Source organism: Pseudomonas sp. PA-5-4B (assembly GCF_021606215.1).
In the GTDB taxonomy this organism is placed as follows: domain Bacteria; phylum Pseudomonadota; class Gammaproteobacteria; order Pseudomonadales; family Pseudomonadaceae; genus Aquipseudomonas; species Aquipseudomonas edaphica.
In genome coordinates this window covers 1-55,544 of the sequence record NZ_WKDB01000033.1, presented here as the reverse complement: position 1 = coordinate 55,544, position 55,544 = coordinate 1, and the positions used below count along the sequence as shown (strand labels likewise).

Annotated in this window: 55 protein-coding genes, 1 tRNA gene and 3 pseudogenes (1 of these 59 running past the window's edge); 20 read left to right on the top strand and 39 right to left on the bottom strand. The window is 58.0% G+C overall.

What is annotated here, in order from left to right; genetic code table 11:
• The 3 genes in view from GIW28_RS17555 to arsC are tightly spaced (each overlapping or abutting the next) and all read right to left on the bottom strand, a layout consistent with a single transcriptional unit that may run on beyond the window.
• Window positions 1–141, bottom strand: partial view of a DUF2069 domain-containing protein gene (locus GIW28_RS17555; protein WP_236447021.1) — the 5' portion only. Its footprint begins 279 nt before the window's first position; 141 of the gene's 420 nt are visible here — the first part of the coding sequence; its start codon is at window positions 139–141; its stop codon lies beyond the left edge, outside the window.
• A complete protein-coding gene (gene wrbA, locus GIW28_RS17550) occupies window positions 125–739 on the bottom strand; it encodes an NAD(P)H:quinone oxidoreductase (protein ID WP_017136576.1) in 615 nt (204 codons plus the stop codon). Before wrbA ends, GIW28_RS17555 begins: the two co-directional genes overlap by 17 nt.
• On the bottom strand, window positions 736–1,089 hold the full coding sequence (gene arsC / locus GIW28_RS17545; RefSeq protein ID WP_236447022.1) for an arsenate reductase (glutaredoxin): 354 nt from the start codon (window positions 1,087–1,089) through the stop codon (window positions 736–738). The genes wrbA and arsC overlap by 4 nt, the downstream gene beginning before the upstream one ends.
• 116 nt (window positions 1,090–1,205) lie before the next feature.
• On the opposite strand from arsC, the gene GIW28_RS17540 reads away from it, so the two are divergent.
• Window positions 1,206–1,667, top strand: coding sequence for a TlpA family protein disulfide reductase (locus GIW28_RS17540; RefSeq protein ID WP_017136574.1), 462 nt, complete (start codon window positions 1,206–1,208; stop codon window positions 1,665–1,667).
• Between the two features lie 115 nt (window positions 1,668–1,782).
• Here GIW28_RS17540 and GIW28_RS17535 read toward each other — a convergent pair whose 3' ends face one another.
• From GIW28_RS17535 to GIW28_RS17520, 4 genes are all read right to left on the bottom strand, one after another.
• Window positions 1,783–2,184: an META domain-containing protein gene (locus GIW28_RS17535; RefSeq protein ID WP_017136573.1), complete on the bottom strand. Its 402-nt coding sequence runs from the start codon at window positions 2,182–2,184 to the stop codon at window positions 1,783–1,785.
• Window positions 2,181–2,621: a hypothetical protein gene (locus tag GIW28_RS17530; protein WP_017136572.1), complete on the bottom strand. Its 441-nt coding sequence runs from the start codon at window positions 2,619–2,621 to the stop codon at window positions 2,181–2,183. Before GIW28_RS17530 ends, GIW28_RS17535 begins: the two co-directional genes overlap by 4 nt.
• Before the next feature lie 71 nt (window positions 2,622–2,692).
• Window positions 2,693–3,682, bottom strand: coding sequence for a 2-hydroxyacid dehydrogenase (locus GIW28_RS17525; RefSeq protein WP_017136571.1), 990 nt, complete (start codon window positions 3,680–3,682; stop codon window positions 2,693–2,695).
• A 225-nt stretch (window positions 3,683–3,907) separates the two neighbouring features.
• A complete protein-coding gene (locus tag GIW28_RS17520) occupies window positions 3,908–6,661 on the bottom strand; it encodes a response regulator (protein WP_017136570.1) in 2,754 nt (917 codons plus the stop codon).
• A gap of 231 nt (window positions 6,662–6,892) precedes the next feature.
• On the opposite strand from GIW28_RS17520, the gene GIW28_RS17515 reads away from it, so the two are divergent.
• Both GIW28_RS17515 and GIW28_RS17510 read left to right on the top strand, forming a co-directional pair.
• Window positions 6,893–7,618, top strand: coding sequence for a response regulator transcription factor (locus tag GIW28_RS17515; protein WP_186617686.1), 726 nt, complete (start codon window positions 6,893–6,895; stop codon window positions 7,616–7,618).
• Window positions 7,605–8,963: a sensor histidine kinase gene (locus tag GIW28_RS17510; protein WP_169988387.1), complete on the top strand. Its 1,359-nt coding sequence runs from the start codon at window positions 7,605–7,607 to the stop codon at window positions 8,961–8,963. The genes GIW28_RS17515 and GIW28_RS17510 overlap by 14 nt, the downstream gene beginning before the upstream one ends.
• Before the next feature lie 3 nt (window positions 8,964–8,966).
• Here the strand turns inward: GIW28_RS17510 and GIW28_RS17505 are convergent, their stop codons facing one another.
• Window positions 8,967–9,482, bottom strand: coding sequence for a DUF2062 domain-containing protein (locus GIW28_RS17505; protein ID WP_017136567.1), 516 nt, complete (start codon window positions 9,480–9,482; stop codon window positions 8,967–8,969).
• A gap of 134 nt (window positions 9,483–9,616) precedes the next feature.
• Between GIW28_RS17505 and GIW28_RS17500 the strand changes: the two genes are divergently transcribed.
• From GIW28_RS17500 to murB, 8 genes are all read left to right on the top strand, one after another.
• Window positions 9,617–11,842: a DNA internalization-related competence protein ComEC/Rec2 gene (locus GIW28_RS17500; RefSeq protein WP_236447023.1), complete on the top strand. Its 2,226-nt coding sequence runs from the start codon at window positions 9,617–9,619 to the stop codon at window positions 11,840–11,842.
• A gap of 109 nt (window positions 11,843–11,951) precedes the next feature.
• On the top strand, window positions 11,952–12,587 hold the full coding sequence (locus GIW28_RS17495) for a MotA/TolQ/ExbB proton channel family protein (RefSeq protein ID WP_016969293.1): 636 nt from the start codon (window positions 11,952–11,954) through the stop codon (window positions 12,585–12,587).
• Window positions 12,584–13,012 carry an ExbD/TolR family protein gene (locus GIW28_RS17490; RefSeq protein WP_017136564.1) on the top strand — a complete coding sequence of 143 codons (429 nt, stop codon included), beginning with the start codon at window positions 12,584–12,586 and terminating at the stop codon, window positions 13,010–13,012. Before GIW28_RS17495 ends, GIW28_RS17490 begins: the two co-directional genes overlap by 4 nt.
• Complete coding sequence (lpxK, locus tag GIW28_RS17485; RefSeq protein ID WP_099548010.1) at window positions 13,012–14,022, top strand: tetraacyldisaccharide 4'-kinase; 1,011 nt, start codon at window positions 13,012–13,014, stop codon at window positions 14,020–14,022. Before GIW28_RS17490 ends, lpxK begins: the two co-directional genes overlap by 1 nt.
• Window positions 14,023–14,045: 23 nt before the next feature.
• The gene (locus GIW28_RS17480; protein WP_003174668.1) at window positions 14,046–14,231 is read left to right on the top strand and encodes a Trm112 family protein; all 186 of its coding nucleotides are present in this window, start codon (window positions 14,046–14,048) and stop codon (window positions 14,229–14,231) included.
• Window positions 14,228–14,992 (top strand): 3-deoxy-manno-octulosonate cytidylyltransferase, encoded by a 765-nt coding sequence (gene kdsB, locus GIW28_RS17475; protein WP_017136562.1) that lies wholly within the window; start codon window positions 14,228–14,230, stop codon window positions 14,990–14,992. Before GIW28_RS17480 ends, kdsB begins: the two co-directional genes overlap by 4 nt.
• A complete protein-coding gene (locus GIW28_RS17470; RefSeq protein ID WP_017136561.1) occupies window positions 14,992–15,456 on the top strand; it encodes a low molecular weight protein-tyrosine-phosphatase in 465 nt (154 codons plus the stop codon). The genes kdsB and GIW28_RS17470 overlap by 1 nt, the downstream gene beginning before the upstream one ends.
• Window positions 15,453–16,472 (top strand): UDP-N-acetylmuramate dehydrogenase, encoded by a 1,020-nt coding sequence (gene murB / locus GIW28_RS17465; RefSeq protein ID WP_236447024.1) that lies wholly within the window; start codon window positions 15,453–15,455, stop codon window positions 16,470–16,472. The genes GIW28_RS17470 and murB overlap by 4 nt, the downstream gene beginning before the upstream one ends.
• Before the next feature lie 72 nt (window positions 16,473–16,544).
• Here murB and GIW28_RS17460 read toward each other — a convergent pair whose 3' ends face one another.
• Window positions 16,545–17,216 (bottom strand): Bax inhibitor-1/YccA family protein, encoded by a 672-nt coding sequence (locus GIW28_RS17460; RefSeq protein WP_058419884.1) that lies wholly within the window; start codon window positions 17,214–17,216, stop codon window positions 16,545–16,547.
• A 152-nt stretch (window positions 17,217–17,368) separates the two neighbouring features.
• Here GIW28_RS17460 and GIW28_RS17455 point away from each other — a divergent pair.
• A tRNA-Ser gene (locus GIW28_RS17455) sits at window positions 17,369–17,459 on the top strand.
• Between the two features lie 116 nt (window positions 17,460–17,575).
• Here GIW28_RS17455 and GIW28_RS17450 read toward each other — a convergent pair.
• Entirely contained in the window at window positions 17,576–18,010 is a 435-nt protein-coding gene (locus tag GIW28_RS17450; RefSeq protein WP_442963254.1) for a hypothetical protein, read from the bottom strand.
• Between the two features lie 35 nt (window positions 18,011–18,045).
• Here GIW28_RS17450 and GIW28_RS17445 point away from each other — a divergent pair.
• Window positions 18,046–18,330 (top strand): annotated as a pseudogene (locus GIW28_RS17445) (DNA adenine methylase); the annotation flags it as partial.
• 73 nt (window positions 18,331–18,403) lie between these two features.
• On the opposite strand, the gene GIW28_RS17440 reads toward GIW28_RS17445, so the two are convergent.
• From GIW28_RS17440 to GIW28_RS17415, 6 genes are all read right to left on the bottom strand, one after another.
• Window positions 18,404–18,772, bottom strand: coding sequence for a helix-turn-helix domain-containing protein (locus GIW28_RS17440; RefSeq protein ID WP_236448252.1), 369 nt, complete (start codon window positions 18,770–18,772; stop codon window positions 18,404–18,406).
• Window positions 18,773–19,249: 477 nt separating this feature from the next.
• Window positions 19,250–20,026, bottom strand: coding sequence for a hypothetical protein (locus tag GIW28_RS17435; RefSeq protein WP_236447983.1), 777 nt, complete (start codon window positions 20,024–20,026; stop codon window positions 19,250–19,252).
• Between the two features lie 419 nt (window positions 20,027–20,445).
• Window positions 20,446–23,076, bottom strand: coding sequence for an AAA family ATPase (locus tag GIW28_RS17430; RefSeq protein ID WP_236447984.1), 2,631 nt, complete (start codon window positions 23,074–23,076; stop codon window positions 20,446–20,448).
• Between the two features lie 221 nt (window positions 23,077–23,297).
• On the bottom strand, window positions 23,298–23,507 hold the full coding sequence (locus GIW28_RS17425; protein ID WP_236447985.1) for a hypothetical protein: 210 nt from the start codon (window positions 23,505–23,507) through the stop codon (window positions 23,298–23,300).
• 272 nt (window positions 23,508–23,779) lie between these two features.
• Window positions 23,780–24,301, bottom strand: coding sequence for a hypothetical protein (locus GIW28_RS17420; RefSeq protein ID WP_236490404.1), 522 nt, complete (start codon window positions 24,299–24,301; stop codon window positions 23,780–23,782).
• Window positions 24,302–24,306: 5 nt separating this feature from the next.
• Entirely contained in the window at window positions 24,307–24,519 is a 213-nt protein-coding gene (locus GIW28_RS17415) for a hypothetical protein (RefSeq protein ID WP_236447987.1), read from the bottom strand.
• Window positions 24,520–24,967: 448 nt separating this feature from the next.
• Between GIW28_RS17415 and GIW28_RS17410 the strand changes: the two genes are divergently transcribed.
• Window positions 24,968–26,407: a hypothetical protein gene (locus GIW28_RS17410; protein WP_236459145.1), complete on the top strand. Its 1,440-nt coding sequence runs from the start codon at window positions 24,968–24,970 to the stop codon at window positions 26,405–26,407.
• Entirely contained in the window at window positions 26,404–26,862 is a 459-nt protein-coding gene (locus GIW28_RS17405; RefSeq protein ID WP_236448263.1) for a hypothetical protein, read from the top strand. Before GIW28_RS17410 ends, GIW28_RS17405 begins: the two co-directional genes overlap by 4 nt.
• Before the next feature lie 609 nt (window positions 26,863–27,471).
• Here GIW28_RS17405 and GIW28_RS17400 read toward each other — a convergent pair.
• Window positions 27,472–27,720, bottom strand: a complete 249-nt coding sequence (locus GIW28_RS17400) for a hypothetical protein (protein ID WP_236447025.1) — start codon at window positions 27,718–27,720, stop codon at window positions 27,472–27,474.
• A 394-nt stretch (window positions 27,721–28,114) separates the two neighbouring features.
• Window positions 28,115–29,158: an acyltransferase family protein gene (locus GIW28_RS17395; protein WP_236447026.1), complete on the bottom strand. Its 1,044-nt coding sequence runs from the start codon at window positions 29,156–29,158 to the stop codon at window positions 28,115–28,117.
• Between the two features lie 120 nt (window positions 29,159–29,278).
• Between GIW28_RS17395 and GIW28_RS17390 the strand changes: the two are divergent.
• Both GIW28_RS17390 and GIW28_RS17385 read left to right on the top strand, forming a co-directional pair.
• Window positions 29,279–29,801 (top strand): annotated as a pseudogene (locus GIW28_RS17390) (glycoside hydrolase family 19 protein).
• Window positions 29,798–30,385, top strand: a complete 588-nt coding sequence (locus tag GIW28_RS17385; protein ID WP_236447027.1) for a lysis system i-spanin subunit Rz — start codon at window positions 29,798–29,800, stop codon at window positions 30,383–30,385. The pseudogene GIW28_RS17390 and the gene GIW28_RS17385 overlap by 4 nt, the downstream one beginning before the upstream one ends.
• A 60-nt stretch (window positions 30,386–30,445) precedes the next feature.
• Here the strand turns inward: GIW28_RS17385 and GIW28_RS17380 are convergent, their stop codons facing one another.
• Window positions 30,446–31,600 (bottom strand): acyltransferase family protein, encoded by a 1,155-nt coding sequence (locus GIW28_RS17380; RefSeq protein WP_236447028.1) that lies wholly within the window; start codon window positions 31,598–31,600, stop codon window positions 30,446–30,448.
• 302 nt (window positions 31,601–31,902) lie between these two features.
• Between GIW28_RS17380 and GIW28_RS17370 the strand changes: the two are divergent.
• Window positions 31,903–32,496, top strand: a pseudogene (locus GIW28_RS17370) (DNA adenine methylase); the annotation flags it as partial.
• Window positions 32,497–32,507: 11 nt separating this feature from the next.
• Window positions 32,508–32,894 carry a hypothetical protein gene (locus GIW28_RS17365; protein WP_138452160.1) on the top strand — a complete coding sequence of 129 codons (387 nt, stop codon included), beginning with the start codon at window positions 32,508–32,510 and terminating at the stop codon, window positions 32,892–32,894.
• 75 nt (window positions 32,895–32,969) lie between these two features.
• Here the strand turns inward: GIW28_RS17365 and GIW28_RS17360 are convergent, their stop codons facing one another.
• From GIW28_RS17360 to GIW28_RS17325, 8 genes are all read right to left on the bottom strand, one after another.
• Window positions 32,970–33,380: a VOC family protein gene (locus GIW28_RS17360; protein ID WP_170040198.1), complete on the bottom strand. Its 411-nt coding sequence runs from the start codon at window positions 33,378–33,380 to the stop codon at window positions 32,970–32,972.
• Between the two features lie 217 nt (window positions 33,381–33,597).
• A complete protein-coding gene (locus tag GIW28_RS17355) occupies window positions 33,598–33,924 on the bottom strand; it encodes a DUF2388 domain-containing protein (RefSeq protein ID WP_169988288.1) in 327 nt (108 codons plus the stop codon).
• A gap of 110 nt (window positions 33,925–34,034) precedes the next feature.
• Entirely contained in the window at window positions 34,035–34,466 is a 432-nt protein-coding gene (locus tag GIW28_RS17350; protein WP_099547930.1) for a hypothetical protein, read from the bottom strand.
• Between the two features lie 144 nt (window positions 34,467–34,610).
• A complete protein-coding gene (locus GIW28_RS17345) occupies window positions 34,611–34,829 on the bottom strand; it encodes a hypothetical protein (RefSeq protein WP_138452156.1) in 219 nt (72 codons plus the stop codon).
• Window positions 34,830–34,876: 47 nt separating this feature from the next.
• Window positions 34,877–35,218: a hypothetical protein gene (locus tag GIW28_RS17340; RefSeq protein WP_099547928.1), complete on the bottom strand. Its 342-nt coding sequence runs from the start codon at window positions 35,216–35,218 to the stop codon at window positions 34,877–34,879.
• Window positions 35,219–35,865: 647 nt separating this feature from the next.
• Window positions 35,866–37,311 carry a serralysin family metalloprotease gene (locus GIW28_RS17335; protein ID WP_236447029.1) on the bottom strand — a complete coding sequence of 482 codons (1,446 nt, stop codon included), beginning with the start codon at window positions 37,309–37,311 and terminating at the stop codon, window positions 35,866–35,868.
• A gap of 248 nt (window positions 37,312–37,559) precedes the next feature.
• Window positions 37,560–37,925, bottom strand: a complete 366-nt coding sequence (locus GIW28_RS17330) for a hypothetical protein (RefSeq protein WP_236447030.1) — start codon at window positions 37,923–37,925, stop codon at window positions 37,560–37,562.
• 178 nt (window positions 37,926–38,103) lie between these two features.
• The gene (locus tag GIW28_RS17325; protein ID WP_169988296.1) at window positions 38,104–38,484 is read right to left on the bottom strand and encodes a DUF1090 family protein; all 381 of its coding nucleotides are present in this window, start codon (window positions 38,482–38,484) and stop codon (window positions 38,104–38,106) included.
• 403 nt (window positions 38,485–38,887) lie between these two features.
• Here GIW28_RS17325 and GIW28_RS17320 point away from each other — a divergent pair, with 403 nt between their 5' ends.
• Window positions 38,888–39,184, top strand: a complete 297-nt coding sequence (locus GIW28_RS17320; protein ID WP_099547926.1) for a putative quinol monooxygenase — start codon at window positions 38,888–38,890, stop codon at window positions 39,182–39,184.
• A gap of 260 nt (window positions 39,185–39,444) precedes the next feature.
• On the opposite strand, the gene GIW28_RS17315 is transcribed toward GIW28_RS17320, so the two are convergent.
• Genes GIW28_RS17315 through GIW28_RS17260 form a run of 12 tightly spaced genes read right to left on the bottom strand, consistent with a single transcriptional unit; the run spans window position 39,445 to window position 55,071 of the window.
• Window positions 39,445–40,494: a hypothetical protein gene (locus GIW28_RS17315; protein WP_236448121.1), complete on the bottom strand. Its 1,050-nt coding sequence runs from the start codon at window positions 40,492–40,494 to the stop codon at window positions 39,445–39,447.
• A gap of 11 nt (window positions 40,495–40,505) precedes the next feature.
• Complete coding sequence (locus tag GIW28_RS17310; RefSeq protein WP_177035052.1) at window positions 40,506–42,314, bottom strand: hypothetical protein; 1,809 nt, start codon at window positions 42,312–42,314, stop codon at window positions 40,506–40,508.
• A gap of 3 nt (window positions 42,315–42,317) precedes the next feature.
• Entirely contained in the window at window positions 42,318–43,604 is a 1,287-nt protein-coding gene (locus GIW28_RS17305; protein ID WP_017136545.1) for a hypothetical protein, read from the bottom strand.
• An 11-nt stretch (window positions 43,605–43,615) separates the two neighbouring features.
• Entirely contained in the window at window positions 43,616–44,539 is a 924-nt protein-coding gene (locus tag GIW28_RS17300) for a hypothetical protein (protein ID WP_170040190.1), read from the bottom strand.
• Between the two features lie 59 nt (window positions 44,540–44,598).
• Window positions 44,599–46,962: a hypothetical protein gene (locus tag GIW28_RS17295; RefSeq protein WP_099547922.1), complete on the bottom strand. Its 2,364-nt coding sequence runs from the start codon at window positions 46,960–46,962 to the stop codon at window positions 44,599–44,601.
• Window positions 46,963–46,972: 10 nt separating this feature from the next.
• A complete protein-coding gene (locus GIW28_RS17290) occupies window positions 46,973–48,112 on the bottom strand; it encodes a hypothetical protein (protein ID WP_236447810.1) in 1,140 nt (379 codons plus the stop codon).
• The gene (locus GIW28_RS17285) at window positions 48,091–49,527 is read right to left on the bottom strand and encodes an alkaline phosphatase family protein (RefSeq protein ID WP_236447812.1); all 1,437 of its coding nucleotides are present in this window, start codon (window positions 49,525–49,527) and stop codon (window positions 48,091–48,093) included. Before GIW28_RS17285 ends, GIW28_RS17290 begins: the two co-directional genes overlap by 22 nt.
• On the bottom strand, window positions 49,517–50,737 hold the full coding sequence (eboE, locus tag GIW28_RS17280) for a metabolite traffic protein EboE (protein WP_236447809.1): 1,221 nt from the start codon (window positions 50,735–50,737) through the stop codon (window positions 49,517–49,519). The genes GIW28_RS17285 and eboE overlap by 11 nt, the downstream gene beginning before the upstream one ends.
• On the bottom strand, window positions 50,734–51,618 hold the full coding sequence (locus GIW28_RS17275; protein WP_170040186.1) for a TatD family hydrolase: 885 nt from the start codon (window positions 51,616–51,618) through the stop codon (window positions 50,734–50,736). The genes eboE and GIW28_RS17275 overlap by 4 nt, the downstream gene beginning before the upstream one ends.
• Before the next feature lie 32 nt (window positions 51,619–51,650).
• The gene (locus tag GIW28_RS17270; protein WP_236447808.1) at window positions 51,651–52,334 is read right to left on the bottom strand and encodes an EboA domain-containing protein; all 684 of its coding nucleotides are present in this window, start codon (window positions 52,332–52,334) and stop codon (window positions 51,651–51,653) included.
• Window positions 52,331–53,200 carry a UbiA family prenyltransferase gene (locus GIW28_RS17265; protein ID WP_017136537.1) on the bottom strand — a complete coding sequence of 290 codons (870 nt, stop codon included), beginning with the start codon at window positions 53,198–53,200 and terminating at the stop codon, window positions 52,331–52,333. Before GIW28_RS17265 ends, GIW28_RS17270 begins: the two co-directional genes overlap by 4 nt.
• 5 nt (window positions 53,201–53,205) lie before the next feature.
• Window positions 53,206–55,071 carry a 3-dehydroquinate synthase gene (locus tag GIW28_RS17260; RefSeq protein WP_236459085.1) on the bottom strand — a complete coding sequence of 622 codons (1,866 nt, stop codon included), beginning with the start codon at window positions 55,069–55,071 and terminating at the stop codon, window positions 53,206–53,208.
• Window positions 55,072–55,544: the final 473 nt, after the last annotated feature.

Genomic DNA, 55,544 nt, shown 5'->3' with positions numbered 1-55,544 from the left:
GTGCAGGTCGGCGATGAACAGGTAATACACGCACAGCAAGCCCACCAGCCCTAAAAAAGCCACCAGGCTCAGTACGCGTGCCACCTTGACCCGTGGTTCCAGCCACGCCTGGGGCGGCAGGACCTTAGGCTTTCTGGCCACGGCCGTTCTCCAGCAGCGTGGCGGTGGTGGCAAGACGCAGGCCGAGTGCCCGGCACAGGGTGATTTCGTGCTGATCGAGCATGCGTTTGCCGTCCGGCCCGGAATGGTGGCTGGCGCCATATGGCGTGCCGCCGCCCTGGGTGTCGAGCAAGGCTTGTTCGCTGTAGGGCAGGCCGGTGATCAGCATGCCGTGGTGCAGCAGCGGCAGCAGCATCGACATCAGTGTGGTTTCCTGGCCGCCGTGCAGGCTGGCGGTGGAGGTGAACACGCCGGCTGGCTTGCCGACGAGTGCGCCGGTGAGCCACAGGTTGCTGGTGCCATCGAGGAAGTACTTGAGCGGCGCGGCCATGTTGCCAAAGCGCGTCGGGCTGCCCAGGGCCAGGCCCGAGCAATTCTTCAGATCATCCAGGCTTGCATACAACGCGCCTTCGTCCGGGATGCTCGGCGCCACGGCTTCGCACTCGGTGGAAATCGCCGGTACGGTACGCAGGCGGGCTTCGAGGCCGCCTTGCTCGATGCCCCGGGCAATCTGCCGAGCCATTTCGCTGACCGAGCCATTGCGGCTGTAATACAGCACCAGCACATAGGGCGCGGTCACGGCAGCAACTCCAGCACGTTTTCCGGTGGGCGGCCGATGATGGCTTTTTCGGCGGTTGCCAGGATCGGGCGTTCCATCAGTTTCGGGTGCGCGGCGATGGTGGCAATCAACTGCGCCTCGCTGAGGCTGACGTCGGCCAGGTTGAGGGTTTTGTATTCGTCTTCGCCGGTGCGCAGCAGTTGGCGTGCGCTGATCCCCAGTTTTCTGAGCAAGGCCTTGAGTTGCGCGGCGTCCAGCGGCGTTTCGAGGTAGCGCACAACGGTCGGGGTCAGGCCGCGGGCTTCGAGCAGTTCAAGCGCACCGCGCGATTTCGAGCAGCGCGGGTTGTGATAAAGCGTCAGATCGGTCATGTGCGGGTCGCATCTTGCGTAAGGTGGCGGGTATTCTACCTGCGCGGCGACCCGTCCTTAAACCGTAAGAGGCGATAGGTCGCAGCCAACGTTCATTTTTTGCGAAGGATTTCCCCATGACTAGGCGACTGATCGGTGCATTGGCGATCATCACAACCCTGCTGCTCAGCGGCTGCGGTAACGATTACGGCGTTGACCAATATGGCAAGAAAGTGGCGGCCGAACGCCTGGACAAACAATGGGTGGTGGTCAATTACTGGGCCGAATGGTGTGGCCCGTGCCGCACGGAAATTCCGGAACTGAATACCTTGGCCGAACAGTTGAAAGGCCAGAACGTGGGCGTGTTCGGGGTCAATTTCGACAACGTACAGGGTGAAGAACTCAAGGCCGCCAGCGAGAAGCTGGGGATCAAGTTCACGGTGCTGGCGCAGAACCCGGAAGAGATTTTCGATATTCCACGCAGCGAGGCGCTGCCGGTGACTTACATCATTGATGACAAAGGCAAGGTGCGTGAACAGCTGATGGGTGAGCAGACGGCAGAAGGCGTGTTGGCCAAGCTCAAAGCCCTGCGTGGTTAAATCTGTGGGAGCTGGCTTGCCTGCGATGCGGTTGGCGCGGTGTATCAGGTACACCGCGGTGATGCTATCGCAGGCAAGCCAGCTCCCACAGAAAGCCAGATCATAAGGAAGTCGATCAGCCTTCTTCCAGCCACAGTCGAATCGGCTTGCCTTCAGCCGGCCAGAACCGGGTTTGCTCGATCGGTGAGATATCCCAGCGCTGCACACCTTGCAGGGCCTGGAAGAAGCGGTGCTCCTGCTCCATCAAGGCTTCGGCGCAGAGTTTGCGGGTGCTGCCGATCTTGCCGAAACTGAGCGTCCGGCCTTCGACGGTGTACGGCGCAAACCAGTGGTTGCAGCCGCCATTGCCGTAGGCGCGGCCATCGGCGCCGAGGGTGACGGTCAGGTGCGCGTAATCCATCAACGGCCGTTCGCCAATCCACTCCACCACGTAGCTGTGGTCTTGCTGCAGCTTTACCGCGTCACCGGCACAGCCCGTCAGGGCCACACCGAGGGCGGCGAGCAGCACGCCTTTCATTGCGCAGCCTGCTGGCATTTCGGGCAGCGGTGCTTGTCGCCTTCGCTGGCCCAGCCCAGTTCCTTGATGCGCGCATTGGCGGCCGGTTGCAGCGGCTCTTTGGCCAGCTTGGTTTCCACGGCGAATTCAAACTCCAGCAGGCTGTCGCAGCTGTCGCAGTTGACCTTCCAGGTGTGAATTTCCAGCTCGCCGAATTTCGGCCCCTGGGCCATGGCGACCCACTGGCCCGCCGGGCGAATGGAATAGCGCGCGTCACCTTCGACGGTCAGGCGCATCGACAGGGTTTTACTGCCGCGCAGGGTGACGATCAAGACGTCGCCATGCTTGATCGAACCACCGTTGCCGGTGACCTGGTAACGGCCCGGCACCAGGGCGCGGCATTCGATCAGGGTGTGTTGCGGGCTCAGCAAGCTGAAGCGGAAATCGTGTTCGGCCATGGATCCTCCAAATAGGCGCGGCATCCTATCACGGGTGCCGGCCTATCATGAGCCTGGTATATGACCGCTGATCAACCTTGCACAAGGTTCTGCGGCTGGCCATCGGCCCACGCGGCAATGTTGGCCAGCGTGGTGGCTGCGATTGCCGCCAGCGCTTCACGGGTCAGGAATGCCTGGTGGGCAGTGATGATCACGTTGGGAAAGGTCAGCAGGCGTGCGAGTACGTCGTCCTGCAGCGGCAGGTCGGAGCGATCCTCGAAAAACAACTGGGCCTCTTCCTCATACACATCCAGGCCCAGGTAGCCGAGTTGGCCGTTCTTGAGGGCCTCGATCAAGGCTGGCGTGTCCACCAGGCCACCGCGTCCGGTGTTGATCAGCATGGCGCCAGGCTGCATCTGTGCCAGGGAACGTGCGTTGATCAGGTGTTTGCTGTCGGCGGTCAGTGGGCAGTGCAGGCTGATGATCTGTGCCTGGGCCAATAGCTCTGGCAGGTTTACATAGCGGGCGCCAAGGGCCTGGACCTGCGGATTGGGGAATGGGTCGTAGGCGAGTAACTGGCAGCCGAACCCGGCCATGATCTTGGCAAAGGTGGCGCCGATCTGCCCGGTGCCGACCACGCCGACGGTTTTGCCGACCAAATCGAACCCGGTGAGCCCGTGCAGGCTGAAATCGCCATCGCGGGTGCGGTTATAGGCGCGGTGCAAGCGGCGGTTGAGGGCCAGGATCAGCGCAACCGCATGCTCTGCCACCGCGTGGGGCGAGTAGGCCGGTACGCGCACGATACTCAGGCCCAGGCGCTGGGCGGCGGCCAGGTCGACATGGTTGTAACCGGCCGAGCGCAGGGCAATCAGGCGCGTGCCGCCGGCGGCCAGGTGTTCCAGCACCGGTGCGCTGAGGTCATCGTTGATAAAGGCGCAGACCACTTCGTGGTGTTCGGCCAGGGCCACGGTGTCGAGGTTCAGGCGGGCCGGTTGGAATTGCAGCTCTACACCTGCCGGCAGCGGCTCGCCGAGAAAGCTGTCGCGGTCGTAGGTCTGGCTGCTGAAAAGAATGACGCGCATTAAAAATGCTCCCTGCAATCACTGAGTTTTAGGTAGGCCGATGCGGGCACCGGGCTTTTTGTGGGAGCTGGCTTGCCTGCGATGCGGGCAACTCGGTACATCAGGTACACCCAGTTGATGCCATCGCAGGCAAGCCAGCTCCCACCCAAGCCAGCTCCCACACAAGCCAGCTCCCACACAAGCCAGCTCCCACACAAGCCCGCTCAACACAGGCCTGGAGAAGCCTCAGGCGCTGACCCGTGCCTCACTGGCCAACCGCGCAATCGCCATGTCCAGTTCATCCAGCGCGGCGATGGCCTTGGCGTCGTCTTGCTTGAGCAAGGTTTCCGCGCGCTGGCAGGCGGCGCGCAATTGCGGCACGCCGCAGTAGCGGGTGGCGCCATGCAGGCGATGCACGCGTTCAATCAGCGCATTGTTGTCTTTGGCTTCACGGGCGGCGGTGATCGCCAGGCGATCGGCTTCCAGCGAGGCCAGCAGCATGGCGAGCATGTCGGCGGCCAGGTCGGCCTTGTTGGCCGCCAGGCGCAGGCCTTCCTCATGATCCAGTACCAGCAGTTGCACGCCGGGTGCCAAGCCGTCAGTCGCGCGCTCCGGCCCTTGATTGCGCAGGGCCAGGCCGGTCCACTTCAACACTACTTGGGCCAACTGCCGCTCGCTGATGGGTTTGGTCAGGTAATCGTCCATACCGCTTTGCAGCAGCGCGCGTTTTTCGTTGGCCATGGCGTGGGCGGTGAGGGCGACCACCGGCAGCGGCGTACCGTGGCGTTCGCTTTCCCATTGGCGGATCGCCTCGGTGCTTTGGCGCCCGTCCATGCCGGGCATTTGTACGTCCATCAGCACCAGGTCGAAGGTTTCCTGCTTCACCGCGTCAATGGCCGCATAACCGCTTTCGACCGCGTGCACCTTGGCGCCCATGTCTTCGAGCAACGTTTGCACCAGCAACAGGTTGGCCGGGTTGTCGTCCACGCAGAGTACGCGCGGCGCTCGGCTGGAGAGCGGTTCGCCGGGTTCGCTGCGCAATGGGCGCGGGCTGATCAGATCGGCCAGTGCGCGGCGCAGTTTGCGCGTACACGCAGGTTTGGCCTGCAACTGGCTGTTGGGGTTGGGCACTGACTGGTTGAACAACATCTGTTCGGTGGTCGGGCACAGCACCAGCACCTTGCAGCCCAGGTGTTCCAGGTCCCATAGATGCTGGTTGAGGCGTTCGGGCGGAATGTCATTGGCGGTGACACCGAGCACTGCCAGGTCGATTGCCTGTTCAGTCTGGTGTGCGCTGGTGATGCCGTTGGTCAGGCTTTCCAGGGTATTGAACGGTGTGACTTGCAGGCCGCAATCTTCCAGTTGGTGCTGCAACGCCTGGCGCGCGAGCTCGTGGTTTTCCAGCACGGCCACACGACGGCCGAGCAGCGGCGGGGAGGGCAGGTCTTCGGCGTCGTCGCGGGTTTTGGGCAGGCTCAGGCTGATCCAGAACTCCGAGCCTTCGCCCGGTGTGCTGTCGACGCCGATCTCACCGCCCATTTGCTCGATCAGCCGCTTGGAAATCACCAGGCCCAGGCCGGTGCCGCCGGGTTGACGCGACAGCGAGTTGTCGGCCTGGCTGAAGGCCTGGAACAACGCACGCACGTCCTGGTTCGACAGGCCGATGCCGGTGTCTTGCACACTGATGCGCAGTTGCACGCTGTCTTCCTGTTCGTCTTCGACCATCGCGCGGGCAACGATAGTGCCTTCGCGGGTGAACTTGATCGCGTTGCTGATCAGGTTGGTGAGGATCTGCTTGAGGCGCAACGGGTCGCCCACCAGCGCCAGCGGCGTGTCGCGGTACACCAGGCTGACCAGCTCAAGCTGTTTGGCATGGGCGGCGGGGGCGAGGATGGTGAGGGTGTCTTGCAGCAAGTCGCGCAGGTTGAAGGGCACACTGTCGAGCACCAGCTTGCCGGCTTCGATTTTCGAGAAGTCGAGGATCTCGTTGATGATACCCAGCAGGTTGTCGGCGGATTTTTCGATGGTGCCCAGGTAATCCAGCTGACGCGGCGACAGCTCGCTTTTTTGCAGCAGATGAGTAAAACCCAGGATGCCGTTGAGCGGCGTGCGGATTTCATGGCTCATGTTGGCCAGGAACTCCGACTTGATCCGGCTGGCCTCCAGGGCCTCCTTGCGCGCCAGGTCCAGCTCGATGTTCTGGATCTCGATGGTTTCCAGGTTCTGACGCACATCTTCGGTGGCCTGATCGATACTGTGTTGCAGTTCTTCCTGGGCATTTTGCAGGGTTTCGGCCATGCGGTTGATGCCCGAGGCCAATTGGTCCAACTCCTGGCTGCCCAACGGTGGCAGGCGGGTTTCGAGGTTGCCGTCCTTGAGTTGGGCCACAGCTTGCTTGATCTGGCCGATGGGCGAGTTGATCGTGCGGCTGATGCGCAATGCCAGGGCGGCCGTGCAGATCAGGCCGATGGCGATCAGCAGCAGGCTGGCAAACAGGCTGCGATAACCGCGCAGCAACATGCCATTGTGCGACAGCTCCACTTCGACCCAACCCAGCAGGCGATCGGCTTCATCGGGGATCAATTCGCCCGCGAGGTTGCGATGGCGACCGAACACCGGCAGCAGGTAGCGCGTGGCGTCATTGCCACTGCGCTGCAGCAGGTGCGAACTGTTGCCGACCGGCGCGAGGTTAAGCATGGTCGGGCCGGCGTGGGCCAGGGACGAGCGGTCCGGTGCCAGGAACGACACCGCGCGCACGTCCGGTTGCTCCAGCGACTGGGTGGCGATGCGTTCAAGCAGGTCGGTGTTCTTGCTGCTCAACGCCGGGGCCACCAGCGGCGCCAATTGCTCGGCGATCATTTCGCCGCGTTGCAGCAATTGGGTCTGCAACTCCGACAGCTGCATCCAGGTGAAATAGCCCCCCAACAACAGGGCCATCAGGCTGGTCGGTAATAAGGTCAGCAACAGTACGCGGCCTTTTATCCCCATTCTTCTAAGCACGCCACTCTCCTGCTACCACACTGTTTTCGTTTATCTGCGCGGGCATCCGGCCCACGCCACCTGCGCAGTGTAGCCATTTGCGCGGTGTGGAACCTCGCAAATTAATGATCGACGTCAATCTCCGACGTCAATCGCCGAGCGCAATCTTCGAACCATTGGCAGCCGGGTGGCGATTGCCTGTCACCGTTTAATCTTGAATAATCAGCGATTGAGAATGACTTGCAGACGCTAATGAATCCCGCAGTTGGCCTACCCAGTATCCTGGCAATCGAAGACGACCCTGTATTGGGCGCCTATGTGCATGAGCAACTGGGCTGCTGTGGCTTCCAGGTCACCTGGTGCCAGAACGGCCAACAGGGCCTGCAGATGGCACGTGACCAGGCGTTCGACGTGGTGTTGATGGACATCCTGCTGCCGGGCATGGACGGTTTGTCGATTCTTACCCATTTGCGCCAGCACCATGCGACGCCGGTGATCCTCATGTCTGCGCTGGGCGCCGAGGCCGATCGCATCAGCGGTTTTCGCCTGGGTGCGGACGACTACCTGCCCAAGCCGTTCAGCATGGTTGAACTGCGTGTACGCATCGAAGCCATCCTGCGCCGCGTGGCCCTGGACCGGCGGCCGTTGCCGCTGCGTTTACCGGCGCATGACGATGCCCGCAGCCTGCGTTTTGACGATGAACTGTACGACGTGTTCTTTCAAGAACACTGGGCCGGGCTGACGCGCAGCGAGTATCGCTTGCTCGAGACCTTGCACCGTAGCGCCGATGAAGTGCTCAGCAAAGCCTTCCTTTACCAGCATGTGTTGCAGCGCGGTTACGCGCCTCACGATCGCAGCCTGGACATGCATATCAGCCAGATTCGCCGCAAGCTCAAGGCCATCGGCTACAGCGAGCGCGAAGTGCGCACGGTGTGGGGCAAGGGTTATGTACTGAGCGGCCATGATGAAGGGCTTTGAGCGGCTGCCCGGCCGGCACTCGTTATTCTGGAAGCTCGCCTGCCTGCTGATCGCCTTCTGTTTGCTGATGATCTGGCTCAGTTGGTCCTGGGGCCGCTATATGGAAGAGCAGAACGCCTATGTGGCCGAGGAGTCCCGCGAGATTTTGCGCGGCTATGCCGCGGGCGCGGAATTGGCCTGGAGTACCCAGGGCAGTGCTGGCGTGGACGCCTGGTTGCAGCTGATGGCCACGCGCGAATCGACCTGGATCGGGGTGATCGGCCACGACTTGCAGTCGCTGAGCAGCCTGCCGCTGAGCGACAAGGAAAGCCAGCGCCTGACTTTTCTGCGCGGGCTGGAGTGGCCGGTCAGCCGACACGTCAAAGGCCTGCCCTGGGTGAAAATCCCATTCCCGGTCAACCCTGGCGCCGGCTCGCTGGTAATCGAATTACCCAAGCGCTTTATGCCGGGGCGCTATCAGGTGTTCTGGCGCGTGGTGACCAACGGCGTGATTCCCGGCCTGTTTACCTTGCTGCTGTGCGTGGGGCTTTATCGGCTGCTGATCATGCCGCTGAACCAGTTGCGCGAGCAGGCCAACGCCTGGCGCGCCGATCAATTGAATACGCGCATGTCCCGCGAGGCCACCAGCCGCCAGGATGAATTGGGTGAGTTGGGCCGCGCCTTTGACCACATGTCCGAGCGTTTGCAGGGCACGGTGGAGTTGCAGCAACAGTTATTGCGGGACATGTCCCATGAGCTGCGCACGCCGTTGAGCCGTTTGCGCGTGGCCTGTGACAGTGAGCAGGATCTAGCGCAGTTGCGCGAGCGCCTGGGCCGGGAGATTGACGCCATGCAGCGCCTGGTGGAAGACAGCCTGCAACTGGCCTGGCTGGACAGCGAGCGAACGCGGTTACCCGAGGAAGCCATCCAGCTTCCGGCCTTGTGGGACATGCTGCGGGAAAACGCTTGTTATGAAAGTGACTGGCCAGCAGCGCGTTTGCCGTGTCTGTTGCCCGTCGACTGCTGGGTGCGCGGCAACCTGAATGCGCTGGCCCAGGCCCTGGAAAATATCCTGCGCAATGCCATACGACATTCCCCCGCTCAGGGGCAGGTGACGCTGGACGGCTGTCGCGAGGGCGATGATTGGCATATTTGGCTGCAAGACCAGGGCGGCGGTATTGATGAGCAGGACTTGGAACGTATCTTTGCGCCGTTCACCCGCCTCGAAGGCTCACGGCCGGGTGATGGCGGTTTTGGTCTGGGCTTGAGCATCGCCCGCAATGCGGTACAGCGCCAGGGTGGGACGTTGTGGGCGCAGAACAGCGCGCAAGGTTTGTGCGTGCACCTGCGGCTGCCAGCGCGCTAGCTGTCAGGTGCGTCGTTGTTTGCGCTTCTTCCACTGGTGCGCGACCCACCAGCGCCAGTAACCCATCGTCAGGCAGTAGGCCAGCGCGGCCAGCACCAGCCCGCACACCACGGAACCCAACAGGAACGGCTGCCACAGTGTGCCCAGTTGGCTGCTGATCCACTCCCAGGTCAGGTTGTCGGGCAGGCTGCGCGGCGGCGTGTTCATCAGCCAGGCGCCGGTCAGGTAGGTGCAGAAGAACACCACCGGCATGGTGATCGGGTTGGTCAGCCACACCAGGCTCACGGCAATCGGCATATTCCCGCGCACAGCGATCGCTAGCACAGCCGCCAATAACATCTGCAACGGAATCGGGATAAACGCCGCGAACAGGCCCACTGCCATGGCGCGGGCGACGGAATGGCGGTTCAGGTGCCAGAGGTTGGGGTCATGCAACAACGTGCCGAGAAATCGTAAGGACTTGTGTTCCCGGATACTCGTGGGGTCGGGCATGTACCGTTTGAATAAGCGCCGGGGCATAAGGGGTCCAGGTCAGTTCGAGGGGCAAGTATGCCCGCATTCTATAAACAGAAAATTCAGACTTTGTGACAAAACATCAGAGGCCGCGGGAAGTATCCGACTAAGACTAGTGGATCACTGGAAAAGGATGATTCATGAGAACAGGGATGTTCGCGTTCGGAATGGGCTTGTTGTCGCTGCGATTTTTACCCGCATTGCCCGCCACCGCGTGGCTGCTGGCCATGTTGGTAGTGGCCTTGATGTTGCTGCCGTTTCGTACCTATCCGCTGGCGTTTTTGCTGTTGGGCGTGAGCTGGGCGTGCATGAGCGCGCAATGGGCGTTGGACGACCGATTAAGGCCGGCTCTGGACGGTCAGACTCGCTGGGTTGAGGGGCGCGTCATCGGGTTGCCGCAAACCACCAGCACCGGCGTGCGCTTCGAACTGGCCGACAGCCGGTCACGCAAGGCCCGGCTGCCCAAGCGTATCCGGCTGTCCTGGCATGGCGGCCCGCAGGTTAACAGCGGCGAGCGCTGGCGTCTGGCGGTTACGCTCAAGCGGCCGGCGGGCCTGCTCAACTTCCAGGGGTTTGACTACGAGGCCTGGCTGCTGGCCCAGCGCATCGGTGCCACCGGCTCGGTGAAAGATGGCCAACGCCTGGCGCCGGCTCGCCATGCCTGGCGTGACAGCGTCCGCCAGCGCCTGCTGGCGGTGGATGCTCAGGGCCGCGAGGCGGGGCTGGCAGCCTTGGTGCTGGGCGACGGCTCGGGGCTGGCAACCGAGGATTGGCGGGTGTTGCAGGACACCGGCACGGTGCACCTGTTGGTGATTTCCGGCCAGCACATTGGCTTGCTGGCCGGTTTGATCTACGCGCTGGTGGCCGGGCTGGCGCGCTACGGTTGCTGGCCCCGCGCCTTGCCCTGGCTGCCGTGGGCCTGCGGCCTGGCATTTGCTGCCGCGCTGGGTTATGGCCTGCTGGCGGGGTTCGGTGTTCCGGTGCAGCGGGCTTGCGTGATGGTCGGGTTGGTGCTGCTGTGGCGTTTGCGGTTTCGCCACTTGGGTGTGTGGTGGCCGTTATTACTGGCGTTCAATGCCGTGCTGGTGCTGGAGCCGCTGGCCAGTTTGCAGCCGGGGTTCTGGTTGTCGTTTGCCGCCGTGGCCGTGCTGGTGCTGGCGTTCAGCGGGCGTTTGGGCGCGTGGAGCGTCTGGCAGGCCTGGACCCGTCCCCAATGGTTGATCGCCATCGGTTTGTTTCCGGTGCTGCTGGTGCTGGGGTTGCCCATCAGCCTTAGCGCCCCGGTGGCCAATCTGTTTGCCGTGCCGTGGATCAGCCTGGTGGTGCTGCCGTTGGCACTGCTGGGCACCGCACTGTTGGCGGTGCCGTGGGTGGGAGAGGGCCTGTTGTGGTTGGCCGGTGGCGCACTGGATGGCCTGTTCACAGGCTTGGCGCTGCTGGCCGGGCTGCGCGCAGCATGGGTGCCCGCCGACGTGCCGTTGGGTTATTGGTTGATCAGCGTCACGGGCGCGGTGCTATTACTCTTGCCCAAAGGCGTGCCATTGCGGCTGCTGGGCTGGCCGATGCTGCTGTTGGCCGTCTTTGCCCCTAAACCATTGGTGCCGCACGGGCAGGTGGAGGTGGTGCAATTGGATGTCGGCCAGGGGCAGGCGGTGATCCTGCGCACGCGCCATCACGCCATGCTCTACGACGCAGGCCCGCGCTCGGGGGTGGTTGACCTGGGCGCGCGCGTGGTGCTGCCATCCCTGCAAAAGGTTGGGGTGGCGGCGTTGGACGCGATGGTGATCAGCCACGCTCACGCGGACCATGCCGGCGGTGCCGCAGCGGTTGCCCGTGTGCTGCCCGTCGGGAGGGTTATCGGCGGAGAGACCGAAGGGCTGCCGGCTTTTCTCGCCGCCCAGCCCTGTAACAATGGCGAGCGCTGGGAGTGGGATGGCGTGTCATTCGAGGTGTGGCGATGGCCTGGCGCCACCAGCAGCAATCCGAAATCCTGCGTCTTGCAGGTACAGGCCCGTGGCGAGCGGTTGCTACTGACGGGTGATATTGATGAGGCGGCTGAAACAGCCTTTCTCGCTTCGCCCTTGGCGGTGCCGACCGATTGGCTGCAAGCGCCGCACCATGGCAGTCGCAGTTCCTCGTCCTGGGCGTTTTTACAGCGGCTTGCGCCCAAGTCGGTGCTGATTTCCCGCGGCCGTGGCAACGCATTCGGGCATCCCCATCCGCAGGTGATGGCGCGTTACCAGGCGCTGGGCAGCCGGGTCTACGACAGCGCCGAGCAAGGTGCCGTGCGTGTGCAACTGGGCAGTTTTAGAGCACCGGTTGTTGCGCGCAGTCAACGGCGATTCTGGCGCGAAGCGTTACCGTAATACAGGCTTACCAAACACCTGGGCCTGCGACAGGCGGGCCTGGCGCCTGCGAACCACGCGGGTGAACCTATATGGTAAAGTGGCGCACTTTTTCGAGGGGACATTCACTGTGTGGGAATTGGTCAAATCCGGCGGCTGGATGATGTTGCCGATTATCTTGAGCTCCATCGCCGCACTCGGCATCGTTGCCGAACGTTTGTGGACCCTGCGCGCCAGTCGCATAACCCCCGAGCATCTGCTGGGGCAGGTGTGGGGCTGGATCAAGAACAAACAGCTGGATAAAGAAAAACTCAAGGAGTTACGCGCCAACTCGCCGTTGGGTGAAATCCTCGCAGCGGGCCTCGCCAATTCCAAACATGGTCGCGAGATCATGAAAGAATGCATCGAAGAGGCCGCTGCCCGCGTCATCCACGAAATGGAGCGCTATATCAATGCTCTCGGCACCATCGCAGCCATGGCGCCGCTGCTTGGTTTGCTGGGCACGGTGCTGGGCATGATCGACATTTTCAGCTCGTTCATGGGTTCAGGCATGACCACCAACGCTGCCGTCTTGGCCGGGGGTATTTCCAAGGCCTTGATCACCACGGCAGCCGGCCTGATGGTCGGTATTCCGTCGGTGTTTTTCCACCGCTTCCTGCAGCGTCGCATCGATGAACTGGTGGTCGGCATGGAGCAGGAAGCCATCAAGCTGGTGGAAGTGGTGCAGGGCGATCGTGATGTCGATTTCGTTGAGGGTCGAGCGTGAAATTTCGCCGCAAGCAACGGGAGAATGTTGATATCAACCTGGCGTCGCTGATCGACGTGGTCTTTATCCTGCTGCTGTTTTTTGTCGTGACTACCACCTTCACCCGCGAAACCCAACTGCGCGTTGATTTACCCGAAGCAGTGAGTGGCTCACCGGCCGAAGACCAGGAAATTAAGCAGCTGGACATTGCCATCAGCGCCGACGGGGTGTTTTCGGTAAATAACCAATTGCTCGAAAAAAATGACCTTGCCAGCCTGATGGATGCCCTGCAGAAAGAGTCCGGCGGCGATACCAATATGCCTCTTTCCATCAGCGCTGACGGCAAAACCCAGCACCAAGCCGTGATCACCGCCATGGACGCCGCCGGCAAGCTGGGCTTCAGCCACCTGCGCATGACCACCGTCGAGGCGGCGAGCCCGCCCTGATGGCTATGTCCGATCGTTTGCTCAAGGCGTGGTACGAGGGCCATCCGGCACTCGTACTGCTGCGGCCGCTGGAATCTATGTACCGTCACGTTGTACAGCGCAAACGCGCGCGCTTCCTGGCGGGCGAGGGTGAGATTTATCAACCGCCGGTGCCTGTGGTGGTGGTGGGCAATATCACCGTCGGCGGCACCGGCAAGACGCCGTTGATCCTGTGGCTGATCGAACACTGCCGGCGCAGCGGCCTGCGGGTCGGCGTGGTCAGCCGCGGCTATGGTGCCAAGCCGCCGCAGTTGCCGTGGCGGGTCGAGGCCAGCCATAGCGCCGAAGTAGCGGGCGATGAGCCGTTGCTGATCGTTCAGCGCTGCGGCGTACCCCTGATGATCGATCCAGACCGCAGCCGCGCCGTCAAAGCCTTGCTGGCCAGTGAACCCCTTGACCTGATCCTCTCCGACGATGGCCTGCAGCATTACCGCCTGGCCCGCGACCTGGAACTGGTGCTGATCGACGCCGCCCGTGGCCTGGGCAACCGCCGTTGCCTGCCTGCCGGGCCTTTGCGCGAACCGGTGGAGCGCCTGCATAGCGTGGATGCGCTGTTGTACAACGGCGCCGGAGCCGATCGCGAGGATGGGTTTGCCTTTCGCCTGCAACCCACGGCGCTGATCAACTTGAAAACCGGTGAGCGCCAATCGGTGGAGCACTTTGCCGCCGGCCAGCGGGTCCATGCCGTCGCGGGTATCGGTAACCCGCAACGTTTCTTCAATACCCTCGAAACGCTACACTGGCAGCCGATTCCCCATGCATTTGCCGACCATGCGCCGTACAGCGCAGAGGTGTTGAATTTCACACCGTCATTGCCCTTGGTGATGACCGAAAAAGACGCGGTGAAGTGCCGCGCCTTTGCCCAGCCCGACTGGTGGTACCTTGCAGTGGATGCACTGCCGTCACCGGCGTTTGTGGCCTGGTTCGACACGCAATTGATGCGCCTGCTGCCCGCCCGACTTTTGCCTTAAACCGCTTTTTCCAGGAAATACTCATGGACACCAAACTGCTCGACATCCTCGCTTGCCCGATCTGCAAAGGCCCGCTCAAGCTCAGCGCCGATAAAACCGAGTTGATCAGCAAGGGCGCCGGCCTGGCTTATCCGATCCGTGATGGCATTCCGGTAATGCTGGAAAGCGAAGCCCGTACCCTGACCACCGATGAGCGCCTGGATAAATGACCACCGCCTTTACCGTTGTCATTCCTTCGCGCTACGCCTCCACGCGCCTGCCGGGCAAGCCGCTGCAATTGATCGGCAACAAGCCGATGATCCAGCTGGTGTGGGAACAGGCCTGCAAAAGCAGCGCCGAACGCGTGGTGGTTGCCACCGATGACCCGCGCATTATCGAAGCCTGCAAAGGTTTCGGTGCTGAAGCGGTGCTGACCCGTGAAGACCACAATTCCGGCACCGACCGCCTGGCCGAAGTCGCCACGCAGTTGGGGTTGGCGCCCGACGCGATCGTGGTCAATGTGCAGGGTGACGAACCCTTGATCCCGCCGTGCGTGATCGATCAGGTCGCCGCCAACCTGGCCGCCCACGGCGAGGCGCGTATGGCGACCCTGGCCGAACCGATCGAAGACATCGACACCCTGTTCAACCCGAACGTGGTCAAAGTGGTCAGCGATATCAATGGCCTTGCGCTGACCTTCAGTCGCTCGACCCTGCCTTGGGCGCGGGATGCGTTTGCCAAACAGCCCGACGTATTGCCCCAGGGCGTACCGTACCGTCGCCATATTGGCATTTATGCCTACCGCGCCGGTTTCCTGCATGACTTCGTCAGCTGGGGGCCGTGCTGGCTGGAAAACACCGAGTCCCTGGAACAGCTGCGTGCCCTGTGGCACGGTGTGCGTATCCACGTGGGCGATGCGCTGGAAGCGCCGCCAGCCGGTGTCGACACCCAGGAAGACCTTGAGCGCGTCCGTCGCCTGCTGGGGGCCTGATGGAGGTTCTGTTCGTCTGCCTGGGTAATATCTGCCGCTCGCCCACCGCCGAAGGTGTGCTGCGCCATAAATTGCGCGAAGCGGGGCTGGCCGGCCAGGTTGAAGTGGCGTCTGCCGGCACGGGTGAATGGCACATCGGCAACCCGCCGGACCAGCGCAGCCAGCGCGCGGCGCTGGTGCGCGGTTACGACTTGTCGGCCCAGCGTGCCCAGCAGGTTTCCCGTGCAGACTTTGCTCGATATGACCTGATCCTGGCCATGGATCACAGCAATCTGCGCAACCTCAAGGCGTTGCATCCTGGCCAAGGTAAAGCCGAGCTGGACTTGTTCCTGCGTCGCTATGACGCCGAGGTGGACGAAGTGCCAGACCCTTACTACGAAGGCGAGCAAGGCTTCGAACGGGTTCTGGACCTGATCGAGCGGGCCTGTGATTTATTGGTGATCGAATTGAAGGGGCGGTTATGACCTTGCAAGTGCTTGCGCAGGTATCGCTCAAGCCATTCAACAGCTTTGGCATCGACGTGCGCGCCCAGTGGTTTGCCGAGGCCCGCAGCGACGCCGATGTGCGTGAAGCCCTGGCCTATGCAACGGCGCAGTCATTACCACTGTTGGTGATCGGCGGTGGCAGCAACCTGCTGTTGACCCAGGATATCCAGGCGTTGGTGTTGCGCATGGCCACCCAGGGCATTCGGGTGCTGCAGGACGACGGTGTAAACGTGGTGGTCGAAGCCGAAGCGGGCGAAGCCTGGCACCCGTTTGTAGTGTGGACCTTGGAACACGGCTTCTGCGGCCTCGAGAACCTCAGCCTCATCCCAGGCACCGTCGGTGCTGCGCCGATGCAGAACATCGGCGCCTACGGTGTGGAGATCAAGGACGTGTTTGCCGGCCTCACCGCACTGGATCGCCACACCGGCGAACTGCGCGACTTCAGCCTGCAAGAATGCAACTTCGCCTACCGTGACAGCCTGTTCAAGCACGAAACCGGGCGCTGGCTGATCCTGCGGGTGCGTTTCGCCCTGAGCCGCGCCAGGCACCTCAAGCTCGACTACGGCCCGGTGCAGCAGCGCCTGGCCGGGCAGGGCATCACTGAGGCGACGCCGAGTGATGTCAGCCGTGCCATTTGCAGCATCCGCCGTGAAAAACTGCCCGACCCGGCAGAACTGGGCAATGCCGGCAGTTTCTTCAAAAACCCACTGGTGTCCCATGTGTTGGCGGCTGAGCTGAAGGCGCAGTATCCGGATCTGGTGGCATACCCGCAGGCCGATGGGCAGATGAAGCTCGCCGCTGGCTGGTTGATCGATAAAGCCGGCTGGAAAGGCTTTCGCGACGGCGATGCCGGCGTGCATAAACTGCAGGCGCTGGTGCTGGTCAACTATGGCGCGGCCACTGGGCATGATATTGCCAACCTGGCACTGCGCATCCAGCGTGATATTGCTGAGCGTTTCAAGGTCGATCTGGAAATGGAACCTAACCAGTACTGAGCGTTTGCAATCCCGTGAAAACAAAAATGCCCCGTATCTTTCGATACGGGGCATTTTTTATTGCGCTAGCAATCAGTCATCGCGGCTCATGATGCCGAAGATCTGCAGCAGGCTAATGAACAGGTTGTAGATCGACACATACAGGCTGATGGTCGCCATGATGTAGTTACGCTCACCGCCGTGGATGATGGCGCTGGTCTGGAACAGGATGCACACGGAGGAGAACAGCACAAAACCCGCGCTGATCGCCAGCTGCAAGCCGCTGATCTGGAAGAACATGCCGGCAACCACTGCCGCCAGCAACACGAAGAAGCCTGCGGTAATGAAGCCACCCAGGAAGCTCATGTCCTTACGGCTGATCAGCACGTAGGCCGACAGACCACCAAACACCAGGGCCGTCATGGCAAATGCCGAGCTGACCACTTCCGCGCCGCCGGCCATGCCGAGGTAACGGTTGAGGATCGGGCCAAGGATAAAGCCCATGAAACCGGTCAGGGCAAACGCCGACACCAGGCCCCAGGCCGAGTCACGCAGTTTGTTGGTCAGGAAGAACAGACCGTAGAAACCAATCAGCACGACAAAGATATTCGGGTAGCCGACGCGCATCTGCTGCGCCACATACGCCATTACGCCGCTGAACGCGAGGGTAAGGGCGAGCAAGCCGTAGGTGTTGCGCAACACGCGGCTGACTTCAAGCTGCTCAGCCTGCGCGTTACCATTCAGTGCGTAATTCTGTTCGCGCATGGCGACACTCCTTCAGTTTTGAAACATTCAGTCGCAAGGATCATAACAGACGCTCTGTAACAAGCCATGGCAAGAGTTTGACAGTGTGTTTCATTCGGGTATTATGGCGCCCGCTGACACGGGATGGGCTATCATAATCCTGTGAAGCAAAAGGGAAATTGGCAGAGTGGTTGAATGCACCGGTCTTGAAAACCGGCGGACGTTAATAGCGTCTCCAGGGTTCGAATCCCTGGTTTCCCGCCAAGATTTACACGAAAGCCCCGCGAAAGCGGGGTTTTTGCGTTTCTGGGGTTTGATCGGCGAAGTTGGGCAAACAGCAGGAGTTCCGAAACTTTCGGCTTGGAGTTTCGAAACTTTGCCTATTTGGAGGGCCTGGCGGTCGCGCCAATCCTCCGGTAAACCCGCTTTGTGATCTCCTGTTTACTATGGCCGAGCAGCAAGCTCGCGTCGCCGATGTCGACGATTTCCGATGCTGCCTTAGGTCGGATGTCGCGAAACTGAAAACCGCCAATCTTCGCGGCGAGGAGCGGATCGCCCTCTTCGATTGCTTTGGCACATGCCTTCTCCCGCGCCTTGTCCCAGCGCAAGCGCAGCATTCCCTTCGTCATCCGCTTTCCGTGCCTGTTTATCAGCAAGTACTTCGAGAGGTGACTGGCATTCCTCTCCGAAATTTCCCGAATCAACCTACCCAAGCTGTTTTCTCCCTCCTCTGTGCACATCAGGATCCTTAGCTTCAGCCCTGTTTTGCCTTGCGTGACCAAGAAGTAATCGCCCTCAACGTCGTCCCTGCGCATGACGATCACGTCTGCTGGCCGCTGGCCTGTCAGGTACCTTCCATTACATGGACCCGCCTTACTGGCAGACGGCCGGTTATGGCGTGGATTTTCCCTTTGAGAATTACGAACGAATGGCCGACTTTATGCGGCGCTGCAAAGGGAAGGTTATGGTCAGCATCAACGATCACCCTGACATTCGGCGGGTGTTTGAGGGCTTTCACTTTGAGATGGTGGATATCCGCTACAGCACGGCTAATCAGCGGCAGGGTAAGGCTGATCTGAGCGGTGAGTTGGTGATCATGAATTGGGAGCCTTCAGCTTTGGGAGGGCTGTTCTGAAGTTCACCATCTGCGGACGGACGCCGAGCGATAGTTTTCGCCCCGTCCGTAGGCGCTTGGAGGGGTTGAGGACTTACTCAATCAAATGAAAGTCGTCTCTTCCTCTCGGATTAGTTGTTCCGCCCCGGCAGTTCTGGCCTCTCATTGGATCGTGGCCGGGAATAAAAATCAGTCCTTCCTTTTCAAGGCTAAATGACAAGGCTTGCATTGTTACGCGTCGCAGTTTGCGGATGCCGAGCTCAAGTTCTCTGATTGCTTTAACCGACACCCCAGATCGAAACGCAAGAGTTTCGACGGACCAGTCAAGCATTTCCCTCGCCTTCACGCAGTGCGACTCTGAAAAACCGAGAGGAAGATCTTCGGCAAGGAGCCACATCCTCCTATCAATTTCATCTTGTTTCAAACCGCGGGCCTGGGCCAAGTCGATAAGTTTTCCGGTCATGGGCAGATCTCCAGATTGCTGTGTTTATATACAGTATTTGGAAAACCCTAAACCAATTCCTTTGCGCTGACTAGAGGTAAGAAAGGAGGGCTATACGCGGGGGGATAAGAATTACGGCGCTGGCTGGTAGCGGCGTAATGCAATATGACAAGACTGAGCGCCGGTCTTGAATGCTAAGACCCTGATCTGTGGGTATTTTACTCTCCGGTCAGGGCCTTTTTTTGTGTCTGAATTATGGGTTTATTCTAAATATCTTTAGGGCATACCAGGTGTGGGGCAAAAATGGGGCAAACCGCACGCCAACCTATGCACCCAATGCCATTTATGCATCTATGCAACCTGCCGAGGCCAACCGTCATTGCCAATAGCCACGGGCTATCCGCCTAAATCACTCACATACTCCTACACAATCGGCGTGTGCTGAGGATCAATCATTTTGGATCGGAAACTTCCATATTGTGCTTGATACGGTCATTTCTAGTATTTGCGGAAAGGAGTCGGCCCTTCGGATGTGCCTGGGTCCAGTCGGTGCTTCTCAGCCCGATCCATGTGGTACTGACGACTCCTAGTTGCACTGTCCAGCGACTGCTCGATCCGTGATGTCAGTGTGCCCCAGGACTCATAAGGCGGCTGGAAGCGCGCCTCGAGGTCGAACTCTCCGACGCAGACGAGGCCCAGCCGAATGCTCTTCTCTGCAGAGTGCATGAGCGTGTTGAAAATATTGACGGCGAGCTGACCCTGCCGCTCCCACCAGTCGTCGACGATATTGGAAAGCTCATTCAGTGAATCGTAGTAACGGATAAGGGCGATGGCCTTCTCGCTCTCCAGATCACGCACTTGAGGCGCGCTGGGGTAAAGCAACGGCAAGTACGGTCGAAAATCCGCTTGCATGTCGTTTGTCTTCACGCCATTCACCGACGATTCACAAATAAAATTCGCCACTGTACGGTCCAGAATGTACTTAACTCGCTCGATCGAGCGCTGTAACTCCGGTGCGAGTGCAGCGACGGCACCTGCTTCCTTTTTGGCTTTGTCCTGCGAATCAGTCCGACGTTTGTTGAGTTCGGTGATCCAGGCGCCGAGGAGCGCGCCGCCAGCGCCGAATAGGGAGCCCGCAAGCGGAGTGACGTCCTGCCAAAGGGCCATGCCCCCAAAACAGAACAAGCTGACCGAAACGGCCATATGCGGATTTTCTTTGATATAGACCCCAAAGTGCTTTTGTCCAAAAATTTTAGACTTTTTGTCTAGATTCACCAATGCGTCCCTATCGTTCTATTGAATTTTTGGTAGTGCATATCATCAGTACTTCGATGACCAGCTAGCAAAGGCTGTTCTCGGTGCTGACAACCGACCGCGTTTGGCCGATTCTGTTGAAAAAGCCGGCTTCGAATTTCACGCCAGAAAAGTACGCGCCTGAGTTTAAAATCTGAATTTTTGGCAGAAGATTCAGTACTCGGATTTCACGTAGAAGCGGGCAACAGAGGTGTTTTCATCCATCAATATTCGAGTGTTTTGGGAAAACCGACTTTTTCAACACAATCGGCCGATAGCAGCCTGTCATAAGCTGTCATATTGCCCATCACCAGGCTTGCTGTGCCCAGTATGATTTCCGCCTGCTGGATGGTCGCTTTCGAGTTTGTACTTAGGCGGCCGTCTCAGCAGGTTCGTGATAATCAGCGGCCCTGTTGCAATTGCGCTAACCCAGCATCCAAAGCTGTAGCCGCGTCCACGATTCGTAGCACGGCTGCACGATCGAATTCATTGTCGCGTTGGGCATCATGGGTCCCGCCGTTTAGGTAGCTCCATTCAATCGATCCGCCATTGATACCTAAAAGATCATCGAGCGCTGCTATTACTGCTGGCATCGCTGGATGTGGATTCAGCACACGTCCCAGAGCTCCTCGCAGCTTCACGCACTTGTTATTGAGCTCCCAGTTTGCTCGAGGTCCGCTAAGTTTCAGCTCCAAGCGACCATCCCCGCGTTTTCCTAACCATGTCCATAGGCGATCCGTCAGGCTTTCAATGGCAGGTCTCGAATGTCGCAGAGCGTCCCGTTTTTCTTCAGCAGCAAGGGATGCCCGGGCCAGGAGGACGTAGTTCTTTGTGGGCGGGTCAGCATCGACGCGCAGGTGATGTTCGCCTCCACGCGGGAGAAACTTATAGACCTTGATCAACTGTGCCCTCTGTACTCCCAACTCTTGCTGGATGCGATGTAGAAACTCCTCAGCATGCGATGTCAGGATGACTTGCTTTCCAGCAAGCAGGTCGTCTTCAAAAAAGGTCCGCCAGATCCCATTTCGATGTTCGTCATCGATGGCATTAACAACATCGTCAAAAATCACCACAGGGCAGCCTTGATCGATGTTTTTTGCTAGCAAAATAGCTAAACCCAGACATTTGATATGCCCTTCACTGAGGATCACTAGGGCGTCATATCGCACCCCAGGCTCGGCTGCAAACTCAATTTCGATCTTGCCGTTCTCCGCCAACGGAAGCCACAGGGCGTGAAGCAGTTCGGCGGGCGGATCATCCCGGTTGAACGAGTTGTACAGGTTTCGAGCTTTCTGCCCAAGGCCTTGCAATAGGAGCGCTGGCAGCCCGTCCAGATACTGCCTCAAGGCCCCGAGGAATCCGTCGTAGGTGTCTTTGATCATCTTGTGATGAGCAATCTGCTGCGCCTCTGTTGCGACCTCAACTACCAGTTCATGATTCGCCACCTCGAACTGTGCAACTTCGTTCTGTGCATCAAGTACCGCTTGCAGACTGGCGGCTCGAATGGTTCTACAGCGTTCTATCTCGGAACGATGTCCGTCGAGAAGTTCACGTTCTTGAGCCAGGTCGTGGCGTTGACCGAGAATTAAATGACTTTCGGCGTCTTTTTTCTCTATGGATACGACTAAGTTGAGTAACGTCAGCCAGGCATGTTGATTGTTATCCAACCAAGGCTTGAGCCACTCGCCCGCAGATGTTGGAGGCAGTAGCGGCAGGTTGGCTATTCTCAGTTCCTCTGGACTCACGGCCACTAGAGCGCGAATAGCCGAAGACATGGCTATGAGCAATTCGTGAAGTGCGCTACTCAGTGCCTGATCATGCTGTACTTTCTTTTGCTCGATCGCCGCGAGTTCGGCGAGTTGCTGGAGACCAACTCGGGCCCTTTCGAACGGATTCTGGGCTACGTTACCTAGATCGGTTCCGCAGGCTGGGCACGAATTCGCCCCATCATTCAGTTGAAGCACGGCTTCGTAGAGATGTGCATACGAAACATCTGCGGCACGTGCTGCCAGTTGCTGCTTTGCAGCCGACAGTAGCTCATCAATGCGATATGCCTCTGCGAGCAGAGCGGTAAGATTTACCTGGCTGACATCATAAATCTGAGGTGATGGCGCGTTGAGTAAACCTTGAACATAGGACAGCCGTCCTTTTATTTGGGCGTTTCCAAACAGCCAATCGCATACGTCGGCGAATGATCTGCCCGCCCATATACGTTCGGCCACTGCCGACTCATCACGATCCAACCGGGCGAGTTTTTCGGGGTATGTTTTGATCAGTTGCTCAGAAGCGGCTAAGTGAGCGCGTCGACCCGATAGCGTCAGTGCTTTCAGGCCTGTCAGGTTAAGATTCTCGTCAAGGGTTGGATTAAAACCTCGAACGAATTCACTGAACTGATCCACGCCGAACAGAGTTGCAATCAGTTGGCGCTGGTCACCTGGGGTTCGAGCGGCTATTCGAGCGAAGTCGTCCAGACGATTCTTTTCAATGAAGCAGAATCGGTAGGTATTTTCACTGGGCACCACCGCCGCTGGAGCCGCTTCGCCATCCCATGATGTCAGGATCGGCAGTACGTGCCTCCGAAGTCGAGCGTTATTGCAGTAAGCACGATGCTCAACGCGCTTGACCTTTGCCTCGCTAATCGATCCAAGCATAGCGGCTTCCAGCGCTTCGCAAAAACTGCTTTTCCCTGTGCCATTGGCGCCATAGACGAGGGTTATGTCTCTACTAAGGTCAAACGTTTCTTGTCGCATGAAACCGCGAAAGGGGCCTACGGTGAGTTCATTCAAGCGTCCAGCGAGCAGCTCAAGCCCATCAAACGGAACGTGCGGCTGAACTTCGGTAGACGTGTTTAACAGATGTTGTAATGCGATGGGCACTAGTCGCCCTGATCGCGCGCGGCGTGCAGTACCTACTTCAGCAAGATGGCCCAAATTGGCGAGCACGAGATTCGCCATTCTCCTCACATTTTCTGGTGCCTGTAGTATGTTCGGCGATGCAAGAAAGCTCTGATATTCAGCCAAAATGGAGGTCATAGCCGGTCCTTGGTGAGGTTTTGCTTCCGTAGGTTTACGTCAATGTAGTGTGATTTTGCAATCATGAACTTGTTGAAACAATCGATGGACCATATCTCTTGCGTATTTGCTGGACGCCCAACTCCTTTTGAATGGCCGCATGTGGTCTACCGTGAAACTTTACATTGCCCATGGCTAGGCTTACCTGGAGCGATCCTGAAGTCGCCTGAAGAAGCTGATGCCTAGCCGAGATTTGTACCTCTGAATTTGGCCAGGCCCTGTTTAATGTGGCCGGCGTTTTCCCCGATAGCTTCCAGGGCTCCACGAATATTGTCGCCTACCTTTGGCGCAGCACTCTGTTCCTCCCACACCGTCAGCTCCATTACCGCCGCCTCCAAGGCGAGCTGATTGTCATGGATCCTTTCTAGTACATCGGGGTAATCAACTGACATGTGGGGGCGACTCCTTTCGAGAAAGGCTAAGAATAGCAGCGGCAGTGTTGACGAGGTTTAGGGCAAAATTAGGGCACATTCAGGGCCGCCATAGACCGCAGGGCACCGTGAGCAAAGGTCGAAAGCACCGTATTTTCTGGCCGTAAGCGGTATACACGGCCGGGAGAAGGGGGTCGAATCCCTATCTATAGGGATCGCGCAGCGGGTGCTGCCACCCAAAGCGATTGCAGTCGGACGGACACCATTGCTATGAATTTTCTTCGATGATTTTGTCATGCCTCGCGGCCGACGAGTTCCATATTGAACCTTGTGACAAGCTTGGTTTCTAGGAGGTCATAATGGTCCATTAGGGTGTAGTAGTTTGAGACCGCTCGACCCAATAGATCGCACGCCTCGGTTTGTGGATTGAATTGCACGTGGTCATCATCTTTCTTGTCCATGTGCTTCGTTCGGTTTTTCGCATAATTCATGATCGCTGCGATGTCTTTAGGTTTCGCCTCTATCCCACCGTTCAAAAACTTGGAGAGCCTCACTGCACCGCCTTGCAGACTCTTGAACGACGATTCACCTCCTGAGCGCTCAACGTAGGCACCGAGAATTTCCTCAGCACCGCCTGCAAGGTGCAGTGCAGCGAAATAAGAGTTTCCCTCGTAGTACATGACCAAGGCTCGATCCAATAGCTCTGCTGCGACTAGAAGCTTCTGTGTAGGCTCGCACATCATGTAACTCCTGGGTTTCATCACCCGCTTATGGCCGAAAGTGTTTAAAGATTGTGAAGTATAATCGGCGGCCATTTGGATTAGAGGTCTCTAGACCGAAGTTTCGCCAAGCCTTGCTTTATGTGGCCGGCGTTTTCGCCAATCGTTTGTAGCGCTCCCCGGACATTTTCTCCCGCCTCAGCTAAACCCTGCTGTTCAACCTGAAGTGTCAGCCCCATCACGGCCGCCTCCAGAGCTAACTGGTTGTGATAGATCCTCTCCAGCACATCCGACTGCGAATATTCACCTGACATGGTTTCGACTCCTTTCGAGAAAAAGTACAAGCATAGTACCGGCAGTGCTTCTGTCAGGCAGTTTTTACGTCTTGCTTAGAAATTGCTAATAGAAGAGGTTTCAAAGGATTAGCCAGTCTGGCTAGGGCATTGGGGGAGTGCTACACCCAATCCCTCATGGGCCCTAGTGGTTGGTGGGATTCTGTGACCGCAATGGATCGCTCAGATATCTATGAATCAAGGGGCGATTCACACAGGCCAATTCCCTGGCCGCGTCTACGATTGCACAGCGTGACTCACCTACCGTTTTCGTTGAAAAATACCGCGCAAATTGGGAAAATGAACTCCGTATGTTTCATTATTGAAACAGGTTTAAAATATCTATCTTCCCGCATCCGAAAAACTTGCAGCTCCTCCTAGACCTTCTATGCTACGTATCATCATAGCTAGAAATGATCAGGAGAACAAAATGCCGCATTTAGCCGCTGTTCAAGAAATAAATCCGCTTGCAGATTATAAGGCGACTTTTAATTTGTTCTATGAGTTTGTAAAAGGGCAGGTCAAAGGCGGTCTGGTCCAAGATCAGTATATTCAGTTGCAGACGATAGCGGAACCTTTCGATGCAAGTTCAGCCTATCCATATTTTTCCCTCTATGGATATCTTAATAAAGTAGATCAATTATTAGCCCCTGTTGCCCTAAGCGATCAATTTAGTATCACTGATCGTACGCTATATGCCGAATATAGTCGTTTCGTAGAAACGGCGTTGACGTTCATTGAGGCAAAAGCGCTTGAGCCAGAAGTGGTCAAATTAATCAACTCTAAAACTGTTGATATCATTAATCTCAAAAAAGATATTGCACGTTTAGTACGTGAAGATTCTGCTGCTTGGAAGGATTATTCTAGCTTAAGAGGCATTCCATATGGCGATCTAGCACAGTACACTCAGTGGAGCAATAGATACGGGAATGCTAATGATATTGAGGCTGATGCAGTACAGCTATCGTCTTTGTATGGCGATCTTGAAAGATTACGTCGTACCGAATATAAAAACGCTGATGAGAAAGAAATAAAAGACGCATGGGATAAGCTAGTAAGCGTGGGGACTCGTATCAGATACCCTAGAATGGAGGATGGAGCTTATCCTGACGGTCCTCGATTCTCATTACCCTACCTCGCATCTCTACCTACCGGAGACACTGCCGTATGGGCAGATAGAGCAGTCATCCTGCCACAGCTTACCGTAACCACTATCGCCACCACACCGATCGGCGCATTCTCTGTAGAGTTCGATAAATCGAGAGTTGCAAAAGAAAGTATGGAGTCCGATTGGTCAGGTTCAGTTTCAGGGTCCTATGGATGGTTCAGCGCTTCAGTAAATGCCTCCGAATCAAAATCAGTCAGTGAGGAACTGTCTCACACAGAGAACGTAACTTTAGGATGTAGGTCTTGCTATATAGCCACTATACAGCCACCGCCTTGGTTTAATAGCAACTTGTTCGAAAACAATATAATTCTAAAAAATAAAAAATCTTTTTTACGCTATCTCGGGCCAGCGGGGACTCTTCTGTACTACCCCAAAGGCCTAGTTTTGATGCGTGGATTTAAGATTACATTCAAATCTACCAATGGCTGGAAATATGATTACGTTCGTGATTTTTCAGTTGGTGGGAGCGCATCAGCTAGATTCTTCGGAATCGGAATCGGAGGAGGATATAAACGGCATGAACATCAGGAGAGTCATATAGTAGAAAAAAATGGTGATTCTTTAACTTTTGACGATGGAGAAAATACATTACGTGTAATCGGCTATCTTGCTCAGAAAAATAATAAATTTATTAAAGAGGCTTTAGTCGACATTGCTGGGGTTACGTTTAGTGATGGTGTTAGCTCGAGGAAGGAACCATGATAGCGAACTGTGGGGTTACAGTCTGCATGTTTCTTGTTTTTTCTATGATCAGCGGGTGTCGAACAGCTGTGCCGCAGCTTTACCCGCTGTGCAACTTGCGTTGTCTCCACAATGATACCTGCGGCACTGATCAGGCCGTCAGCATAGTTGAAGTGAGCAAGCTTGCAGAAACACTCTCACAGCGAACATTCTTTCCTGTAAAAACCGTTACAGTGACACCTGGCTATGCTTTGCTGCTTGCAAACGAAAGTACGCATATCACTCTTAGACATAGCTGGGGAGCGGCCGCGTGCTTTACTACGCTTGTGCCTTCTGATAGTGCGGAGTATGCAAGGCTTCAGCAATGCCTGCAAGGAATGCCAAAGTGGTTGAAATTTGAAAGTCCTTCTGAAGCCGAAGAACTGGTAATTGACTCTGATTTTCGTAAGGTTTGTATGGGATCAATATATAAATAACTCCGACTTTAGGACTTAATGCCGTAGTTGCTGTTTGGCTTAGTCTACGCCAAGCGCCCGGAAGCCTTGTGAACATCACTATCCTTTTTGCGCGCATCTCGCTCTGGTCGGCGTCCATTAGGGAGGTTTAGAAGGCAAGCGACGCCGCTTAAGCCACTTAAGGGCCGCCTCGCTGCTTTGGAGGTGGCGGGACACATGCTGCAGGATGAGTAGCGCCAGGTTTCATAGATATCTATTTTTCCCTAAATGTCGGAAAGCCTTTCGATCTATGCGAAGGGTCAATGGTAAACAGGGTGCCAAAAGAGGTGCAACATCAGTTTCGAAACTAAAACTATCCCCCTTTTAGAATGCTGTCTGTAGCCTGGTCGATTAGCGTTAATAATGGAACGCCAACGGCCCGTAAGGCTTCGGCCCGCTTGCGTTTGAATAGCGGTCTTGAAAACCGGCGGACGTTAATAGCGTCTCCAGGGTTCGAATCCCTGGTTTCCCGCCAAGATTTACACGAAAGCCCCGCGAAAGCGGGGCTTTTGCGTTTCTGGGGTTTGATCGGCGAAGTTGGGCAAACAGCAGGAGTTCCGAAACTTTCGGGTTGGAGTTTCGAAACTTTGCCTATTTGGAGGGCCTGGCGGTCGCGCCAATCCTCCGGTAAACCCGCTTTGTGATCTCCTGTTTACTATGGCCGAGCAGCAAGCTCGCGTCGCCGATGTCGACGATTTCCGATGCCGCTTTAGGCCGGATCTCACGGAATTGAACCCCGCCAATTTTCGCAGGCAGCGATGGGCCGCCCTGGTCGATTGCTTTCTGCTGTGCCTTCTCCCATGCCTTGTCCCAGCGCAAGCGAAACATGCCCTTCGTCATTCTCTTTCCATGCTTGTTGATCAATAGGTATTTGGAAGACTGGTGTCTGACATTGAAGTTCCCAGTACAGTCGGATAGCCCTTCCTATATTCGTGCACCCAACGAACAAACTTTTTTTTGTAACTGAAGGGATTGTAAAATTTCCAAACTTGGAGTCAGTCAAAATGGTTGATCTTTCAGAGCTGGAAAAAAGAAGACAGCAGGCGACATCGCCGCAGAGTCAGCTTACACCGAAACGGTGACCTATCTGCAGGCCACCGACTGGCAGGTGATTGCTAAGTATGAACGCGGCCGAGTGATCTCAGATGATGTGACTCAAAAGCGCAAGGCCGCCCTGGATATTGTGATCGGCGATTTCGCAACCTGATCATCATTGATTGTTTATCTCGAATGATTAAGAACTCTCGGTAGCAATCGAGTGTTTCGTGGTAGTTGCTTGCCCTCTTACAATGTTTCGCAGCGGCTCCAGCCATCTATTGGCAAGCCATGATAGGCAGTATGAAACCACCAGTATCGGTAAAAATGAGACAGCTACAAGCAGCAGTCCCCGACGTTGACCGTCGAGAATGAGATAGCTCATGATGAAGCCGGCGACCCAATGAAGTAAAAACATTGGATAGGCTAAGTCGCCAAGCAGCTTTCCCGACTTTTTAAAAGTGTACTGCAGATTTGAATTTGCTATCAAATATACGAGCGCCGCGCTGCTAAATAAATTGATGTAGAAAAAAGTGTTGAAGTTGTTCTGTCCAAGCCCTGAAAATGCGCCGCAAACCGTTAGGTTGATAGCCCAAGCCAGGAGGGCTGTCATAGTGGCGACTTTTATAGACTTGGTTGTTAGTAACTTTGCATAATCTTTCAGAAAGTAAATGCACGCGCCAAGAGAGAAGGGCAGGAGCGCGGCGTAGAATGGGAAGTATCTTCTTGTCCAGTCCATGTCCAGCGCGAATGTAGAAATATGGTAGGCCGCGGATAGGAGCAGCGTAGCAATAGCCAAGTTTTTACTTCTTGCTACGAAAAGCCATAGCATAAAATAATTTACAAGCTCTACCGCTACCGACCAGCTTGGCGGGACCATCCTGAAGCTTGAGTCATAAAACTCAAAGGGGAAAATCAAAATATTGCCAATCACGTCTATCGGCCTTCCTGCGAAGGTCCATGCGTTATGATACTGACTTGGGTTTGGGGTGATCGCCATCGCGATTAGTGTAATGATCACTACCGCGTAGTAAATGGGGAATAGTCGTAGGAAACGGTTTGTTGCGAATGATGAGAAATTAAATGAGTAAGTGGTGTTCAGGATTATCGTTATTAGGTATCCGGAGATTAGATAAAATCCAAAAACAGCAAATATTCCCCAGTGCTCAACAAAGTGTATTCCATCCCCTAGGTGCGCGATAATGACTAAGGAGGCTAGGCAGAATCTAAGTATTCCGAGCATTTTAAGACCAGTAGATTTTTAATTTGGTGATTGTATCTACTTGCTGACATGTCGGCCAGCCGATCCACACCTTTTGGACACCCCACCGCTTGTAGCGGTTTTTTTCGCCTGGATAAAAGCATGCCGGTCACCGAGCAGCAGTTGCTGCAGATTCTTCTAACGCCGGCCGACAAGCCGGCGTTTTTGTTCCTGTGCTGAATGCGGCCATGGCCAAGTACGGAGTCGTCACGCGGCTGCGCATCGCAGCCTTCATCGCCCAAGTCGGGCATGAATCACGTCAGTTTCGCTGGCTCCAAGAGCTGTGGGGCCCCACACCGCAGCAAGCTGGGTACGAAGGGCGCGGTCAATACGGTAAATGGTGATGGCTTCAAGTACCGTGGTCGTGGCCTGATCCAGATCACTGGCCGTGCGAACTATGCCGTCTGCGGCGAGGCGCTGGGCCTGGACCTCATCAGCAACCCTGCACTGCTGGAGTTGCCACAGCATGCAGCGATGTCTGCCGCGTGGTTCTGGTCGACGCGCGGGGTGAACACCCTGGCAGACCAGAAGGATCTCGCGAATATCACTCGGCGCCAAAGGCGGGCTCACCGGCCAAGCCGATCGCCAGGCGCTGTATGACATGACGCTGAAGGTGCTGGCGTGACGCCGGTGCAGAAGCTTGGCGTGCTGCAGGTGACTATGGCCATTGTCTGTTTTTCCACATGGAAGGTGGACGCCTGGCGCTACGGAAAGCAGCTGAGTGACCTGGATATGGCCCATCAGGCCGACCTGGCTACCATCAGCAATGCCGCCAACACTCAAACCCGCCAGGCGCTGGAGAGGCAACAGGCCGCCGAGCAAGCCCGTGCCGACCTTGATGCCAAGTCGACAAAGGAAAGAATGAATGATCTCGCTGAAAATGAAAGGCCGCGCCGTGCTGCTGACGATTCTGCTCGCCGGCTGCGCATCGCGCGCAGTTGTCGTGCCGATAGCGGCAACGTGTCCAGTTCCACCGGCACCACCAGCCTGGGCAATGCAGGAACCGTCGAACTCGCTCCAGTTGCTGGACAAACTGTTTTCGATATCCGCGCCGGGATCATTGCTGATCAAGCAGCCTTGAGGGTATTGCAGAAGTTCGTGATGAATGTGTGTCGGTCGGGATTGTGTTCGGTCGGCGGGGATGCCGTGGATCGCGTGTTCAATTTCGTTGAGGAGACCCGGTTTTTTGATTTGAACTTGGTCAATTAGAAAGCCCGCACTTGGCGGGCTTTCTAATTTTTCAGTAATTATTTTATTGTTCCAATGGCTTTAAGTCGCTGCTGATGTGGCGCTTTCCTGCTCGATGGCTGGCTTTGAAGGTTTGTTTCCAAGCCTTCTGAATGCAACCTCAATGAATCTATGTGCAACTTCGACAAGGACTACTGTCGTAAGAGTTCCACCAACTGCTAGAGCTAGTGTGTATCCGGCGGTCTCTATCAATGCCCTTGAGCCAGCGAGGCGGCTGCATGCTTCTATGACGATGAAAAACGCAACGCTATGTAGGAGGTATAAGGCATAGGAGCGACTACCAAGCCAAAGCAAAACTCTATTTTTCGCCAAGCCGGCAAACAATAGACCCTCATTGTATGATGCGATAAGCACCAACAGGCCAGAGCTGATACCTAGGAGACCTACTGAGAAGCTAATAACCTTGCCTCCAGCGAGAACGCTCATAGAGACTAACAAAGTTACTATAAGCGCCCAGCGTGATTTTGCATCACTCATTACTGTTGGCTTTATTTGTTTATAGAGGTCTGTGTTTTTTATTAGAGCGATTGCGACGCCCCACAAAATGGGATCTATGCGAGTTATCCAGAGAGCGGAAAATATTTCTCTTTCCATCGGGAATTGAATGGCGATCAATACCAGGCAGACCAGTAGCAAGTATTTCCTTAAGAAAAGCATTGCCAGTGGGAGAATAATATAGAACTGCTCTTCTAGTGACAGAGACCAGTAGTGAGCATTTATTCCGCAAAGAGGGGTTACCTCTTTTACACATTGGTATGCGTGCCAGTTTGCTGAATAAAAAACAACTGATACGGCATCTCCCAAAATGCCTAGGGTCGTGCCAAATATCCCAGTGCTATTCCAGGTTAATGACAGGATGAAAACGAATATCAATGCTGCCCATGACAGCGGTATTAGTCGAAAGAAACGTCTAATGGCAAATGAGGCAATTGTTTTTATTTTTGAATCTTCTTTGTTTGTTTCTATCTGACGTAGCAGTGAGGACGTAACTATGAACCCAGATATAGCAAAAAAGATATCAACTCCAAACCAGAAGTGGGCATGTTGAAAAACAGGCCACCAGTAAGCCGACAGCCAGGGGAAGAATACAGGTATGTGTGCGCACATAACTAGAGTCACAGAAAGTCCACGTAGGACCTCTATCTCTCCGTTGATTTTGTGAGACGAGCTTTTCAATGTTGCTATCCTTTTCAATGTTGCTATCCATGTCGATTCAATAATGCCTTATGATGGGTGTTCTTCCTAGAAAATAAAGTCCTCGGTACATCCCGTAGCCCCGTAGTTAATGGAGCCGGGCGAGCCCAACTTGCCCCAGCGCATGCTCAACGAATTCTCGCCATCACCGGCGATGGAGCTAAGGACTGATAGCGCTGCGTGCCTGCAAGGCGTGGATCAGGGTCGTTGCCCACCGACCTACATTCGTGACCGAAGAAATCGCATCGCCTCAATTAACTCTAACCTCGCAAAGGATTGCAAAAATGACAAACCCAATCGTTCCATGGATGGGCGGTAAACGTCGCCATTCGAAACGCCTATTGGCATTTTTCCTGAGCACGAGTGCTACGTTGAAGTGTTCGCCGACTGCGCGGCGCTTTACTTCAAGCGCGAGGAGCCCGTAAAGGTCGAGTACTGAACGACATCAACAGCGACCTGGTAAACCTGTACCGCGTTGTTCAGCACCACCTCGAGGGGTTTGTGCGCCAGTTCAAATGGGCGCTAAGCTCTCGGCAGATTTTCGAATGGCAGAAGATGGCGGTGCCCGAAGCGCTGACGGACATCCAGAGGGCAGCGAGGTTTTTCTACCTCCAGCACCATCCATTCGGCGCTAAGGCCACGGGCCAGACGCCACCACCGGACGGCCAATCAACCTGCTGCGAATCGAGGAAAACCTATCCCAAGCCTGGCAGCGTCTTCCCGGCACATACGTCGAAAATCTGCCTTGGCTAAAGTGTGCCGAGAAGTACGACCTACCGCACACTTTCCACTACATGAACCCGCCTTACTGGCAAACGGCCGGGTACGGAAGTGCATTTGGCTTTGAAGAGTACGAGCAAATGGCCCACTTCATGCGGGGGCACTAAGCGTGATCGCCGCAGAAAGCAGCGAACCCGAATACGCTGAAGCCTTCAGCGCTGCCCATGCAGTAGTGGTTCAGTTTGGGGAGGAAAACCTGGCAGATCGGCTATTGGCCGATATCCCTGACTCGATATCCTTTCGGCAGGTCGCCAGGCTATTCGACTTTCTCGCCTGGCAGACGGATGACAACGGATCAACGATGACTCGCACCGCTGAGTGCTGGCTCGTCGAAGGCACAGATCTGCGCAAGATTCAGATCGCTCTCAACCTCGAGGTTTACCCGTTTGCGGACGAGCATGAGATGTACCGCGTGTTGTCTGATGTGGCTGTATCCCTCCCGCAGATGGCGGGTAGATGCCAGTTGCTGATTAGCGCTCGGAAAGTCGGTAGATAGCACCTGGTCACACAGTCAATTCAGCACATTCAGCCCGCGCAATGGCGGGCTTCAAGCCAATACCGTGAGCGGCGCCTATCCCGCCACATGCAAATCTCCACGATGAGCGATGTGCACCTTGTTGCCATCTGGATCACGCAGGTACGCACCGTAGTAACCGTCACCATAGTGGGGGCGTTGGCCAGGTTCACCTTCATCAGATCCACCTGCAAGAAGCCCGGCCGCATAGGCGGTATCTACCGCATTTGGAGAGGGTGCAGTGAAAGCCACCATGCTGCCATTCCCTGCTTCGGCCTCATTGCGGTCATAAGGGCTGTACACATAAAAGCGAGGGAGAGCGTTATCTGGCTTGATCCAGCATGCCGAAGGTGGCCCGCCATCAGGGGTTACAGGCCGTCGACAGAGCCCCAAAGGGATCAGCACCGCGTCATAGAAGGTAGACGCCTTATCAAGATCGTTTGTCCCAACGGTTACGTGACTGAACATCCTGTATTCCTGCTTACGAAGGCAAGGCGTTATCGTGTCATTTTGAAGGTGGGCGTGTATAGCGGTTGTCGGGTAAGACGTCGAGGGCACGTCTCGGCTCTCCAAATCGCAGACAAAGAAAAGCCCGCGATGGGGATTAGCGGGCTTAAAGGGATGTTCTCTAGGAGCTGGGGTAACCCTAAGCGCTCGAGTGTGAAAGGGATGTGAAAGGATGCGCTCAGTAGGACGCCGCGATCGCCTTGGCGAGTTGCATATCGGACATGAGCGGTGACCTGTGGCTCAATCGATAGTGTCGGGAGGCTTGCTCAAACTGTGCTCCGCGAATCTCGCCGTCCGAACCTATGAACGCCAGTGCATCAGTCTTGGCTGACTTGAATATCTTTGGCGGCTCGGTGGTGAGGGATGTGGTTGCCCCAATTAAAATGGTTGGCAAGGAAATGGTGATAAATATTCCTGCAGCGACAGGGTTGACGTTGTCACCTGATACGGCCTGTGTGCTGACCGATGCCAGTAAGGCGATTGCCAGAGTCTTCCATGAATTCATGCTTCGATGCTTCCACTGCGATCAGAGCGGGCCACGATAGCAGAGCGGGGCGCCTGCCAGAAACAAGAAGCCCGGCGCTGGGCCGGGCTTCGATGTAACAGTGTCAGAACCTAACGATGCTTGTTCTTGTGTTTATGCTTGTTGTTGCCTTTGTGCTTTCTGCCATCGGATCGATGATTGCTCTCATCGTCCGCCAGGTTGTTTCCCAGCGCGCCACCCGCCGCGCCGCCGAGACCTGCACCGATAGTCGAGCCGGTTGTACCGCCGAGGCGATTACCAATCAATGAGCCACCCGCGCCGCCAATTCCTCCACCTAATGCAGCTTCCGCTCTATTGCCTTTTTGAGCACCGACAGCACTGCCGGCAGCACCACCTACGCCTGCGCCTACCGCCGCGCCCGTTGAGCCACCGAGCTGTTGACCTACGATGTTGCCAAGTGCACCACCAACGCCGCCTCCAAGGGCGGCTGTGCCATCTCCGGCAGCCATCGCTCCTTGCGAAATGAGGACGCCCAGAAATAGGGCGGGCAGTGTCATTTTCATTTTGTGAACCTCTATGGGTTGTCAGCAGGCGCTCACGGTTTAAAGCACGCCTGGCATTAGGACTAGGACAAAAGTTTGAAGTTCTTTGCGGGTGGTGCCTGCGGGCAAATGGTTGTAACAAGATATAAGCGTACCGCCTTCACCTCATCCTCGCACACCATAGAAGTGGTTCAGCGCTATCAGCTCAACCACAGCCACGAAAACGCACAGCGCAACGAAGCCAGGGCTGAAGACTCGCTTGCGATTGGACGAGCCTGCGCCCATCCAGCCTGCGTCGCAAGCGCCAGGAATGACCATGAGGAACGTCAGCCAGGCAATGACCCCGACCTTGCTCCAGAAGCTCTGATTTCGCCATGCTGTCATGCGTTATCTGTTATCCATGAATGTCATCGCCAGTCCACTTTTGGCGTCTACGGCTCGTGATACAAGAACATTCCCTTCTCGTTACTTTCATCGGCAGCGCTGAGCGCTCGAGCCGCCAAGGCCATCGTTTCACGGTATTGAAAGTGATGCCGGGGCGGCAGTACAAGCACGCTTGTCCACGAGGGGTCGCCTTCTATAGCCAGCGGTAGATTATGGCAAATCAGCTGATGCTCAGCAGATCTATTGCCCAGCGCGGCTCTTAATTCCTTAGTCAGATCCGATGCGCCGGGGCGGGTGTAGTAGTTAGCCAGCACCAGACCATAGGCCTTCAGCGCGCCTAAAATCTCACCTTGGTCTGACTCATCATTCAGCACAGCTACCACTGGCATATCGCGCTCCTTGCAATGCAGATTTAAGACTCTCGACTGCCGAATGGGTGTCGGCGTTACTGGAACTCCATCCATGCTGGATGGGCCCACAAGCCAATGACAAGTTTTCTGACACAGAGATCACACTTACATACCAAGAGTAGGCATGATTACCCGGCCGCACTCTATGAGTTGGCCGGCTGTTACTTGAAGTTCGCGGGTGGGTTTCGCTGCATACCCTGCAAGGAAGCCAGCGGCGACAAGCGCAATGTACAGTAAGGTGTTTCTCAAAATCATGCTGGGCGCTCGCTAATTGATTGATGTAAAAGCAAGCAGCACTGATTCCAGATTATGCAAAAGGTTCCTGATGGTAGCCCTCATTGAGCTATGGTAATCACTGACGCTGGCGACCAAGGACTGATCATCAGGCACGTGATATTGCACACTGAGAACACTCAACTATTCTGATTGGATGCGTTCGTATTGCGGTCATCCGGTTTTTGATAGGGCACCATGGATAAGCGGCTCGCAGGTCTATCATTTTTGCTTACCCTAGGATGGGTTGCCACCGTGATAGCTGTAATGTGGTACTTCTACGACAATTAGTCTAAAGGCCAGAATCCACTTCTTGCTCCTCAGAACGCGGCGCCGAAGCACCGCGCTTTAGATCACGCCACGATGTCGCTGATGGCCGCCTGGCCCACGGTGGTGACGAGGAAATCGGCCACGCCGTGCCCGGAGAAGTCCACCGCCAAGGTGCCCAGGTTGGTACCCGAGGCATAGCTCAGCACCGCATCGCCGGTATGCCCGGTGAATGCATTGACGAAGCTCAAGCCTGCACCTTTGGTAATGCCCGACAAGTCGATCTTGTCGGAGCCCGAGGTAAAGTCAAAAATCCTGTCTGCAGCCCCTGGCCTGGAGTCGGAACTGGCACCATACACAAACGTGTCGTTGCCGGCGCCGCCCCACAGCTGGTCCGCACCGCCACCGCCGTAGATGATGTCGTTGCCGGCACCGCTTTTAATGATGTTGGCAGCGTTGTTGCCAATGATCAGGTCGTTGCCCGCGCCACCAAAAGCGTTCTCGAGGGTAACGCCCTTGGCGATGGACACGTTACCCACCAGGCCGCCAACGTCGGAGAACGAGGCCTCGTTGAGGTTGATCTTCTGGTTCTGGGTGAAGCCGGAGAAGTCCAGGGTGTCGTTGCCGCCACCGTCCCATACCGAGAACACCAGCTTGTCGGCATTGGAGGTGGCGCTGTAGAAATCCCGCCCGGTATTGGAGTTGAACCCGTAGGTGGTGTCGCCGGCGCGGGTGGCGTAGTTGGCGCCGTAGAGCTTCTGGATCGCAGCGATGTCGTCGATCAGCGGGCCGGCTGCATAGGCTTCGCCCCCGCCTTTACTGAAGTTTTGATGGGTGTTGCTCTCGTTCCAGTAACTCATCACGGAGTAGCCGTGTGTATCTTCGGCATATTTCGCATCCGAATAGGACGGCTGTCCCACGCTGGCATCGTACGCGCCTGGGTGTTGCAGGCCAAGCGTGTGACCAATTTCATGGGTTAAAGTTTGACGGCCGTAATTCCCGTTCGCGGGCGTTAAGTTTTCCTGGTAGCTTTTATTGGTATAAAACAGGGCGTCACTGTTTCCGCTGTTGTTTGGGTAGAACGCGAAAGCCGACCGGGCACCGCCATGCTGCAGATCATTGCTGTAGTTACCCAAGGATATATATCCGTCGCCTCCGCTTTTAGATTCACGGAATGAGATATTAGCGACGTCCGACCAGGATTGGAACGAAAGGGCTGCCTGGGACTTTTGTTGTGCGTTGAAAGCGGTGAAGCCGGAAACTTTCTCGGCGGCGTAAGATTTACTTTCTGAAGTCAGAAAGCTGTAGGTGAAATTGTATTTGCCGTTATGGTCATTGTCGCCCCAATAGTAACCGCCTCGGGTTATTTCATCCGCTGCCTGCGTAATGGTGTAAGACGGCTTTCCATTTAAATTAAATCCTCCTCGATCATAAGCGTGTGAAAAATTCAGGAGGCTTTGGTAATCTTCACTCGTCTGGATTCCTGCCGAAGAGGCAGTTGGATTAACAAGATTTTTCGTTGAGACAGTCATAAGTTTACATTCCTTCGTGTCCATTGAGCGTGGAGTGCTATAGGCTTATCACGTGTTCGCTGTTTTCTTGTTGTGTTGATCTTTATAAAGGAGTTATGCGTTTAGTGTTATTTGAAAATTAAATATAATATATAACGTATTGAAATATCCTTAAATATTTTGAGAGCCTCAGTTTTGTGAGAGGTCGCTGACCATGGAGTGGGCGCTCCGTTAGATAAATATGAGCGGGTGGCAATAACTTCCAGCGCTTACTTGTAAGCCTCAGGAAACCAGCGTTGTGCCAGCTTCACCTTGATCGCCAGGTCCTCTTTCGACTTCTGGCATTCGAGTGCTCGCTGCTCAGCGCTCGGGATGGCCGGCCAATTGCGCTCCCCTCGGGAGACGACTTGTTCATAGCCTTCATCGTATTCCGCGCTTGGCCCTGCAATCAGCTTGGATGCCTTTACGTAATCGGCAACAAGATCGGCGGGCAGCGTCCCGCAGGTAAATTGCGCCCGGGAGTACATCAGGCCATCGCTTGCCCCGAGTACCTTCCCGTCGGCAGGTTGGGTGGCTGCAACGGATAGGGTGGGGTGGGCAAGCAACATAACGACCAGCAAGGTGCGTCCGTTCATTTGAAATATCCTTAACACTTCGAGCACTGGAGGTATTTTCTCATCGGGCAATTCCCTTTGCAGGGTGATAAGCGTGCATTAAAGCATGTCTACCTCCTCGGGCTGCACACGGCAGATAGCCAAGTACCGGCCGTAAAAAAGCCCGCAACCGCGGGCTCTTCTCACATCACTTTTCGACTTACTTGAACAAACCACCGATGGCATTAATCGCATCCGCAGCCTTGTTCACGTTTTGCTGGTGTTGTGGGTTGGTATCCACCTGCGCCTGGGTGTTGTAGCGCGCGTTACTGCAGCTTTTATTGGTTTGCGTCAGGGCCGCCTGAAAGGCTGTCGCGCGCAAGGTATCGCCTTTGGCGTTGGCTGCATTGATGTTGGCCTGCAGATCGCGGATCTGCTGCTGGCAGGAGGCGTTGTTGGTATTAGTGTTGACGGTGTTGTTGCTGCTGCCACCCAGAGCGGAGGACAGCGCGCCCGTCAGGGCTGTCAGGTCGGCGGCGTGGGCGGGCAGGGTAAACAGGCTGAACAGGGCGGCGGCGGGTGCGAGTTGGGTAAGACGCATGGCAAACCTCAATGTTTGATTGCCTGCACACGTGTCAGCGCCCGAGCTGGCGCAGAGCAATATCCGTATAAAGTTGGGCGCTCGGGTGGAGGGAAATACTATTGGGGCAATTTTTGTGCTTCAACACTGGCGTTGCGGAAGTGTGAATGCCTTCACGTTGTTGGCGGGGCATGGCCTGGGCTGTCTACACCTCTAACCGCTCGGCACGCAGGTAAAACCAGACAAAGAAAAGCCCACGATGGGGGCGCGGGCTTAAAAGGTGTTCACTTAGGAGCTGAGTTCAGGCTAGGCGCGCCACTGTGAAAACCGCGTGAAATCTGCATGTGAATTATGTTTTTTGCACCCAGGCATCACGCTCAAGTACTGTGCTGCTTCCTTATCCAGCCTAAGTGACGGTGTGTTCATGCCAAATGAAGTGCGGCTTGTCGTGATGATCAATACCCAGCCCGGCAAGGGCTTGCAGCAGTTGGCAGCGTTTCAGGCGCTGGCACCTAAGGTGCGGGCCGAGCACGGGTGCCTGAACTATGATTTGCATCCCGTGGTGGGCAACCCCGACAGCTTTGTCCTCATCGAAAAGTGGGCTTCAAAGGCTGCATTGGACGCCCACCATGTCGCCCCTCATATGGTGGAAGCGGCCCAACACAATCCCTCGTTTCGTGCGGGGCCTGCGACCGTCTTGCTGCTGGAGGACGCGGTATAAGGCCGCTTTCAGAGCCAGCGCTTTCAAGGTCTTTGAATAACCCGCGATACCCTTTAATCAAGGACGAACACTGTCACTGTGGCGAGCAGGCTTGCCCTGCGTTGGGTGGCGAAGCCGCCCCAAATCAGGCGACTCGGTGAGCCAGTTACAGCGGGCTGGGGCTGCTGCGCAGCCCAACGCAGGGCAAGCCTGCTCGCCACGGGTTGCTTTTCTTCAGCTCGATTTCTGATTCGACTTGCTTGACTGCGTAGGGCATGGTTTCAAAGCGGCACCCGCCTTATCTTGCCGCTCAGTGGCACCACCGTATTAAGGGGTGTCGGGATTTGCCGACCGGCCAGGCCCATGCCTTCGCTGATCAGCACGGCGTCCTGTACCACACATAAGTTGGACGGCGTATCCAGGCCGCGCACCAGTACTTCGACTTCCCGGGTGTGCAGGTTGCAACGCAGCAAACGCCCACTGAATCGGGTAAAACCGCCGTGCAGCGGTTCGCCGCTCCAGTCCGGCAGCAGCGGTTGTTGCAGGTGGCTGCACAGTTCCAGCACCAGCAGCCTGCCGCGCGGGCACAACGCCAGGCCCGTGGGCAATTGCAGGCCGCGTATCACCACTTCCATCTGCCCGGTGGCCGGGTGCACGCGGATCACTTGGCCGGCAAAGTCGGCAAAGTCGATGCCCTTGCGCGCCGGGTCGCCGTGCAGCTCGCCAGAAAACAGGCTGATCAGCACTGCATCCGTCTGCGGTTCGTACACCAGGGTCACGGGCACGGCTTCCTGGCCCTGATCGAGTTCCGGCAGTTGCGCCAGCACCCGTTCGTCCCTGCCTTGTGTGAACTCCACCAGTTGATTGGTATCAGGTTTTACCGCCAGCCAGCTGCGGCGCGTGGGGTGGTAGCACAGCGCATTCAAATTGCCCCGGCTGTGGAACACCGGCTCAGGCGGGTTGTATTGCAGGTCGAGCAGTTGCGAGCCGCCGACATAATCGGTCAGGCTGGCCAGGCAACGCCCATTAACACAGGCGATGTCCGACACGCCCATGATTTCATCGCGCAGCATGCGCGCCTGCATGTTCATGCTGCGAAAGCCTTGGGCGATGACTTTGCCGGGCAAGTATTCACCAGGCCGCGCAGGGTCGGGTTGAAGTTGGCTGATGCGGCCGCTGAAGGGCTGGTCCGCCAGGCCGGAGCCGGCTTCGGCCAACAGCAGGCTGCCATCGTCTTGCAGGCACAGGCCGCGTGGGTTGAGCAGGCCTTCGGCGATCAGTGTAATGGGGTGCAGTGCCTCAATGGGCTGCGCCGGAATATGCAAGGTCATGGGGTGTGCTCCTATTGCGGCGGCTGCCATGGGCTGCCGGTGAGGTAGGCGCGCAGCAACGCACGCTGGGCCGGCGACATCGAGCGCACGACCGGCATGAACAGCGTGGTGCCTTTGTAGGCGTCCGAGGTGCGCGCCAAAATCGCGTTTTTGGCGCCCATGATCGCGTCGGGCTGGTTGAGCGGTACGTAGCGCGACATGGCGGGGAAGGCCAAGTAGTGAAAGCGCAACACGTTCGGGTAAACCTGTGCCCAGGTGATGGTGCTGCCCTTGGCTATACCGAAATCAGTCTGGGCGTATTTGCGCAAGTTGGTGAAGAAGGCGCCATCGTCCACGCCGTTGGCCGTGCAGGTCAGCGCGACAAAACCGGCCTGGCCGGCACTGCCGCTTTTGAGCGTGACCGGGAAGCTCACCGTCTGTTGCCCGGCATTCACGGTCAGAGACGTGGGGAAGTTAAGGAAGTCAAAATACTGCTTTTGATCGTAAGCCCCCGGCGCGCTGGCTGCGAGGCTCACCTTGGTGGCGTTGGGCACCGGTCCGCCCAAGTAGCTGACGCGGAGGGTGATGGTCAAACCAGTGGGGTAGTCCTCCAGGTACACATTGCGCTGGTCGGCATACACCCGGTACGTCGCTTCGGTGGCGTTGAGTTTTTTACCGTTCACTGCATTGGGGGCGGTGATGTTCAGCGCCGTGGTCCTCACGGCTTGCTGTTGGCTGGTATTCAGGGGCAGGTCAACGATACCGCCATACACGTAGTAATTGACCAGCGGGCTGGCGGTGGGATTGAGTGTCGTCAGCGGCGCGGCACCGGCGGCAATGGTCACCGGCCCGTAATTGGCATTCGGCCCGATGGGGCTGGTGATGTCATCGCGCACGGCGCGGAAGGTTTGCTTGGGGATGACGTTGACCATATCGAGGCTCAGCAAACCGTTGTTGCCCAGCGCCGCATAGGCGGCGTTGCCCGTGGCCTGGTTGACTATCTGGCGGCCCGGCTGGCAGCCCGGCAGTTCGCCGGCAAACGCCGGGGCCAGGGTGCCGATCACCCGGCCGATGCTCGGGTTAGGCGTATATTTACCGGCGGCGTAATCGGCGTCCAACTGCGCCGTGGTCATCTGCGGGCACATCTCAAACATCACAAACCGCAAGACAATGCCCGTCGCCCCCGGCGCCTGGATAATCGCCTTGAGGCCGGCGCTGTTCTGGTTCCAGCTGACGATACTGCTCAGCGGGAAGGTCAACTGGAACGTGCCACTGGCATGGAACGAGCCCGGTGCGTCCATTTTTGCCGGGTCGAGCACGCGGCCGGTCACGTCGTAACTGCTGCACACCGCATTGTTGCGGATCAGCAACTGGATATTGTCGTTGCCACCTATTTGCAGGCCACCCACAAAAATCTGCGTGGTGGTCGAGGCGCTGGGGTCCAGGTCCACCATCATCGGGCCGGAGACCGGGCCCTGGCCGGTCACGGGGTCTACCGAGCCGAGCAGATACACCGGCTGGCCAATCAGGTCGCCGGTGGTGCTGATGTTGCCCGGCACACCTTGGGAACTGATCAGGGCGTTCTGCATGTCCACCACATGCTGGCCATAGTGGTTCCAGCCGCCGGCGGTGTAGTAGTTGCCGGCCGGCGCGTTGATCATGTTGTTCAGTTGGTCATCGGTATAAGACTGCGCACCCGGCGCCAGGGTCGAGGTGGTCAGGTCAAACAGCGGCCAGTTCGGGTTGCCATTGAACGGGATGGTCGGCGAGTTGTTCGGCAAGCTCACGTCGGTGCGGATGCCGCCCCAGAAATTCAGTCGTGGTCCATTGAGGATGCTCATGGTCTATTCCTTGTCCGTGGCGTGTGGGGTGACGGGCGGGTTGGCAAATTTGAACAGGTACGAGAAGTCAGACTTGAACGGGCTCTTCACCGGCGTGGCCATGGAATGGCAATTCATGCAGCTGCTGTTGGGCTGGATATAACTCTCCATGGTTACGTTGGCCGACAGCGCCGGTGTCGGCTGGCCCAGTGGGTTGCTCGGGTTGTTGGGCATCAGCGGGCGCTGGGTGGTGATCAACTGGTAGTACTTCAAAACGCTGCGTTGCAGGCCGGGGTTGGCCTGGTAATTGGCATTCACCCAGCCTGTGGCGTCGGCAATCGGCGTTACGCGGTTAAGCGGGTTCGGCGTCTTGAACGTGGTGCCGGGCTTGGGCACACAGACCAGTTGCGTGCCCTGGGTCTGCCAGTTGCACGGCGACTGGTTGAGCGTGGCGGCCGGGGCCAACGGGGTGTAGTAGGAATACGCCGTACCGGACACCGGCTGATCGACCCACTGGCCATTGACCTTGGCCTTGGGCGGCACGTTTTCGATCTGCTCGAAGGTCGACCAGATCCACTGCGGGTAGCCATTGACCTTGGTAATGATATGCAGGCCCACCAGCCCCAGATACGCCTCGGTCACCCCGGTGCGTTGGCCCTGGCTGTTGAAGGTGGCCACGCGCGCAATCTGCGTCAGGTAATGGCTGGCGTTGTCCCTGGGCGTGAGGATACGCCAGCTCGATTTGATCTCGATCACCCCATTGGGGAAGCTGATGTTATTGGCTTTGGACACCACATTCGCGTTGTAGAAGCGGTTGCCGACAATGTAGTTATAGGACGCCTGGTTGGCCGAGATATCGTAGTAGGTCGGGTTGCCTGCCTGGTCGATCAGCCAGCCACCGACCGCCTGGTCGATGGAGTTGACCAGCGAACTGTTCTTCAACGCAGCGATATTAATGATGCCCAGGCTGCGGGCCGTCAGCGGGCTGTTCCACGGCCCAGGGTTGGCGGCGCCCGGCAGGAAGATCTCACTGACGGTCTTGTAGGTCTGCCACACGGTGTAGCCAGAATCCCCAGGCTGTTTGTTGCAGTTGGGCGTGCCACGCTGCCCGTCCTGGGCCGGCCAGTTCAGGGCGACGAACATCTGCCAGCTGTATTGATCGAACTGGTCCTGCGGCGCATTGGCGGCGGGGGCGCTGGTGGGTGGCTGGCAGTTGAGCTGCGTGGCCAGTGTCGACGGCTGCGGTGCTTCGCGCGCCAGGGCCGGCAGGCTGACCAGCCCCAGCAGCATCACACTCAGTAGTGTTTTCATGATGATCTTCCTCAAGGCTTACGCTGCATCAGTTGGTTCCACTGCGCCTTATGGCCGTTGCTCTGGGAGGCCGGCGGCTCGAACAGCTGGCAAGGCGGCGGGTTGGACGGGCACATCGCAGCCACTTGGTCCCAGGTCTGCCTGGGGTCGGGTTTGGCGATACGGAAGTTGGTGTAGTTCTGGCTCACGATCGGCGCATTGGCCACGCTGGTGTCCCCGGAAAAGAAGAACGACTGCGGCGAACGGTAGGGTGGTGAGCCTGTCTGGCGCTTGTTGAAGGCATAACCAAACAGGATCGGCCCCGACGGTGATTGCAGGTCCAGGGCATAGGCCTGCACGCTGGCGTTGAGGTTTTTGCTGCGCTCGGCGCTGTAGGGCAGGTGCTCGATAAAGTCCTGGCGCGGTGGGTGGTTCATCGGCGAAAACATGCAGCAGGCCGGCATGTCTTTCGGGCGGTCCTGCGGGTAAGTCAAAAAGTACGCCTTGTTGCCCAGGGACACGAACGAGCAGGTGTAGTTGTTGTTCTTGATCGGGAAGATCGGCAGGCAGTACTTCTCGTAGTGCTCCATCATCGCGCCGAAGCCGTCGCCATCCGGCGGGATATACGTGGTGTCGTAGTAGCTCGTCCCGCGCGAGACCGTGTAGTCGGCAGGTGTGAGGGTCGAGGGTGGATTGCTATAGGGCGGCGGGTTTTTCGCGTAGTTGTTCATGACCCGGTACATCGTCCAGTCGCTGATCCATTGCGCCGGAAAAAACGGATCGGACGGCTCGCCTGGCGCGCGTTTGGCGATGCAGTTGCCGTTCTGCGCGTTGCACCCTTCGCTGTTGTGTACACCATTGGTGAAGTACACGGCGCCGCTGTCGTCGGCGGCAAACGCGGCGGGGCTGAGCAGCACAAACAGCAGCAACAGTCGGCTCAAAAGGCTGGTGTTCATAGGACACTCCTGTGGGGGGCCGGGCAGCCGTCAGGCCACCCGGCGCTCCTGCGTGTGGCTTAGTGGTAGTCGCTCATGCTCAATTGCACGGGCGGGTAGTTGCGTTTCACCAAGGCTTGCGCCCACAACTCCAGTACGGCTCGACGGCTTTGCGGCATGTCTCGCGTAATGGGCATCGCCAGGGTGCTTTCTTCCTGATAGGGCTTGCTGATCAACACAATCAGTTGGTCCACCGCGCCCTCAATGCGCGACAAGGAGTTGAGCGGCATGAACTTGCTCATGATCGGGTACAGGTAATAAAACGGCTGCAGGATGAAGGGGTAGATGAAGGTCTCCCAGATCAGCTGGCCGGCGTTTTCGCGTTGATAAATCAGGTTCCAGGCGTTGACGAAGTTCTGCTGCAACTGCGGTTCCAGCGGCAGCACCCGCAGCGGCGCGAGGAAGTCGGTGAAGGCCGTGGGCAGCGGGAAGCTGAACGGGATCGCCGGTGCCTGCTGACCTTCCTGCACAAAGAAACGCAAGGTCGGAAAACCCGGCGCCTGGGCGGTGACGGTCAGGTTGGCGATGCCGTTGGCGTCGGTCTGGATCTTCGCCAGGCTGTATTGCACCGTATTGTTGAGCGGGTCTTGCAAGGTGCCTTGCATGGCGATCGGGTTGGCGAACGTGAGCGTCGGGCTTAAGGCCACTGCCGCAGGTGTCGGTAAAAATTCCTGGTAGGTCACCGGCGTCATTTGATCGGCTGACACCGCCAGCCGCGTGGCCATCAATTGGCGACCGGTGCCCTCGGTCACGTGGCTGCGCAGCGTTGTTGCGCCTTGAAATTGCGGCCAATTGGCGCTGTTATTGGCCGGGTTGGCCGGGTCGTTGTTGAACAGGGTGAAGTTGGCCGCGTTGCTGAAGGCCAGGTAATAGTCGGTGGTACACAGCATGTAGGCATTGCCGTATTCGGCCACCCACAACGTGGTGCCGGCAGGCGCGGGCAGGCCGTCGTATTGCACCATCACCTGCAGGGTTTTGGTGTCGCCCACGTCGATAAAGCTCGCGCTCTCGACGACTTCGGCGGTCCACATCTGCTGGGTCGCGGCGATCACAGGCGTGGTGCCGGGCTGTTGCAGTTCCAGGGTGCCGGTTTGCAGGAGTGCCTGGGCGTCCACGCCCAGCGGCAGGTCGAGGATGCCCGAGCGTTTGTCGAAGGCCGCCTGTTGATAATCGTCATAACCAAAACTGGCCAGCGGGCTGAATTGCGTGCCCTGGCGGATGCCGATCTGGTAATTGCCGGCCTGGAATTTGGCCGCGACCGGGATGTCGGCCGTCTTGTCGATCGGGTAGAACGGGAAGGCATTGCCCAGGTCCAGCGACAGGGTGTTGTCGTGGGCCTGCGCCGAGATCACCCCGAGCTGCGCCTGGGTGGCCGTGCCCGGCGAGGTCTTGTAGATGGGCACTGCACCGGCCGGCACCAGGCGCCGGCCGGCGGGGGCGGTGGGGAACTCATCGTCGAGCCACAGGCCCAGGGTGCCGACCGTGCGGCTATAGGCCGGGTTGAAGAAAATATCGCCGACGTTATCCAGCCCCTGTTGGTACATGGCCTGCACCTGGGCCTGGGCCGCCGCGCTGGAGGAGTGGGTGTCGATCGGCGGGTAGTTGTTGAGGATGCCGTTCTTGTCGTAGCACGTCAGGTAGGTCGAAAAACGGAACATCAAGCCCTTGGCATTTTGCTGCGCCATCTGGGTCTGCAGGTTTTGCAGCAAGGCGGAATTGCCGATCACCCATTCCAGGTTCTCTTTGGGGAAACAGGTTTGCCAGGTGGTGGTCACGTAGGCCAGGCCACCGAGGTTGGCCCAGTTGAAGTTGAGGAAACGGTCGAGCATGCGGAACTGGCGATTGAGCGTCAGGCCGCACTCGGCGTTGCCCAGCACCAGCTTGTCGAAGTACAGCGCGGTAAAAGTGTTCTGCCAGGGGCTCACGTCGACAAAGCGCGCCGGCGAGCTGGGGGCACCGCCGAAGGGGTTGCCGAGCAACTGGAAGCTCTGGTTGATCAGCGGGTCCTGGTCCACATAGCCACCGCCGGGCAACTCGCCGCCGGTGATCACCGACTGGGTCTGGTTGTAGCTCACGGTGCCGCAGGCATTGTCGCCGAACAGGTTCCACTCGCCAGGGATCATCGGCGTGGTCAACTGCCCGGCATTGCCTGGCACCTGCATCACGTAGTCGGGCACGCTGGCGGGCGGCAGCGGGGCGATGGTCCAGGGCAGCAAGGTGCTGGCGGCATTCAGTGGCGTGATGTCGAAGGCCTTCAAGAACGGCCAGTTCATCTGCATTTTTACCGCATCGTACAGCGGGTACATGTCGTTGTTGTTGGCCGTCGGCGGGTTCCAGAACATATGGCCGCCCAGGTAGATACGCGGGAAATTCAAGACGCTCATGTGAGGCTCCTTAACGTTGCCACTGGGCGCGTTTGAGCGACCAGACAAAGTCCAGTTTGTGGTAGCCGACAAAGTCGGAGGCGGGCAACGGCGCGGTGGGGTAGACGATGCCGCCGTCTTTGTTCAAGGCGAAATTGAAGTAGCCCTGCTTGGGCGAATAGGCCGCGGTGCCATGGCAGGCAAAGCATGAAGATTCACTTTGGAACGCCGATTCCAGCTGGGAGTTGGCCAGTAACGTTGGCGTGGTGTTGGATTGCACGCCTATCAGCTCGTACTGCGCCAACGCCGGGTATTGAGCCTGGAAGGTGGCGTTCACCGGCTGCGCCGCCGCTGTTGGCCCGGTGCTGTTGGTCATCGGCGCGGCGGGTGCGGCGTTGGTCACCGTGTACTGGCTGTTGTTACGGTTTTCGAAGGTGGTCCACACCCAATCGGGGTTCAGCTTGTTGATCACATGCAAGCCGCTCAGCGCCGCATAGCCAACCTGATACTGCTTGCCCTGCTGGTAGTAGGCCTGGGCAATGTAGTAACCCTGGCTGGCCAGTTGTTGCTGGTAGGCCGTGTCGTTACCGATCCACAACCACGCGGCTTTCAGCTCCCAGGCGGTGGAGGGGAAGTTCAGGTCGCTGGTGAGTGCGGCCTGGCCGTTCACGTTGTAGACCTTTTGCTGCACGATGTATTCGAACGTGTCCTGGCCCATCAGCAGTTGGAAGCGCACCGGCTGGCCTTTCTCGGCTGCCGGCACCTGGCCGCCCATTTGCAGGATCAGCCCGTCCACCTGTTGCGTGGCGTTGAGGTTATGCAAGATTCGGTTGGGGTTCATGCCCATCGCCTGGGCCTGGCTCAGCACGGCGGCGGGTGGCGGCACGCTTTGGCCATAGGGCAGCGGTTGGGCGCCGTTAGGCAGGTAGACCTGGTCCGACGGTTTGAGGGTTTCCCAGACCCGGTCAGGGCTTTGTGGGCCGGCAGGCTGGTTCAGGCAGGCAAACCAGTTCCAGGCGAGGGTGTCGGGGCCTTGGGTGAAGGCGGCCCGGGTGGCGTCGAGATTGCCTCCAAACTGCAGAAAGTTGCTGCAATCGAAGGGGTTGGTGTCCTGTGCCTGGGCCAATCCGGCCAGTGCGCTCAGGACCGTTATAGATAAGGCTCGCCGCATGAAAGCTCCTTGGCATTCGCCAGTTCGAGGTGAGGGCGCCCCAGGAAGTGCTCCAGGAGCAGTTGCTTGACTGCCGTCGCCGCCAGTTGCTGCGGCAACGCCAGGTCGCAATTGGTGATCAGCAGCGGGCCGGTCTGCGCACTGCTGGGCAGACGACCATGGCTGCCACGGACTAACCCTGTGTCCAGTGGGATCAGGTCCATGTAGTAGCGAAAACCGAGCTTTTTTTGCAGCAGGCGGCGCGCGACTTTGAGCTTGGGCAAGCGAATGGCCGGGTCGATAAACAACTCGACCGGGTCGTAGCCGGGCTTGCGGTGAATGTCCACGGTGCGCGCAAAATCCGGCGCTTTGCGTTCGTCCAGCCAGTAGTAGTAATCGAACCAGAACCCGGCGGCGGCCACGGCCACCAGCTCGCCGCTGCGTGGATGGTCGAGCTGCCAAACGCGTTGTTCGGCTTTGTCCAGCACCTGCTCGATGCCGGGCTGGCGCTGCAACAGGGCTTTGACCCGCGGGATGTCTTGCGCGTGCTTTACGTAGACATGCGCGACCTGATGGTCCGCCACCGCAAACGCTGCGCTGGCGCCGGGGTCGAGCAGTTCCCAGCTCAAGGATTGGCGCACCTGCAACAGGCCTTCGGCGCGCAGCACGCGGTTGATCGACACCGACTGCGCGACGGCTTCGATGCCGTACTCAGACAGCAGCATCACCGCCGCACCCTGGGCCTCGGCGAAGGCCAGCAAACGCCCGACTTCGTGGTCGATGGCGCGCACTTCATCAGCAATCGACGGGTGCTCAGGCCCCACGCGCTGCAAGCTGTAATCAAGGTGCGGCAGGTAGATCAATTGCAGGTGCGGCCGGCTGATCTGGAACTCGGCCATGGCGCACTCGACAATCCAGCGGCTCGACGCGATGCCCGCCGCCGGCCCCCAAAAACCATGGAACGGGAACTCGCCAATCTGCGCCTCGATCTGCTCATGCAAACCGGGCGGCGACGAATACAGGCCAAATTGCTTGCGCCCATCGGCCGGGTAATGCGGGCGCGGTGTGATGGAGGCGTCCACATCGGCGTACATGTTGTACCACCAGAACAACTGGCTGCAGCGAAAGCCCGGCATTTCACGCTTGAGGGTGTGCCAGACCTTTTCGCCCTGGATCAGCGCATTGGGTTGCAGCCAGAAACGCACTTCGGCCTGGTCGCGAAAGTACCAGCCATTGCCGACGATCCCATGCTGCGACGGCGGCGCGCCGGTGAGGATCGAGGCCTGCACCGTGGACGTCACGGCAGGGAACACCGGTTGCAGGCTGGCCATCTTGGCGGTCTTGAGCCGCGCGTTGATCTGCGGCGTCGCCTCGCCCAGCAGCGACGGCGTCAGCCCGACCACATTGATCAGCAGCAGCGGTTGCTCAGAGCGCATCGGCATACGCCTCCTGCATCAGGGTTTGCAGCAGGTTGCGCTGGCGCAATTGGCTCTCGACCCAACGCAGCTCGGCGGCGATGCCTTCCAGCTGCGCCTGTTGCGTGGTGGGCCGCAGTTGCGCGGGCAACACGCCCCAGCTGTAGGTTTCCACCTCCAGCACCGGGCGGAACTCAGTGTGGGCGGCCAGGTAGTCGAAGGTCTGGGCCAGGGCCGCCTGGCTGCCGCGCAACTCGGGCAACAGCAAGTGTTTGCTGAACAGCGGGATATGGAAGTGAATGCGCAGTTCGTTGAACCCGGTGCAACCTTGCAATGCCGCCGGCAGATCGGCCCAGGCCACGCGACGGCCCTGTGCATCGAGTGCCTTGACCTGGTGCAGGTAGGTGGCTTCGGCAAAGCTTGCGAGGGTGTCGAGCACGGCTTCGCGCCGAACGGCATCGTCGGGCGGCAAGTGGCAGATCATCGCATTGGACAGCTGGACCTTGCCCACCGGCACGCCGGCGGCACGCAGCCTTTCCAGGGATTGATAACAATCCTCGAACATCACCGCTTGGTGGCACACATCAAAACACAGCGCCAGGTAGGCATGGTTCGGGTCCATGGCCTGCCGGTGCTGGAAGAATGCGAGGGTCTGCTCGGTGTTTTCCAGCACACAGTCGGGCTCCATCTCCAGGCAGAACACAATTTTCTTGCCGGTTTTGTGGTGCAGCGTGGCAAGTGCGGCTGTGAGTTGGCTGAGGTGTTCATCGGCGCGCAGTTGCCGCGCTTTGCTCCAGGTTGCGGCATAGCCCAGCGGCACCGTGGAAATTACCCCTTGGCGGCAATCGTCGGGCAGGGCGTGGGCAAGGATGCGCGCCAGGTCCAGGCTGTAAGCCAGCCGTTGCGGGTCGGCCCAACTGGGCAAATACACCTCGGCCTTCACCGCGCCCTGGTGGAAGTCGCCATAGGGAAAACCGTTCAGTGAGGTCAGGCGCACGCCGCTTTGCTTGAGTAACTGCACAAACTGCGTGCGCGCCGGGGCGTGCTGTAATTGCGCCGCCGCCTGGGCGCAGATCCACAGGCCGCTGTCTTGTTGGGCCAGCCCGCGCAAGGTGCGCACGCCCTGAAAATGCTCGGTGATGGAGGCGCGCAGCCCGGCCAGGTCGCGTGCCGGGTGTACATTGCTGCAATAGCCGATCTGGCTGGCCGCCCAGCCCTTGGCGGCGCTCATTTGACCACCGGGTCCTGGCCACGCAGGGCCGAGTTTTCTTGCCATTGCTTGCGTTGGTCGATGGGCAGCGGCGTGCTCACCAGGGCCTTGTCGAGTTGGCCGCTCTGGGCAAAAAAGTCCACCGGGTTATGGAACAGCACCTGTTCCACCTGGGCTGCACTGAACCCGGCCGCGAGCATCGCCTGGCCGGTCTTGGGCACCTTGAGCGGGTCGCTGATGCCCCAGTCCGCCGCGCTGTTGACCACCATTTTTTCGGTGCCGTATTCCTGCAGCAACGCGACCATGCGCTGCTCCGACATCTTGGTGTTGGGGTAGATCGAATGGCCGCGCCAGCACTCGCTGTCGAGCACCAGCGGCAAGGTCAGTTCGTTGAGGTGGTCGATGATCACCAGGTGTTCGGCAATCCCCACTTCGCGGATGACGGCGAGGGTGCGTTTGGTGCCGCCGATCTTGTCACGGTGCGGCGTGTGCACCAGCACCGGCAGGTTGAATTGCTTGGCCAGTTCCAGTTGCGCGGCGAGGAAGCGGTCCTCTTCGGGAGTGATGTCGTCGTAGCCGATTTCACCCACCGCCACCACGCCATCCTTGACCAGGTAACGCGGCAGAATCTCCAGCACTTCATTGGCAATCGACAGGTCATTGGCCTCCTTGGGGTTCAGGCCGATGGTGCAGAAGTGGTGGATGCCGAACATGCTCGCGCGAAAGCGTTCCCAACCCAGCAGCGTGTCGAAATAGTCGACGAAACTGCCCAGGCTGGTGCGCGCCTGGCCTTGCCAGAATGCCGGTTCAATCACCCCGGTGATGCCGGCGGCGGCCATGTTCTGGTAGTCGTCGGTGGTGCGGCTGACCATATGGATATGCGGATCGAAGTACTTGAGCATGGTGAATCCTCGTCAAGGGAAGGCGATGTGCATCAGTTCAGGTAGGCGTGCCATTCGGGCGGCAGGCGCAGGCCGCGCAAGCGCTGTAGTTGCGCCGGGCTGAGCAGGTCAAAGGCGATCGCTTTGGGTAAGCCTGGGGACACGGTGCGTGAGGCCGCGAGCTGTTCGTCGAGCAGTTCGAGGGCGAGCTGGTTGAGGGTCACGCTGTGGTGTTGCGCCAGGTTCACCAGGCGCCCGATGTCGAGGCCCATGCCGAGCGCCTTGAGCACCAACTGGTGAAAGGCGCGTTCCGGGTAATGACGTGACGGGTAGGCGGTGTCGAGAGCGAGCGCGGCAAACACCTGGGGGTTGCTGGTGCGCCCGGCCTGCAACGCCAGCTCCAGGCACAGCCCGTCGCGGTCGAGCCAGTCGAGGGCGCTGAGCAGGGCGATTTTTTCCTGATCGTCGCCCCACAGGAACAGTTGGCGCAGCAGCGGCAGGTGATCGTCTGCCGGCGTGTGTTCCAGCGCCTTGGCCACCACCAGTGCCCGGGCTGGCGCGACAACGGCGGCAGGCAACTGGCGTTTGCACTGGCCGCACAGCAGCGCCGCCGTGGAAGCATGCGGTTGTTCTTCAAGCTGTGCATGTGCCTGCAACCACCAATGCAACTGCGTGGTATCCAGCCGTTGGGTGAGCCTCAAGCGAAGGTCGGCGAGGTTATCCGGGCGCATGTTCATGTCGGCTTGATCCAACGCTGAAAGTGGGGAAGCAGGAAAAACACCAGCACACACACCAGGCTGCCCAATGGCTGATTGGCCACCGCCAGCACCAGTGCATCGAACAACGGCAGCGCGGCCAAACCTGCGCCGATAAACGCGCGCACCTGGCGCTGTTGCGGGTGGGCCAGGTGTTTCCAGTAATGCCAGCCCAACCAGCCCAGCCACAGCAGCAATACCGGCCAGAACCACAGGTTGTTGGAGTAGAGCGCCAGGGCCAGCGGGCTGAGCATCAACAGTAGCGGCAGGCGGCTGATCAGTTGGTTGCGGTGCTCCTGGCGGGCCAGGTAGGTCAGGCCGCTGATGTACACGCCAAGCAGAATCGCGCACAGCCAAATCGGCTCCGGCGGCACCGCCAGGCTGGCGGCGGCGGTGAGATACAGCGCCGAGCGGCAGGCGCCCATCAGCCACACGCTGTGCGCATATTTTTTGTGCAGCAGGTTGTAGCCGAAGATGCAGCCCACCAGCAGCACCACGCCGCCGAGCAACCAATGCGGCGTGTCGATCAAGCGGCTCAGGCCCAGCACCGCCGCTGCCGCGAGTACCAGCAGCAAGGTTGTGGCCAGGCCGACTTGTTGACGGCTGGCAAGTCCCAGGGTGATTGGGCGCGGGTTGTGGTGTTGCGCGTCCCAGTCGGCATCCAGCAGGTCATTCAAGAACATGCCGGCCAGGTACAGCAGCGACAAGGTGGTCAACAGCAGCACCCACACCAGCGAGGAGGGCGGCGCCAAGGCCCCGGCACTGCTGGCGAGCAGGGCGGCGGCCAGGGTGTTGGTCCACACCGTCGGCAGGTTGGACACGCGGCCGAGGGTCATCCAGGTTTTCATCGGGCTCATCGCGCGTAGCCCTCGGTGGCCGCCAGTGCCGGGCTGCTGTGGGCCGCCAGCCGTTGCAGCGCCGTTTGCATTTTTGCGCTGTCGATTGCATGCAGGTCCACCGATTGGCCGATGCAGGTGAGCATGGGGATCGACAGTTGCCCGCCCAAGTGCTGGCGAAATTCCTCCAGGCCGAGCAACAGCGGTGAGCGGCCCTGTGCGTCGGTCACACTCAGTTCCGGCGGGCACAGGTTGAAGCCCAACGTGTGCAGCAGGCTCATCACCCGCTCAGTTTCGGAATCGCTCAACAGGCCCAGTGCGTTCGCGTAAAGCCCATCCAGCGCCATGCCCACGGCTACTGCTTCGCCATGGCGCAGCCGGTGGTGGCTAAGGTTTTCCAGTTTGTGCGCGGCCCAATGCCCATAATCCAGCGGGCGGCCGTTACCGCGCTCGAACGGGTCACCGGCGCCGGTGATATGCCCCAGGTGCAGCTCGGCGCAACGGCGAATCGCGTAGCGGCTGGCCGCGTGGTCGAAGTGGGCGAGGGCGCTGGCATTGGCTTCCATCCACTCGAAGAACGCGGCGTCCTTGATCAGCGCCACTTTCACCGCCTCGGCCAGGCCGGCGATCTGGTCGCGGCGGGTGAGGCTGGTGAGCAACTGGAAGTCGTTGATCACGGCGGTGGCGGGGTAGAACGCGCCGAGCAGGTTCTTCTGGCCAAAGGCATTGATGCCGTTTTTGACGCCGATACCGGCATCGTTCTGGGCCAGCACTGTGCTAGGGATGCGGATCAGCCGGATGCCCCGGTGGAAGGTCGCGCAGGCGTAACCCACCGAATCCAGCACCGCGCCGCCGCCCAGGGCCAGCACGTAGCAATGCCGGTCCAGGCCGTGTTGCAGCATGTCGCTGTAGAGCTGTTGCAACACCTCTGAGGTTTTACTCAATTCACCGGCCGGTACGGCGATGGGCGCGGTGAGCAACTGCAGATTGGCATGGGCCGCGAAGTAGGCGTCGATCTGGTCGCGCAACGCGGGCGCGCTGTGCAGCAGTTGCTCGTCGGCGAACACCATCACTGTCACCTGGCCGCTGTGCGCTGCGGTGAGTTGTTGGTGCAAGCATGGGTTGTGCGGGTCGAACAGGTGGTCGGTGAAGATCACCGGGTAGTCATAAGCGACCGTGAACCGCCCACGCAGAGGCTGATCCCCACTTGGCTTGCGTTTGAGCAGGCTGTAAATCGCCACAAACGCCAGCGGCAACACCATGCTGGCCAGCACCGTGACCAGCAATGAATTCTGCTCGATCAGGAAGGTGCCGATGGCCGTGTAGGCCAGCGCCAGGCCGGCATTGGCCAAAGTGGTGATCAGCAAAAAGGCCCGCAGCGGGTAGCGCTGCATCCCGGCGGCCACCACCGAGGTTTCCGCCAGCACCGGTACACCGCGCAGGCAAATCAACGACAGCGTGCCCAAGCGGTACGCCAACTGCCCGGGCGAGCGCTGATGCAAGCCAAGGCGGCCGGACAGCAAACGAAAATAACCGGCGCCCAACGCATACCCCAAGCCTGCACCCAGGCACAGGCCGATAAAAATCACCAGGTAACCGCCAATGCTGCCGAGCATGGCCACCGCCAGCAACGCCACCATGCTCGACGGCACCGGCAACACCACGTCCAGCGCGAGCAGGGCGACCAGCAGCAGTGCCAGGTTGAACGCCTGGGCAGGCGAGGACGGTTGGTACAGGTTGAGGTGAATCAGGAAGTCTTGGATCTGTTGTTCAAACAACAGAAAGCTGGCAATCACCAGCGCAGAAAAGCACACCAATGACAGCCAAAAATGTTCGGCTGGCGCCTTTTTCGAGCATGCACGATACCACCGGCTGCGCTTCATCAAAGCATCCCTTTTGAGTATTGAGACTTAAGTTCCGTGTCTGTGCTTGCGCCGTTTTTAGAGCAATAAAACCCCTCACCTGGCTGGCAGGTTTTGTGCGTAATGGCTGATGGCTTTCACGGTATTCATGAACTTAGCCGGTTGTGGTTGTTTTGCAAGTTTGTGCGGGCGGGAGTTTGAAAAGGGCGCTTGAGTGGAGCAGGAGTGGCGATGATTATTCAATGTTTACAATTAGTTGTATGGCTTTTTTGTCGATGTCAAGAAGCTGTTGGTGAGGGGCTTTGAAAGTAACAAGTTGATTACATAACGGTGGGGTTTGTTTGGTTAATTATTGCGGCTGGCTATAACAAGTTTATGCGCGCGTAGTTGTCGAGAACTATTCCGTTTAGTGGGTGCGACGATGGTCAATTGTGGGAGCTGGCTTGCCTGCGATAGCGGTCTTTCAGTTAGACATTCAGGTACAGATATACCGC

Excerpts from the sequence above, each read along its gene's own strand:
- GIW28_RS17440 (WP_236448252.1), bottom strand. The coding sequence starts at position 18,772 with ATGACCGGAAAACTTATCGACTTGGCCCAGGCCCGCGGTTTGAAACAA.
- GIW28_RS17300 (WP_170040190.1), bottom strand. The coding sequence starts at position 44,539 with ATGAACACCAGCCTTTTGAGCCGACTGTTGCTGCTGTTTGTGCTGCTC.
- GIW28_RS17295 (WP_099547922.1), bottom strand. The coding sequence starts at position 46,962 with ATGAGCGTCTTGAATTTCCCGCGTATCTACCTGGGCGGCCATATGTTC.
- GIW28_RS17425 (WP_236447985.1), bottom strand. The coding sequence starts at position 23,507 with ATGTCAGTTGATTACCCCGATGTACTAGAAAGGATCCATGACAATCAG.
- GIW28_RS17325 (WP_169988296.1), bottom strand. The coding sequence starts at position 38,484 with ATGCGTCTTACCCAACTCGCACCCGCCGCCGCCCTGTTCAGCCTGTTT.
- GIW28_RS17530 (WP_017136572.1), bottom strand. The coding sequence starts at position 2,621 with ATGGCCGAACACGATTTCCGCTTCAGCTTGCTGAGCCCGCAACACACC.
- GIW28_RS17260 (WP_236459085.1), bottom strand. The coding sequence starts at position 55,071 with ATGAAGCGCAGCCGGTGGTATCGTGCATGCTCGAAAAAGGCGCCAGCC.
- GIW28_RS17510 (WP_169988387.1), top strand. The coding sequence starts at position 7,605 with ATGAAGGGCTTTGAGCGGCTGCCCGGCCGGCACTCGTTATTCTGGAAG.
- GIW28_RS17335 (WP_236447029.1), bottom strand. The coding sequence starts at position 37,311 with ATGACTGTCTCAACGAAAAATCTTGTTAATCCAACTGCCTCTTCGGCA.
- kdsB (WP_017136562.1), top strand. The coding sequence starts at position 14,228 with ATGACCACCGCCTTTACCGTTGTCATTCCTTCGCGCTACGCCTCCACG.
- GIW28_RS17355 (WP_169988288.1), bottom strand. The coding sequence starts at position 33,924 with ATGAATTCATGGAAGACTCTGGCAATCGCCTTACTGGCATCGGTCAGC.
- GIW28_RS17450 (WP_442963254.1), bottom strand. The coding sequence starts at position 18,010 with ATGCGCAGGGACGACGTTGAGGGCGATTACTTCTTGGTCACGCAAGGC.
- GIW28_RS17290 (WP_236447810.1), bottom strand. The coding sequence starts at position 48,112 with ATGCGGCGAGCCTTATCTATAACGGTCCTGAGCGCACTGGCCGGATTG.
- GIW28_RS17360 (WP_170040198.1), bottom strand. The coding sequence starts at position 33,380 with ATGTTCAGTCACGTAACCGTTGGGACAAACGATCTTGATAAGGCGTCT.
- GIW28_RS17515 (WP_186617686.1), top strand. The coding sequence starts at position 6,893 with ATGAATCCCGCAGTTGGCCTACCCAGTATCCTGGCAATCGAAGACGAC.
- GIW28_RS17270 (WP_236447808.1), bottom strand. The coding sequence starts at position 52,334 with ATGAACATGCGCCCGGATAACCTCGCCGACCTTCGCTTGAGGCTCACC.
- GIW28_RS17470 (WP_017136561.1), top strand. The coding sequence starts at position 14,992 with ATGGAGGTTCTGTTCGTCTGCCTGGGTAATATCTGCCGCTCGCCCACC.
- GIW28_RS17405 (WP_236448263.1), top strand. The coding sequence starts at position 26,404 with ATGATAGCGAACTGTGGGGTTACAGTCTGCATGTTTCTTGTTTTTTCT.
- GIW28_RS17345 (WP_138452156.1), bottom strand. The coding sequence starts at position 34,829 with ATGACAGCATGGCGAAATCAGAGCTTCTGGAGCAAGGTCGGGGTCATT.
- GIW28_RS17410 (WP_236459145.1), top strand. The coding sequence starts at position 24,968 with ATGCCGCATTTAGCCGCTGTTCAAGAAATAAATCCGCTTGCAGATTAT.
- GIW28_RS17275 (WP_170040186.1), bottom strand. The coding sequence starts at position 51,618 with ATGCTCAAGTACTTCGATCCGCATATCCATATGGTCAGCCGCACCACC.
- GIW28_RS17500 (WP_236447023.1), top strand. The coding sequence starts at position 9,617 with ATGAGAACAGGGATGTTCGCGTTCGGAATGGGCTTGTTGTCGCTGCGA.
- GIW28_RS17460 (WP_058419884.1), bottom strand. The coding sequence starts at position 17,216 with ATGCGCGAACAGAATTACGCACTGAATGGTAACGCGCAGGCTGAGCAG.
- GIW28_RS17395 (WP_236447026.1), bottom strand. The coding sequence starts at position 29,158 with ATGCTCGGAATACTTAGATTCTGCCTAGCCTCCTTAGTCATTATCGCG.
- GIW28_RS17430 (WP_236447984.1), bottom strand. The coding sequence starts at position 23,076 with ATGACCTCCATTTTGGCTGAATATCAGAGCTTTCTTGCATCGCCGAAC.
- GIW28_RS17305 (WP_017136545.1), bottom strand. The coding sequence starts at position 43,604 with ATGAAAACACTACTGAGTGTGATGCTGCTGGGGCTGGTCAGCCTGCCG.
- GIW28_RS17505 (WP_017136567.1), bottom strand. The coding sequence starts at position 9,482 with ATGCCCCGGCGCTTATTCAAACGGTACATGCCCGACCCCACGAGTATC.
- GIW28_RS17330 (WP_236447030.1), bottom strand. The coding sequence starts at position 37,925 with ATGAACGGACGCACCTTGCTGGTCGTTATGTTGCTTGCCCACCCCACC.
- murB (WP_236447024.1), top strand. The coding sequence starts at position 15,453 with ATGACCTTGCAAGTGCTTGCGCAGGTATCGCTCAAGCCATTCAACAGC.
- GIW28_RS17540 (WP_017136574.1), top strand. The coding sequence starts at position 1,206 with ATGACTAGGCGACTGATCGGTGCATTGGCGATCATCACAACCCTGCTG.
- GIW28_RS17340 (WP_099547928.1), bottom strand. The coding sequence starts at position 35,218 with ATGCCAGTGGTAGCTGTGCTGAATGATGAGTCAGACCAAGGTGAGATT.
- arsC (WP_236447022.1), bottom strand. The coding sequence starts at position 1,089 with ATGACCGATCTGACGCTTTATCACAACCCGCGCTGCTCGAAATCGCGC.
- eboE (WP_236447809.1), bottom strand. The coding sequence starts at position 50,737 with ATGAGCGCCGCCAAGGGCTGGGCGGCCAGCCAGATCGGCTATTGCAGC.
- GIW28_RS17420 (WP_236490404.1), bottom strand. The coding sequence starts at position 24,301 with ATGGCCGCCGATTATACTTCACAATCTTTAAACACTTTCGGCCATAAG.
- GIW28_RS17285 (WP_236447812.1), bottom strand. The coding sequence starts at position 49,527 with ATGCGCTCTGAGCAACCGCTGCTGCTGATCAATGTGGTCGGGCTGACG.
- GIW28_RS17265 (WP_017136537.1), bottom strand. The coding sequence starts at position 53,200 with ATGAAAACCTGGATGACCCTCGGCCGCGTGTCCAACCTGCCGACGGTG.
- GIW28_RS17310 (WP_177035052.1), bottom strand. The coding sequence starts at position 42,314 with ATGAGCATCCTCAATGGACCACGACTGAATTTCTGGGGCGGCATCCGC.
- GIW28_RS17320 (WP_099547926.1), top strand. The coding sequence starts at position 38,888 with ATGCCAAATGAAGTGCGGCTTGTCGTGATGATCAATACCCAGCCCGGC.
- GIW28_RS17400 (WP_236447025.1), bottom strand. The coding sequence starts at position 27,720 with ATGACGAAGGGCATGTTTCGCTTGCGCTGGGACAAGGCATGGGAGAAG.
- GIW28_RS17535 (WP_017136573.1), bottom strand. The coding sequence starts at position 2,184 with ATGAAAGGCGTGCTGCTCGCCGCCCTCGGTGTGGCCCTGACGGGCTGT.
- lpxK (WP_099548010.1), top strand. The coding sequence starts at position 13,012 with ATGGCTATGTCCGATCGTTTGCTCAAGGCGTGGTACGAGGGCCATCCG.
- GIW28_RS17350 (WP_099547930.1), bottom strand. The coding sequence starts at position 34,466 with ATGAAAATGACACTGCCCGCCCTATTTCTGGGCGTCCTCATTTCGCAA.
- GIW28_RS17525 (WP_017136571.1), bottom strand. The coding sequence starts at position 3,682 with ATGCGCGTCATTCTTTTCAGCAGCCAGACCTACGACCGCGACAGCTTT.
- GIW28_RS17315 (WP_236448121.1), bottom strand. The coding sequence starts at position 40,494 with ATGACCTTGCATATTCCGGCGCAGCCCATTGAGGCACTGCACCCCATT.
- GIW28_RS17480 (WP_003174668.1), top strand. The coding sequence starts at position 14,046 with ATGGACACCAAACTGCTCGACATCCTCGCTTGCCCGATCTGCAAAGGC.
- GIW28_RS17415 (WP_236447987.1), bottom strand. The coding sequence starts at position 24,519 with ATGTCAGGTGAATATTCGCAGTCGGATGTGCTGGAGAGGATCTATCAC.